37 protein-coding genes are annotated in these 48,907 nt (G+C 70.5%); 17 read left to right on the forward strand and 20 right to left on the reverse strand.

All coding sequences use genetic code 11. The features are described from left to right. Together OOT46_RS27210 and OOT46_RS27215 are read right to left on the reverse strand one after the other, a co-directional pair. The coding region (locus OOT46_RS27210) for a glycine-rich domain-containing protein (protein WP_265406769.1) at window positions 1-715 on the reverse strand (715 nt) is incomplete at its 3' end. 89 nt (window positions 716-804) lie between these two features. Beyond that, complete coding sequence (locus tag OOT46_RS27215; RefSeq protein WP_265406770.1) at window positions 805-4,215, reverse strand: EAL domain-containing protein; 3,411 nt, start codon at window positions 4,213-4,215, stop codon at window positions 805-807. A gap of 352 nt (window positions 4,216-4,567) precedes the next feature. Here OOT46_RS27215 and OOT46_RS30825 point away from each other — a divergent pair, with 352 nt between their 5' ends. The 3 genes from OOT46_RS30825 to OOT46_RS27240 all read left to right on the forward strand — a co-directional run bounded on the left by OOT46_RS30825 (window position 4,568) and on the right by OOT46_RS27240 (window position 8,433). Beyond that, window positions 4,568-7,153: a PAS domain S-box protein gene (locus OOT46_RS30825; protein ID WP_322114301.1), complete on the forward strand. Its 2,586-nt coding sequence runs from the start codon at window positions 4,568-4,570 to the stop codon at window positions 7,151-7,153. 55 nt (window positions 7,154-7,208) lie between these two features. Further along, window positions 7,209-7,847, forward strand: a complete 639-nt coding sequence (locus OOT46_RS27235) for a response regulator transcription factor (RefSeq protein WP_265406771.1) — start codon at window positions 7,209-7,211, stop codon at window positions 7,845-7,847. Window positions 7,848-7,938: 91 nt separating this feature from the next. Then, window positions 7,939-8,433, forward strand: a complete 495-nt coding sequence (locus tag OOT46_RS27240) for a hypothetical protein (RefSeq protein ID WP_265406772.1) — start codon at window positions 7,939-7,941, stop codon at window positions 8,431-8,433. A gap of 19 nt (window positions 8,434-8,452) precedes the next feature. Here OOT46_RS27240 and OOT46_RS27245 read toward each other — a convergent pair whose 3' ends face one another. From OOT46_RS27245 to OOT46_RS27255, 3 genes are all read right to left on the reverse strand, one after another. Beyond that, window positions 8,453-11,659: an EAL domain-containing protein gene (locus tag OOT46_RS27245; protein WP_265406773.1), complete on the reverse strand. Its 3,207-nt coding sequence runs from the start codon at window positions 11,657-11,659 to the stop codon at window positions 8,453-8,455. Between the two features lie 63 nt (window positions 11,660-11,722). Further along, window positions 11,723-14,437, reverse strand: coding sequence for an EAL domain-containing protein (locus tag OOT46_RS27250; protein WP_265406774.1), 2,715 nt, complete (start codon window positions 14,435-14,437; stop codon window positions 11,723-11,725). A 142-nt stretch (window positions 14,438-14,579) separates the two neighbouring features. Next, a complete protein-coding gene (locus OOT46_RS27255; RefSeq protein WP_265406775.1) occupies window positions 14,580-16,181 on the reverse strand; it encodes an ABC transporter permease in 1,602 nt (533 codons plus the stop codon). Window positions 16,182-16,450: 269 nt separating this feature from the next. On the opposite strand from OOT46_RS27255, the gene OOT46_RS27260 reads away from it, so the two are divergent. From OOT46_RS27260 to rocF, 5 genes are all read left to right on the forward strand, one after another. Beyond that, window positions 16,451-17,545 (forward strand): ABC transporter ATP-binding protein, encoded by a 1,095-nt coding sequence (locus tag OOT46_RS27260; RefSeq protein WP_265406776.1) that lies wholly within the window; start codon window positions 16,451-16,453, stop codon window positions 17,543-17,545. A 140-nt stretch (window positions 17,546-17,685) separates the two neighbouring features. Then, window positions 17,686-19,137, forward strand: a complete 1,452-nt coding sequence (locus tag OOT46_RS27265) for a S41 family peptidase (RefSeq protein WP_265406777.1) — start codon at window positions 17,686-17,688, stop codon at window positions 19,135-19,137. Window positions 19,138-19,259: 122 nt separating this feature from the next. Beyond that, window positions 19,260-20,015 (forward strand): HesA/MoeB/ThiF family protein, encoded by a 756-nt coding sequence (locus OOT46_RS27270; protein ID WP_265406778.1) that lies wholly within the window; start codon window positions 19,260-19,262, stop codon window positions 20,013-20,015. Between the two features lie 165 nt (window positions 20,016-20,180). Then, window positions 20,181-21,086: a TIGR00730 family Rossman fold protein gene (locus OOT46_RS27275; RefSeq protein ID WP_265406779.1), complete on the forward strand. Its 906-nt coding sequence runs from the start codon at window positions 20,181-20,183 to the stop codon at window positions 21,084-21,086. A 30-nt stretch (window positions 21,087-21,116) separates the two neighbouring features. Then, the gene (rocF, locus tag OOT46_RS27280; RefSeq protein WP_265406780.1) at window positions 21,117-22,031 is read left to right on the forward strand and encodes an arginase; all 915 of its coding nucleotides are present in this window, start codon (window positions 21,117-21,119) and stop codon (window positions 22,029-22,031) included. 51 nt (window positions 22,032-22,082) lie between these two features. Here rocF and OOT46_RS27285 read toward each other — a convergent pair whose 3' ends face one another. From OOT46_RS27285 to OOT46_RS27295, 3 genes are read right to left on the reverse strand one after another with little or no spacing between them, the layout of a single operon-like run. Next, window positions 22,083-22,625 carry a thermonuclease family protein gene (locus OOT46_RS27285; RefSeq protein WP_265406781.1) on the reverse strand — a complete coding sequence of 181 codons (543 nt, stop codon included), beginning with the start codon at window positions 22,623-22,625 and terminating at the stop codon, window positions 22,083-22,085. Beyond that, window positions 22,622-23,017 carry a YkvA family protein gene (locus OOT46_RS27290; RefSeq protein ID WP_265406782.1) on the reverse strand — a complete coding sequence of 132 codons (396 nt, stop codon included), beginning with the start codon at window positions 23,015-23,017 and terminating at the stop codon, window positions 22,622-22,624. Before OOT46_RS27290 ends, OOT46_RS27285 begins: the two co-directional genes overlap by 4 nt. Continuing rightward, window positions 23,014-25,500 carry a ligase-associated DNA damage response DEXH box helicase gene (locus OOT46_RS27295; RefSeq protein ID WP_265406783.1) on the reverse strand — a complete coding sequence of 829 codons (2,487 nt, stop codon included), beginning with the start codon at window positions 25,498-25,500 and terminating at the stop codon, window positions 23,014-23,016. Before OOT46_RS27295 ends, OOT46_RS27290 begins: the two co-directional genes overlap by 4 nt. Window positions 25,501-25,628: 128 nt before the next feature. On the opposite strand from OOT46_RS27295, the gene OOT46_RS27300 reads away from it, so the two are divergent. From OOT46_RS27300 to OOT46_RS27320, 5 genes are all read left to right on the forward strand, one after another. Then, the gene (locus OOT46_RS27300) at window positions 25,629-27,440 is read left to right on the forward strand and encodes a DUF885 domain-containing protein (protein WP_265406784.1); all 1,812 of its coding nucleotides are present in this window, start codon (window positions 25,629-25,631) and stop codon (window positions 27,438-27,440) included. A gap of 384 nt (window positions 27,441-27,824) precedes the next feature. Next, complete coding sequence (locus OOT46_RS27305) at window positions 27,825-30,608, forward strand: TonB-dependent receptor plug domain-containing protein (RefSeq protein WP_265406785.1); 2,784 nt, start codon at window positions 27,825-27,827, stop codon at window positions 30,606-30,608. A 150-nt stretch (window positions 30,609-30,758) separates the two neighbouring features. After that, entirely contained in the window at window positions 30,759-31,379 is a 621-nt protein-coding gene (locus tag OOT46_RS27310; protein ID WP_265406786.1) for a MotA/TolQ/ExbB proton channel family protein, read from the forward strand. Between the two features lie 12 nt (window positions 31,380-31,391). Next, window positions 31,392-31,805 carry an ExbD/TolR family protein gene (locus OOT46_RS27315; protein WP_265406787.1) on the forward strand — a complete coding sequence of 138 codons (414 nt, stop codon included), beginning with the start codon at window positions 31,392-31,394 and terminating at the stop codon, window positions 31,803-31,805. 5 nt (window positions 31,806-31,810) lie between these two features. After that, on the forward strand, window positions 31,811-32,509 hold the full coding sequence (locus OOT46_RS27320) for an energy transducer TonB (RefSeq protein WP_265406788.1): 699 nt from the start codon (window positions 31,811-31,813) through the stop codon (window positions 32,507-32,509). A gap of 47 nt (window positions 32,510-32,556) precedes the next feature. Here OOT46_RS27320 and OOT46_RS27325 read toward each other — a convergent pair whose 3' ends face one another. Next, entirely contained in the window at window positions 32,557-34,515 is a 1,959-nt protein-coding gene (locus OOT46_RS27325) for a diguanylate cyclase domain-containing protein (RefSeq protein ID WP_265406789.1), read from the reverse strand. Window positions 34,516-34,644: 129 nt separating this feature from the next. Continuing rightward, window positions 34,645-35,490 carry a DUF429 domain-containing protein gene (locus tag OOT46_RS27330; protein WP_265406790.1) on the reverse strand — a complete coding sequence of 282 codons (846 nt, stop codon included), beginning with the start codon at window positions 35,488-35,490 and terminating at the stop codon, window positions 34,645-34,647. Between the two features lie 118 nt (window positions 35,491-35,608). On the opposite strand from OOT46_RS27330, the gene OOT46_RS27335 reads away from it, so the two are divergent. Continuing rightward, window positions 35,609-36,796: a DUF748 domain-containing protein gene (locus OOT46_RS27335; RefSeq protein ID WP_265406791.1), complete on the forward strand. Its 1,188-nt coding sequence runs from the start codon at window positions 35,609-35,611 to the stop codon at window positions 36,794-36,796. A gap of 24 nt (window positions 36,797-36,820) precedes the next feature. Here OOT46_RS27335 and OOT46_RS27340 read toward each other — a convergent pair whose 3' ends face one another. The 3 genes from OOT46_RS27340 to folE form a co-directional block, all read right to left on the reverse strand. Then, complete coding sequence (locus OOT46_RS27340; protein ID WP_265406792.1) at window positions 36,821-37,723, reverse strand: EamA family transporter; 903 nt, start codon at window positions 37,721-37,723, stop codon at window positions 36,821-36,823. Window positions 37,724-37,942: 219 nt separating this feature from the next. Continuing rightward, window positions 37,943-38,368, reverse strand: coding sequence for a BLUF domain-containing protein (locus OOT46_RS27345; protein WP_265406793.1), 426 nt, complete (start codon window positions 38,366-38,368; stop codon window positions 37,943-37,945). 19 nt (window positions 38,369-38,387) lie between these two features. Beyond that, window positions 38,388-39,125, reverse strand: coding sequence for a GTP cyclohydrolase I (folE, locus tag OOT46_RS27350; RefSeq protein ID WP_265406794.1), 738 nt, complete (start codon window positions 39,123-39,125; stop codon window positions 38,388-38,390). A 183-nt stretch (window positions 39,126-39,308) separates the two neighbouring features. Here folE and OOT46_RS27355 point away from each other — a divergent pair, with 183 nt between their 5' ends. The 3 genes from OOT46_RS27355 to OOT46_RS27365 all read left to right on the forward strand — a co-directional run bounded on the left by OOT46_RS27355 (window position 39,309) and on the right by OOT46_RS27365 (window position 41,875). Beyond that, window positions 39,309-41,159, forward strand: a complete 1,851-nt coding sequence (locus OOT46_RS27355; protein WP_265406795.1) for a diguanylate cyclase — start codon at window positions 39,309-39,311, stop codon at window positions 41,157-41,159. A gap of 135 nt (window positions 41,160-41,294) precedes the next feature. Continuing rightward, entirely contained in the window at window positions 41,295-41,498 is a 204-nt protein-coding gene (locus tag OOT46_RS27360) for a type II toxin-antitoxin system VapB family antitoxin (RefSeq protein WP_265406805.1), read from the forward strand. Then, on the forward strand, window positions 41,495-41,875 hold the full coding sequence (locus OOT46_RS27365; RefSeq protein ID WP_265406796.1) for a type II toxin-antitoxin system VapC family toxin: 381 nt from the start codon (window positions 41,495-41,497) through the stop codon (window positions 41,873-41,875). The genes OOT46_RS27360 and OOT46_RS27365 overlap by 4 nt, the downstream gene beginning before the upstream one ends. Before the next feature lie 6 nt (window positions 41,876-41,881). Here OOT46_RS27365 and OOT46_RS27370 read toward each other — a convergent pair whose 3' ends face one another. Genes OOT46_RS27370 through nudB form a run of 7 tightly spaced genes read right to left on the reverse strand, consistent with a single transcriptional unit; the run spans window position 41,882 to window position 48,730 of the window. After that, window positions 41,882-43,570 carry an ATP-dependent DNA ligase gene (locus OOT46_RS27370; protein WP_265406797.1) on the reverse strand — a complete coding sequence of 563 codons (1,689 nt, stop codon included), beginning with the start codon at window positions 43,568-43,570 and terminating at the stop codon, window positions 41,882-41,884. A gap of 7 nt (window positions 43,571-43,577) precedes the next feature. After that, window positions 43,578-44,474: a metallophosphoesterase gene (locus OOT46_RS27375; protein ID WP_265406798.1), complete on the reverse strand. Its 897-nt coding sequence runs from the start codon at window positions 44,472-44,474 to the stop codon at window positions 43,578-43,580. 47 nt (window positions 44,475-44,521) lie between these two features. After that, window positions 44,522-45,022, reverse strand: coding sequence for a hypothetical protein (locus OOT46_RS27380; protein WP_265406799.1), 501 nt, complete (start codon window positions 45,020-45,022; stop codon window positions 44,522-44,524). Next, on the reverse strand, window positions 45,019-46,086 hold the full coding sequence (locus OOT46_RS27385; protein WP_265406800.1) for a ligase-associated DNA damage response exonuclease: 1,068 nt from the start codon (window positions 46,084-46,086) through the stop codon (window positions 45,019-45,021). The genes OOT46_RS27380 and OOT46_RS27385 overlap by 4 nt, the downstream gene beginning before the upstream one ends. 10 nt (window positions 46,087-46,096) lie before the next feature. After that, window positions 46,097-47,407: a cardiolipin synthase ClsB gene (clsB, locus tag OOT46_RS27390; RefSeq protein WP_265406801.1), complete on the reverse strand. Its 1,311-nt coding sequence runs from the start codon at window positions 47,405-47,407 to the stop codon at window positions 46,097-46,099. 3 nt (window positions 47,408-47,410) lie between these two features. After that, on the reverse strand, window positions 47,411-48,232 hold the full coding sequence (locus tag OOT46_RS27395; RefSeq protein WP_265406802.1) for an endonuclease/exonuclease/phosphatase family protein: 822 nt from the start codon (window positions 48,230-48,232) through the stop codon (window positions 47,411-47,413). A 3-nt stretch (window positions 48,233-48,235) separates the two neighbouring features. Continuing rightward, the gene (gene nudB / locus OOT46_RS27400) at window positions 48,236-48,730 is read right to left on the reverse strand and encodes a dihydroneopterin triphosphate diphosphatase (protein ID WP_265406803.1); all 495 of its coding nucleotides are present in this window, start codon (window positions 48,728-48,730) and stop codon (window positions 48,236-48,238) included. Between the last annotated feature and the right edge of the window lie 177 nt (window positions 48,731-48,907).

Raw genomic sequence — 48,907 nt, forward strand, 5'->3', positions numbered from 1 at the left:
GAGCGACAGCGGCAGCCACATCGGCCTTCTTCGGCTCACGGAAGCAATAGGCAGCGTCGGCCTTCTTCGGCTCACGGAAGCAATAGGCAGCGTCGGCCTTCTTCGGCTCGCGGAAGCAATAGGCAGCATCGGCCTTCTTCGGCTCACGGAAGCAATAGGCAGCGTCGGCCTTCTTCGGCTCACGGAAGCAATAGGCAGCGTCGGCCTTCTTCGGCTCGCGGAAGCAATAGGCAGCGTCGGCCTTCTTGGGCTCACGGAAGCAGTAGGCGGCATCGGCCTTCTTGGGCTCACGGAAGCAGTAGGCCGAAGCGTCCATCGGCAGCTCTTCGCCGAACTCGCTGGCATACAGCTCGTTCATCGCGTCGAAGGCCTCGACATGGGCGTCCTGCTCGTTCTCGCCGAGACCGAGGTAGGGATAGTGGTGCACGAACTCGCCGAAAACGCGCATGCAGTCGTCGGCGTACTTGCGCGTGTCGAGGATGTGGGCGTGCCAGAAGTCGTCGATATCGCGGGTCGGCGCGATGGCGCGCTCGGGGTACTTCGCCAGCAGCTTCAGAAAACGCTTGTAGCCGACTTCGATGCGGTCGGCGTGTTCGCGGCTCCAGCCGTAGCCGTCTTCCTTGCAGGTGACCTTGAACTTGATCATCTCCAGGTCCAGTGCGTCGATGCCCGCCAGGACATGCTCGAGCGGGAAACCGGCGTTTTGAACTTCCATGTGTACTCCAGATACAGCTTGAGGGAAAACAGGGGCCCCCTCGGACCCCGGGGAAAAATGAAGGCGGCCTGGTCGGGCCCGGACGGCTCTCAGGCCGCCACCGTCGGTCCCACCAGGTTGCGCAGGTCGCGCGCCAGGAATCGGCCCATCTCCTCGGCGGAAATCGGCTTGCTGATGTAGTAGCCCTGGATCTGGTCGCAGCCCTGGGCGCGCAGGAAGCCGAGCTGCTCGACCGTTTCCACGCCCTCGGCCACGACCTTCATGCGCAGGCGCTGCGCCAGGCCGACGATGCCGGCAGTCAGCGAGGCAGCGTCGAGGTCGTGCGGCAGGTCCTTGATGAAGGAGCGGTCGATCTTCAAGGTGCTCAGCGGGAAGCGCTGGAGGTAGGACAGCGAGGAGTACCCGGTACCGAAGTCGTCGATTGCCAGCGACACGCCCAGCGCCCGCACCTCCTGCAGCAAGGCTGCTGCGCGGGCCGGGTTCTGCATCACACCGCTCTCGGTGATCTCCAGCTCGAGCAGGCTGGCCTCCAGGCCGGTGTCGGCGAGGGTCTGGGCCACCTCCGTCGCCAGGTGCGGCAGGTTGAGCTGGCGCGGCGACAGGTTCACGCTGACCTGCACCGGGAAGCCGGCGTCGCGCCAGGTGCAGGCGTCGTGGCAGGCGGTCTGCAGGGCCCAGCGGCCGAAGCTCTCGATCAGGCCGGTCTCCTCGGCCAGCGGGATGAACTGGGCCGGCGAGATGAAACCCATGGTCGGGTGCTTCCAACGCATCAGGGCTTCCACCCCGGTGATGCAGCGGCGCCGCAGGTCGAGCTTGGGCTGGTAGACCAGCGACAGCTCGCCGCGCTCCAGCGCGCGCCGCAGCCCGCTCTGCAGCTCCAGCTGGGCCTGCCCGTGCGCGTTCATCTGCGCCGAGTAGAAGTGGTAGGTGCTGCGGCCCTTGTCCTTGGCACGGTACATGGCCGTGTCAGCATTCATCAGCAGCGTCTCGACGTCCGCGCCGTCCTCGGGATAGACGCTGATGCCGATGCTCGCGGTGGCCGGCAGCTCGCGCCCGTCAACGACGAAGGGCTCCATGCAGCGGCTCAGCAGCTTGGTGACCGGCGCCACCGCGTCCCCGGCCTGGTTCAGATCCTCCAGCACGATGACGAATTCGTCGCCGCCGAAGCGCGCCACGGTGTCGGTCTCGCGCACGGTCTCGGCCAGGCGCCGCGAGCAGGCGCGCAGCAGCTCGTCGCCGGCAGTGTGGCCGAGGCTGTCGTTGATGTACTTGAAGCGGTCGACGTCGAGGAACAGCACCGCCAGGCGCTTATTGTGGCGCGCCGCGCGCTTGATGGCCTGCGACAGGCGCTCGTGCAGCAGCGGACGGTTCGCCAGCCCGGTGAGCGGGTCGTGGGCGGCCAGGTGGCGCAGCGCCTGCTCGGCCTCCTTGCGCTGCAGGTACTGCCCCAGCTGGGTCGCCACGGACTCGACGAAGGCGAGCATCTCGCGGTCCAGGGGCACCGCGGCACGGCTGAAGAACTCGATCGCGGCAATGGTCTGGCGCGCGATCACCGGCACGACCAGCGCGGTGCGCATGCCGGCGTCGCGGGCGATGCGCTCGCGCTCGTGCCCGGTCCACGCCGGCATGGTGCGCCACGAGGACTCTCCGGAGGCCCAGGCCGTGGCCAGGCCAGTGCCGGTGGGCACGCCGCTCCAGCCGCTCAGCTGGCGCGCGAACTCGACCAGCGCGCTGTCGTCACCGTCGGTCCAGGCCTGCAGGGCCCGCAGCTGGCCGTCATTGGACAAGGTCCAGCAGACCGCGGCGTCCCAGCCCAGCAGCGAGCCGGTGCCGGACAGCAAGTGGTTCACGGCCGACTCGATCTCGCCGTCGGCGGCGAGCTCGCGCGCGATGTCGTGCGCGAGCTGCAGGCGCAGCGCGGCCTTCTTGCGTGAGGTTTCGTCGCGCACCGTGCCGCGCAGGGTCAGCCGGCCGTTCTCCTGCGACTGCTCGAAGTTCGCGTGCACCCAGCGGCGTGTGCCGTCGGCCAGCACCAGCCGGTGCTCGACCTCGGTGGTCGCCGCGTACTCGGCGGCGCGGTCGATCGCGTTGCGGACGCCGTCGCGTTCGTCGGCAGGCACCAGGGCGAGCAGCTGCCCCAACTCGGGTGCCGCAGTGCCTGCGGTGAAGCCGTAGATGCGCCGCGCCTCGCGCGAGCATTCGATGCGGCCGGTCGCGTAGTCCAGCACCCAGCTGCCCACCTTGGCGAGGCCCTGGGCTTCGGCCAGACGACGCTCGCTGGTGCGCAGGCTCTGCGTCATCTGGCGGGCCAGTCCGACGGCGCGGCGCTGCGAACCCATCAGGGACACCAGCACACCGGCAAGCAGCGCGCTGATGGTGATGCCGGTGGCCAGGATGATCCAGGGCAGCGAGCGTTGCAGCGGATCGGCGACATAGCTGCGCGGGGCAGAGACCTCAACCGCCCAGAGGCGCCCACCGAGCGCGAAAACTTCCATCCGGCGCAGCAGCTGCGTATCGCCGGCGTCGGCCGCGGGGGGGGCCGACGCGGCCGCCGGGGCGATGGCGTGAGGATGCTCGGTGTCGAACAGCAGCTTGTCATCGGCGAGCGGCTGCACTGCCCCGCCGGGCACCTCCGGACCGCCGTCGTAGAGGCGCAGGCGCAGGTCGCGGTCCTCCAGGTCCAGCCCCGCGAGCATGGACGCCACGCGCACACCGGCACCCACCGTGCCGAGGAAGGCGGCGCGCCGTTGCTCGACGGTGTCGATCGGCATGCCGGGGCGGTAGACCGGCAGGCGCAGCGCCAGGCCGATGTGGGCGTCCGGGCCGCGGTTCTGGATGGTGCGGCCCGAGGAGCCGAGCTTGCCGCTGTCACGCAAGCGCTCCAGCCCGGCCAGGTGACCCGACACCGCCGCCATGTCCTTGCCCAGCACCTTCTCGTTGCCCTGGAGCGGCTCGACGAAGTGCAGCGGGTGGTAGCCCGAGACGCGCTCGCCGGGCGGGCTGATCTGGAAGCCGGAGCGCAGCGCGGGGTCCAGCAGCGGGTCCTGCCGCACCGCGCTCTCGAAGGCCTGCTTGTCCTCCGGGCGCACGTAGGGCGCGTAGTTGAGCACCTGGAAGCCGGGAAAGTTGTGCTTCAGGTCGAGCGCCTGTGCATAACGGCGGAAGCCGTCGCGTTGCACCTCGCCGGTGTGGAACAGCGCCCGCAGGCCGTGCAGCACCTCGACATAGGCGCCGAAACGCTTCTCCAGTCGCACGGTGGCATCGCTCGCCTCGCTGTCGAAGCGCAGCTGGGCGCTCGCCTCGTTCTCGTTGGCCGCCCAGCGGCTCGCGCCGGCCGACAAGGCGACACCGACGGCGAACACCAGCGCCGGGATCCACCAGGAGCGCAGCGGCACCAGCGCACGCGACGAGGAACGCCGGCCGGCGTGCGCCGACGGGTCTGCCGCCAGCGGCCTGCTGCGCTGCGGCTCGTTCTCGATGTCTAGCTCTGGGATGTTCACTGGCGACTACCTCAAGGACCCGCGGGCTGCAGGGCACTGGAGAAGACCTGCGTCTTCCGTCCGGGCTGCCGGACCGTGCCTGGGGGATGACCCCAGCTCTGGGATGGGAGCGACTGTAAAAATCGCGGCAGGACGGGTCTGTAGGGATTTCTCCAACGCTCTTGTGAGGCAGACGCGGTCCCCGCGGTAGGGGGAAAATGCCAAGGCCGAAGAGGTGTCGATTTCCGGTACTAGTTCGCGCCCGCCCCGCCCGGCGCCGACCCGCGGCTGTCAAGTGCGGGTCGCCTGCGCCGTTTCCCTCGCTGCTCGCCGCCTGCCACGCCGGTTCACCGGCCCCGCCCTCCGCGCCCCGATGAACGACCGCCTGCCTCTCCACTGGAAACTCGCCCTGGTGCCCGTCGCGCTGGCCGCCGTGCTGGTCGCCAGCATGCTCGGCCTGAGTGAGTGGTTGCTGGCGCGGCACTTCGAATCCAGCGCTGGGGCGACGGCCGCACAGAGCGCCCAGGCGCTGTCCGGCCGCCTGGCACGCTCGCTCGACCGCCGGGTCGCCGAGATGCAGCTGCTGGCACGCATTGCCGAAGTCACCGGGAGCGCTGACCTGGGCGTGGAGCTGCGGCGGCTGCACGTCGATGCGCCGGCCTACCTGAGCCTCGCCGTGCTGGACGCATCCGGACGGCTTCGGGCGGGCAGCGGCCGCGGCAGCGACACCCTCTCGCTGGCCCAGGGACCGGTGTTCCGGCAGGCGCAGCGGGACCTGTGGATCGGTCCGCTGACCGGCGCCCCCGGGGACCCGGCCAAGTCGGCGCCCGGCCGCCGCTGGATGGATCTCGGCCTGCCTCTGCACGATGCCCGCGGCGGTTTTGCGGGCGTGCTCGCAGCCCGGCTGGACTGGCACGCCTTCGCCCTGCTGCGCGAGGAATTGCGCGACGCGGCCCTCGGTTCGGCCGGGTTGTCCCTGCTGGTCGGGGACGGGCGCTCGGTGCTGCTGGCGGACCACTACGCGCGCATCGAGCCCGCCTGGCTGCGCGCCACCGGAGCGGCCAGGCCGCAACAGCGCGGCGAACGCGCGTGGCGACGCCTGCGCGACGCCAACGGGCGGCGGCTGATCGTCGCCGCGTCCGCGGTGCCGCCGCGGAGCCAGGCGGGCGTGCTCGGCTGGCAGGTGGTGGCGGTGCAGGACTACGGCTCGGTGATGCAGCCGCTCAAGGACCTGTCGAGCACCGTGCTGTGGGGCGGCGCGCTGGCGGCTGCCGTGTTCGGCGGGCTGGGCTGGTGGCTCTCGCGTCGCATGGCGCGACCCTATGCAGGGCTGCTGGAAGCCGTGGTCGAGCGCTTCCAGCAGGGCGCGCCGCACCGCCAGGCGGGCCTGGCCCACTACCTCGATGCGCTGGCCGAGCAGGTCAAGCTCCTGCCGCTGGCGCCACCGGCGCGCCACAAGAGCGTCGCCGGCGCCACGCCGCAGGACAGCCGCGCGCTGCTGCAGCAGGCCCTCGCGCTGCTCGCGGAGGACGCCTCGCGACTCGAGCTGGTGCTGGACAAGTTGCCGGTCGGTGTGATGCTGGCCGACGCGCAGTTCCATCTGATGTACTGGAACCGCTGCTGCGAAACCACCTTCGCGCTGCCCCCCGAGCAGGCCCTGGGCGGCCCGCTGGTCGGGCTGTTCGGCGATGCCACGGCACGCGCCTTCATCGAGGGGCTGCAGCGCGACCTGCTGCGCGACGGCGAGGCGCTGTCGGCCAGCATGTCCTTCGAGCGGGCCGACCGCCGACAGCTCTGGTGCGACTGGCGGGTCGCACCGCTGCACGATGGCCGGGGCCGCTTCGTCGGCTACCTCGCGGTGGTGCAGGACGTCAGCCCGCGGCGCGAGGCGGAGCTGCGCGGGAGCGAGAGCGAGGCACGCCTGGCCGCGGTCATCGACTCCGCCAGCGACGCCATCGTGAGCGTGGACCTGGACGGCCGCATCGTGCTCTACAACCCCGCGGCGGAACGCATCTTCGGCTATCCCGCCGAGCAGGTGCTGAACCAGCCGCTGGCCCTGCTGCTGCCCCAGCAGCACCGCGACCGCCACCCGGACTACCTGCGCGCCTTCGCCGCCGAAGGCGTCTCGCAGCGCGCGCTCAAGGGGCCCGGCCACATCAGCGGGGTGCGCCGCGACGGGCAACGCCTGGACCTGGAGGCGTCGATCTCGCAGGTGTCGGTGGGCGGCCAGAAGGTGCTGACCGCCATCCTGCGCGATGTGACCGAGCGGCGGCGCGCCGACCGTGCGCTGCTCGACTCGCGTGCCGAGCTGACCGCGTTGACGCAGCGGCTGATGGAGCAGGAGAAAACCACCACCCGCCACCTCGCGCAGGTGCTGCACGACCAGTTGGGCCAGACCCTGACCGCGATCCGCCTGGGTTTCGACACGCTGCCCGCCGCCGAGCCCGCCAGCCCGGCAGCCGCGCGGCAGCAGCGCCTGCACACGCTCATCGACGACGCCATCCACCAGGTACGCCAGGTGCTGACCGAGTTGCGTCCGCCGCTGCTGGAGGAGCAGGGCCTGGCGGCGGCGCTGGACAACGAGATCCGCAGCCGCGAAACGGCGCGGCCGGAGGAACTGGAGATCCTGCTGAGCCTCGACGAGCTGCCGGAGGGACAGCGCTGGCCGGCCGAGGTCGAGTACGCGGTCTTCATGGTCGCCCGCGAGGCGATCGCCAACGCCATCCGCCATGCCGGCGCCTCGGTGCTGCGGGTGGCCCTCGGCGGCGCGCCGGGGCAGCTGCGCCTGGACGTCGAGGACAACGGCTGCGGCCTGCCGGAGCGCTGGAAGACGGGCCGCCCGGGCCACCTCGGCGTGGTCGGCATGCGCGAGCGGGCCGAGGCCATCGGGGCACAGTTCGGCATGGAGACGGTCAACGGCGAGGGCACGACGGTGTGGCTGAGCTGGGCTGCGCGGTGAGCTCGCCGCCCGGCAGCGGCCAGCCGGCAGCCACTGGGCAAGGAGGAAGGATGCGATGAGCGGTCTCTATCTGGTGGACGATCACGCGCTGGTGCGCGAAGGCCTGCGCGCGCTGCTGGAGGCGGCCGGCCACGAGGTGCTCGGCGAGACCGCGGACCCGACCACCGCGGTGGCCGACATTGCGCGGCTGGCGCCCGACGTCGTGCTGCTGGATCTGTCGCTCGGCGAACGCTCCGGCTTCGAGGTGCTGGAGCAGGTGCGCCGGCGTGATCCCTCGGCTCGCCTGCTGGTCCTGACGATGTCGGCCCAGCCCCGCCATGTCGGCGAGGCGATGCGCCTGGGCGCGGCCGGCTATGTGCTCAAGGGCTCGCCGGGTCGCGAGCTGCTGCGCGCCATCGAGCAGGTGGTGCAGGGCCGGCGCCACATCGGGGCGGAGGTCGCGGACCTGGCCGTGCAGGCGCTCACCGGCGGCGCACCCGACCGGCTCGCGAGCCTGTCGCCGCGCGAGCGCCAGATCCTGGTGATGGTGGTCAAGGGCCAGTCCAGCGCCGCCATCGGCACCCGGCTGCACCTCTCGCCCAAAACCGTGGACACCTACCGCAGCCGCCTGATGCAGAAGCTGGGCATCGCCGACGTGCCCGCGCTGGTGCGGCTCGCCATCCGCGAAGGACTGATAGATGCGCATGACGCGTAAAGCGTCACAGGTGTCGAGCTTGCCCGACAGACAGGCGCCCAAGGCCGGCGTAGAGTGCGAGGCATCGATTCCCGGACCAGGTATTTTTCTCGTGCAGCGTTTGCGCCGGCTTCTTCCCTCCTACTCGGTGCGCTCGGCCAGCCGTGGCTGGGTGCCGGTGGTGCTCGCGCTCATGCAGCACCGCGCCGCGCACGTCTTCCTCGAGCGCGGCTGCCGGCGCTTCGAACCGCAGGCCACCGTGATGGCCTGCGACAGCCCCGGTGACCTGCTGCTCAAGAGCAGTGTCTGGGACCCCGACCTGCTGGTGGTCGACCCGCTGGCCTGCGAGGGCGACCTCGCCTCGCTGGTACGGCAGCTGCGCCAGGCGCGCCCGGCCAGCTGCATCGTCGCGCTGGTCGCCGGAGCCGACATCGCGGGGCTGCCGGGCTGCGAGGTGCCGGGACTGGACGCGGCGCTCGCGCCGGCCGAACTCGACGACTGGCTGGCCGAGGGGCTGGCGCGCATGCGCTGCCGCTCGCAGCTCGCCGCCCTCACGCTCGGTCCCTTCTACGACACCACGCGGCCCGCCACGCTGATGCCGGCCTGAGTCCGCCGCGCCGCGGCCCTCAGGCGACGCCCGATCCTCCCGACTGCTGGCGGATCAAGGCCTCGAACTGCGCGGCGCTCATCGGGCGGCCCAGCAGATAGCCCTGCGCTTCGTCGCAGCCGTGCGCACGCAGGAACTCGAGCTGCTCGCGCGTCTCCACGCCCTCGGCCACCAGACCCACCTGGAGGGTGTGCGCCATCGCGATCAGTGCCGCCGCCAGCCGGCTGTCACTGGCCGAAGCCGGTACCGCGTCGAGGAAGGAGCGGTCGATCTTGAACTTGTCGACCGGCAGCTGGCGCAGGTAGGACATGCTGGAATAGCCGACCCCGAAATCGTCGATCGCGATCGCGATGCCGAGCGCGCGCAGCCGCTCCAGCACGGCGGCCGTGGCCAGCGGGTCGCGCACGATGGCGCTTTCGGTGATCTCCAGCTCCAGGCGCTGTGGCGCCAGGCCGCTCGCCTGCAGCGCGCGGTTGACGTCTTCGGCCAGCTGGTCGGTCTGCAGCTGGCGCGGCGACAGGTTGACGGCCACCCGCATCGTGGCGCCGGTCAGGTCCTCCCAGCGGCGCGTCTGGATGCAGGCCTGCTCCAGCACCCAGGTGCCGAGCGGCACGATCAGCCCGGTGTCCTCGGCCAGCGGGATGAAAGCGCCGGGCGGCACCAGGGACCGGTCGTCCCCATGGCGGCGCCAGCGCAGCAGGGCCTCGGCGCCGACCAGCCGGCCGCTGGCGCATTCGTACTGCGGCTGGTAGTAAACACACATCTCGCCGCGCGCCAGCGCCTCGTGCAGGTCGTTTTCCATGCGCAAGCGGTCGGCCGAATCGCGTGTCATGCTCTCGTCGAACAGGCGCAGCGTGTTGCGGCCCGCGGCCTTGGCGTGGTACATCGCGGCGTCGGCCGCGCGCATCAGCCCCACCGCGTCGTCACCCGCTTCGGGATAGGCAGCGATGCCGATGCTGGGTGTCACGCGCAGCTCATAGGGGCCGACCTGCATGGGCTCGCCCAGGGTCGCGATGATCTTGCGCGCCACCAGCTCGCTGTCGGCCTGCTGCGCCACCTTCGGGCACAGCACCACGAACTCGTCGCCGCCCATGCGCGCCACCGTGTCCGAGGCACGCACGGCCGCCCGCAGGCGTTCGGCCACCACCTTCAGGATGGCGTCGCCGACATGGTGGCCGAGCGAATCGTTGATGTTCTTGAAGCGGTCCAGGTCGATGAACATCAGGGCCATCGGGTCGCTCTCGCGCCGCGCCCGCACCAGCGCGGCGCCCAGGCGTTCCTGCAGCAGCGCGCGGTTGGGCAGGCCGGTCAGCGCGTCGTGATGGGCCATGTGGTGGATGTGCTCCTCGGCCCGCTTGCGCTCGGTGATGTCGTAGGCGATGCTCAGGTAGCCCACCGCCTCGCCGCTGTCGTTGACCATGGTGCTCATCACCATCACCACCGGCACCTGCCGCCCGTCCTTGCGCACGCAGGTCCACTCACGCTCGTCGGGGCGGCCGCGCCGCGCACGCGCCACCAGGGCCTCGAAGCCGGGCTCGACCCGCTCGCCCAGCTCGGCACTGAGCTGGGTGGCACGCTGGGCCAGCTCCTGGCGGTCGTGGATCAGCTCGGGCGTGGCGCGCCCCACCAGTTCGTCGGCGCTGTAGCCGAGCAGGGCCTCGGCCGCCGGGTTGATCGCCTGGATGACGCCGCGCAGGTCGGTCGCGACGATGGCGAAGGGCGCGCTGTCGTAGATGCTGCGGCGCAAGGCGTCGAGGCGGCGCCACTGGCGCTGGCTCTCCTCGTAGGCCAGCTCGGAAGCGCGGCGGCCGCTGACGTCCCGCAACATCGCGACAAGCTGACGCTGGCCGTCGAGCTGCACCTCGCTGAGGCCGAGCTCGAGCGGGAACAGGCTGCCGTCGCGGCGCAGCCCAGTCGCCTCCAGCCCGCCCCCGGCGGGCAGCGGCTCGGCGCCGCTGAGCCAGTGGCCCAGGCGCTCGCGCTGCTGGCGGGCGTCGGGCAGGGGCATCAGCATCGTCACGTCCTGGTTCAGCAGCTGGGCCTCGGTGTATCCGAACATGCGCAGCGCGGCCGCGTTCGCACCGGTGAGGCGGCCGCCGGCATCGATCGTCAGGATGCCGTCCACGGTGCTGTCGATCACGGTGCGCAGGCGGGCTTCGCTGTCACGCGCCTGGCCGGTGAGCCGCCCGGCCAGCTCCGCGGCCCGGGTGTAGTGCCCCGAGAAGGTCTGCAGCGCCGCCCACAGCACCAGCGTCGCGACCAGCCCACCCAGCAGCACCGCCGCCGGCAGCGGCTGGCGCAGTGCGTCGACCGGCCGGCGCGTCACCGTCACCTGCCAGATCCGTCCGCCCACGCTGGCCAGGCGCACCCGCTGGTCCCCGGGATGCACCTCGGGCGGCGGCGCCATGCCGCCGGGCCAGGCCTCTGCGGTGTCGAACACCAGCGGCTCGCCGCGGCGCCGCGATGCGGGAGTGCCGTCGCCCAGGTCCACCACACGGACGTGGTGACGCGCCGCGGCGTGGTCGTGCAGGGCATCGTCAAACACCGACCGGCTGCGTACGAGCACCCCCACCTGCCCGGCCAGCGCGGCACGCCGCCCGAGCACGCCGGCAGCGGCCGGCCCCGGCCGGTACACCGGTGCCCACACCGCCAGCAAGGGCCCGGAAGCCCCCGCCGTCGCGAGCGGCTCGGCGACGGCCGGCAGGCCGGTGTCGCGGGCGCGCTCGATGGCGGCCCGCAGCCGGGGCTGTAGCGCCAGGTCGCCGCCGAGGGTGGCCGCGCTGCCAGCGGCCGGCTCGTGGAACAGCACCGGCATCGAGTAGTCGCCGCGCGGCGGCATCAGGTAGGACGCGTACAGCAGCGCCTGCCCCCCCTGATAGCGATCACGCACCCGCAGCGCGCGGACCTGCCCGCTGAACTCGGCAGCGCTGACCGTGCCGCGGGACTGCAACAGCGCCGCGACGCTGGCGGCGAGGTCCACGGGGCGGTCGAGCGCCTGCTGGATCTGGTGCACCCGGCTGCTCACGAGGGCTTCGAAGGCCCGGTCCTCGCGTTCCAGCAGCACCCACGCGGCGTAGTACCAACCGAGCAGGCTCGCGACCAGGCCGACCCCGAGGGCCACATGGGCCAAGCGACGGTAGCGCCGCGGCCAGGCCGCGGCGGGCTGCGCGGGCACCGGCCCGAGGGCTTCGCTCACGCCCGGGTGCTGCTGCGGGACTTCAGCCACAGGACGGTAGATTCGGCGCCGTTCATGGGCCCATGCTACCGGGCGGCGCGCCGTCTTGCTGCTTCAGCCCGCGAGGGGACTCTGCCAGGCGGCCATCGTGGCCTCGAAACGGTCCGCCGGCATGGGCCTGCCGAGCAGGTAGCCCTGCACTTCGTTGCAGCCCTGAGCCTTCAGGAAGGCCAGCTGGTACTCGGTCTCGACCCCCTCGGCGAGGATGCCGACACCCAAACTGCGGGCCATCGCGATGAGGGCGCGCACCAGGCGGCCGTCGCTGTCCTCGTTCTGCAGGCGCGCGATGAAGGAGCGGTCGATCTTGAACTTGTCCACCGGCAGCTCCTGAAGGTAGGCGAGGCTCGAGTAGCCCACCCCGAAGTCGTCGATCGCCACCCCGACGCCCAGCGCCCGCAGGCGCTGCAGCTTGAAGGAGGCCTGCTGGGTGTCGCGCACCACCGCGCTTTCGGTGATCTCCAGTTCCAGCAGCTGCGGCGGCAGCCGGGTGGCCTGCAGGACCGCATCGACCTGCTGCACCAGGTCCGGCACGTCGAGCTGGCGGGGCGACAGGTTGACCGCGACCTTCACCGCGACGCCGGTGCGCTCGCGCCAGCCCAGCGCGGTGCGGCAGGCCTCGTGCAGGGCCCAGTTCCCGATCGGCACGATCAGGCCGGTTTCCTCGGCGAGCGGGATGAAGTCGGCCGGGGACACCAGCTGTCCGCCGCGCTGCCAGCGCACCAGGGCCTCGGCGCCGGCCAGCCGGCCGCCGCCGCACTCGAACTGCGGCTGGTAGTGCAGCACCAGCTCCTCGCGCTCCAGCGCGCGGTGCAGGTCGGCTTCCAGCCGCAGCTGCTCCGCCGAGCTGCCGCGCCGGCCGGGCTGGTAGAGCCGGAAGGTGTTGCGGCCCGAGGCCTTGGCGTCGTACATCGCCGTGTCGGCGTGCCGCATCAGGCTGGCGAGGTCGCTGCCGCCGTCGGGATAGGTCACCCCGCCGATGCTGGGGGTGACACGCAGCTCCTGGTTGCCCGCCGTCAGCGGCGGCTCCAGCGCCTGGAGGATCTTGGTGGCCACGCGCTGGCACTCGGCCTCGCCGGCCGGGTGCGGCAGCAGCACGACAAATTCGTCGCCGCCCATGCGGGCCACGCTGTCGGTGGCCCGCACCGCGGCGAGCAGGCGCTGGGCCACTTCACACAGCACGCGGTCGCCGACATGGTGGCCGAGCGAGTCGTTGATGTTCTTGAAGCGATCCAGATCGATGAAAAGCAACGCCAGGCGCTCCTGCTCACGCCGGGCCCGCACGATCGCCGCACCGAGACGCGCTTCCAGCAGGGCCCGGTTGGGCAGCCCGGTCAGGGTGTCGTGATGCGCCATGTGGCGCATGCGCTCCTCGATGCGGCGCCGCTCCGAGACGTCGCGCAGGATACCGACCCAGCGGTCCTCGCCGCCGGGCGGCAGTTCGTTCAAGGCGATGTCGAGCGGGAAGGACGAGCCGTCGCTGCGCCGGCCGGTCACCTCGCGCACACCGGCACCGGCGGCCAGGACAAAAGCGCCCTCGATGCAATCGGACATGGGGCAGCCCAGCAGGTGCTCCTCCTCGACGCGGAACATGCGCTGCGCGGCATGGTTGGCGCTGCGCACCCGACCCTGGGCGTCCAGCGTCACGATGCCGTCGGCGGTGCTGTCGAACACCGTCTCGAGCCGGGCGGCGCTCTCACGAGCCTCGCGGGCGAGGCGACGCGCCATGTGAGTGGCCCGTTCGTAGCGCAGGCCGAAGCTCATCAGCACGCCGAAGCTCGCCAGCGTGGCGAGCAGCCCGCCGATCAGCAAGGCCAGCGGCGACCCGGCGCGCCAGAACTCGGCCGGTGCGCGCGCGACACTCACCCGCCACAGCCGGCCCGCCACCGGCAGCACCGCCTCCCGCAGGTCGGCGGCCGCGGGCGCGAAGCTGCCCCGGCCGGCCTGGCTGTCGTAAAGCAGCTGCCCCGGGCCGCGCGGGGCGCCCTCGTCGGCGCCGACGTCCTCGACACGGATGCGGTGCGCACCGCCGGGCAAGGCCTCGCGCAGGATGTCTTCGGCCCGGAACACGCCGCTCACCTGCCCCGACCACGCGAGGCGGCGGCTCGCCACGTCGACCAGCGGCAGGCCGCGCCGGTAGACCGGCAGCCGCAGCACGAAACCCATCGCGCCCTGCAGCAGGGGCACCGGCGCGGTGGCCTGCGGTGCGTTGCGGTCGCGCGCGCGCTCGACCACTGGCCGGTGCAGCTCGGCGCCCAGGCTGTCGAAGCCCATCGCCACCTCGTTGCCGGCATAGGGTTCGCAATAGGCCACGCTGAGGTAGCGGGGCCGGCGCCCGGGCGGGTGGATGCGGAAGTCCGGGTAGCCCTGAGGGTGCAGGCTGCGGTCCTGCCGCATGCGCTGCTCGAAACTGGCGCGGTCGGCATCGTCGACCAGCACCGAGTACTGCACCGCCAACACGCCGGGATGGCGCGTGCGCACGCCCATGGCCTCGGCGTGCTGATGGAAGTCCACCCGGGTGGTGCCGGGGTGGGCCTGCACCAGGCTGCGGAAGCTGCTCAACAGCTCGGTGTACTGCGCCACCTGCGAGCCGAGCCGCGCCACCGCCAGCCGGCCCTCGCGCTGCAGCACCGCATCCGACTCGGCCTGCAGCCCGCGCACCGCGTCCAGCCAGGTCCAGACGCTCAGCGCCGCCCCGAGGCACAACACCAGCCAGGCCGAAACCTGGTAGGCATTGCCCCGCTTGGGCAGCGACTGCAGCAACGCCTCCATCCTTGTCCTTTCTGGGCCACGACGGCGACAGCCGGAGGGAAGATTCCCGGCTGTCGTCTGCCCGGTATCGGAGCCCTCCCGGCGAAGTTGAGCCGCCCGAGGGTTTGCCCGCTCTATGTTGCCAGCGCCCGCGCGCTCGTGTTCAACGCTCGCGCATCGCGCGCGACAGCAGCAGCACCGGCAGCAGCCCCACCAGCACGATGGCGAGCGAGGGCAGCGCCGCTTCGCCCAGGCGCTCGTCCTTGGCGAGCTGGTAGGCCACCACCGCCAGCGTGTCGCTGTTGAAGGGCCGCAGCACATAGGTTGCCGGCAGCTCCTTCATCACATCGACAAACACCAGCAAGCCGGCCGCCAGGGCGGAGCGGCGCAGCAGCGGCAGGTGCACGCCGAGCAACAGCCGCCAGCGCGAGCTGCCCAGCATGCGGGCCGACTCGTCCAGGCTGGGCGGAATGCGTGCATAACCGGCCTCGACCGACTGCAGCGCCACCGCCGAGAAACGCACCAGGTAGGCATACATGAGGCCGAACACGGTGCCGGTGACCAGCGCCGCCGCGCCGCTTTGCGGCCACAGCGCCTGCAGCCAGCCGGCCGGCAGCAGGATGCCGACCGAAATCACCGCTCCGGGCACCGCATAACCCAGTGAAGCGACCCGCGCGGCCAGTCGCAGCCCGGGGCGCGGCCGCACCCGCAACGCGAAGGCCAGCGCCAGGGCCAGCGCAGCCGCCAGCAGCGCCGCCAGGCCGGCCAGCTTGAAGCTGCTCCAGGCCCACACGACAAAACGCGCCCACGGCAGCCCGAACTCGCCGTGCCGCGCCTCGCCCCACATGAGCCCGAGCAGCACCAGCACCGGCACCACGAAACCCAGCAACACCGGCAGCCCGCAGACCCCCCACGCCAGCACGGCCTGGCGCCCGCTCAGCCGGACCGGCCGCGCTTCCTGGCTCGAGGTCGAGCCGGTGCGCGCGCTCGCGAAGCGCAGCCGCCGCTGGGCGCGGTGCTCGAACCACAGCAGCACGGCCACCAGCACGAGCAGCACGGTGGCGAGCTGGGCCGCCGCGATCCGGTCGTCCATCGAGAGCCAGGCCTTGTAGATGCCGGTGGTGAAGGTGGTCAGCCCGAAGTAGGAACCGACGCCGTAGTCGGCCAGCGTTTCCATCAGCGCCAGGGCCACACCGGCGGCCAGCGCCGGACGCGCCAGCGGCAGCGCCACCCGGCGCACCCGGCGCGCGGTGCCCGCCCCGAGCAGGCGGGCCGCCTCCATCAGGTGCACCCCGCGTTCGCTGAGGGCGGCGCGGGTCAGCAGGTAGGCATAGGGATAGAGGCAGAAGATGAACATCGGCACCGCGCCGCCGAGGCTGCGCACGTCGGGCAGCAGCGCGCCTTCGGCGCCGGTGAGCGCGCGCAGCGCGGTCTGCAGCGGGCCGCTGAACTGCAGGAAATCGGTGTAGGCATAGGCCATCACGTAGGCCGGCATGGCGAGCGGCAGCAGCAGCGCCCAGCTGAAAAAGCGCCGGCCGGGGAAGTCGAACAGGCTCACCGCTGCCGCCGTCGCGCCGCCCACCAGCGCGACCCCCAGCGCCACCCAGCCGCTCAGCAGCAGCGAGGTCCAGGCATAACCGGGCAGCACGGTGACGAACTGCTGCCACAGGATGTCCCGGCTGCCGGCGCCGGCAAGCCCCCAGGAACCCAGCACGCCGAGCACCGGCAGGGCGAGCAGCAAAGTCAGAACGGTGATCAGGCGCATGCAGCAAGACAGAACAACGGGGCCCGGCCCCGGGGCGGGGCCGGACGCGTACTGTAAATGAGAACTGTAATCATTTGTCGCGCTGCCCGCAGCGCGGGGAGATCAGCCTGCAGTTCTGGCGCAACTTGTCGAGGCTTGCGGTTTCCGGCGGCAGGTACCGGGCCGCTAGAATACAAAACGTAAATGCGATTCATTCTCGTCACCGGGCCTTGCCCTGCGATCCGGTGACCCGGCCCCGAGCCGCCGCCACGACATTGCTGCCCTGCCCCATGTTTCTCGACATCGAACACGTCGTCATCCGCTACCCCGGCAGCCAGGCCGCCCACCCCGCCGTCGACCAGGTGTCGCTGACCTTGCAGGCCGGCGAGATCGGCGTGCTGATCGGCCCCTCCGGTTGCGGCAAGACCTCGCTGCTGCGCGCCATCGCCGGGCTGGAGCGCATCGCCGGCGGCCACGTCGCCATCGCGGGCGAGATGCTCAGCCGGGCCGGCGGCTCGGACAGACCCCTGCACCTGCCGCCCGAGCGGCGCCAGATCGGCATGGTGTTCCAGGACTACGCGCTGTTCCCGCACCTCAGCGTGGCGGACAACATCGCCTTCGGCATTCCGCAACTGGGCCGCAGCGAACGCGCCCGGCGCGTCGGGGAGATGCTGGAGCTGGTCGGCCTGGGCCAGGTCGCCGCCCGCTACCCGCACCAGCTCTCGGGCGGCCAGCAGCAGCGCATCGCGCTGGCCCGGGCGCTGGCGCCGCAGCCGCGCCTGCTGCTGCTGGACGAACCCTTTTCCAACCTGGATGTGGACCTGCGCGAGCGGCTCGCCCAGGAGGTGCGCGCGATCCTGAAGCAGGCGTCCACCACCGCGCTGCTGGTCACGCACGACCAGCTGGAGGCCTTCGCGGTCGGCGACCTCATCGGCGTGATGCAGCAGGGGCGCCTGCAGCAGTGGGACGACGCCTACCAGCTCTACCACCGCCCCGCGACCCGCTTCGTGGCCGACTTCATCGGCCACGGCGTGTTCACGCCGGCACGCATCGTCGACAGCAACCGGGGCCCGGTGGTGCGCACCCCGCTGGGCGACCTGCTCGACGTGCTGGAATGCCCGCTGCCCAGCGCCTACCCGGGCGGCGAGTGCGAGGTGCTGCTGCGCGCCGATGACATCGTCCACGACGACGCCAGCCCGGTCAAAGCAAAAATCGAGCGCAAGGCCTTTCGAGGCTCGGAATTCCTCTACACCCTGCGGCTGGCCAGTGGCGAGCAGGTGCTGGCGCACGTGCCGTCCCACCACGACCACTCGGTCGGGGAGTGGATCGGCATCCGGCCGGAGGTCGATCACGTCGTGACATTTCCCCGCAATGCACCCGCCTGAGGCAGGACCTTCGCGTAACCGAGGGGTTTTGACTGCAACTTTCCCGCCAATTCACCGATCTGAGGAGGCGGGCACGGTCCTATACTGAAGCCCACCTGAGACCTCTCCTGACGAAACCATTTCCTGAGGACTGCGCGCACATGAGTGCCAAACTGAAGATTGCTGGCTGGATCTCGCTCGGGGCGGTCGCCGGCGCCCTCGCCACGATGCAATTGCAGGCCACGGCGCGCAACACGTCGCTGGCGCCGCTGCCGCTCGAAGAGCTGCAGCAGCTCGCCGCCGTGTTCGGCATGGTGAAATCCGACTACGTCGAGCCGGTCGACGAAAAGAAGCTGATCACGGATGCGATCGGCGGCATGGTGGCGGGCCTGGACCCCCATTCCCAGTATTTCGACAAGAAGACCTTCAAGGAATTCCGCGAAGGCACGACCGGCCGTTTCGTCGGCGTCGGCATCGAGATCGGCATGGAAGACGGCCTGGTCAAGGTCGTCACGCCGATCGAAGGCTCGCCGGCCTTCCGCGCCGGCCTGAAGAGCGGCGACCTGATCACCAAGATCGACGACACGGCCGTGAAGGGCCTGTCGATCGACCAGGCGGTCAAGCGCATGCGCGGCGAGCCCAACACCAAGGTGCTGCTGACCATCTTCCGCAAGGCCGAGAGCCGCACGTTCCCGGTCACCATCACCCGCGAGGAAATCCGGGTCCAGAGCGTGCGCGCCAAGGTGATCGAGCCGGGTTATGCCTGGCTGCGCGTGAGCCAGTTCCAGGACCGCACGGTCGACGACTTCGTGCGCAAGCTCGAAGAGCTCTACAAGCAGGACCCGGGCCTCAAGGGCATCGTGCTGGACCTGCGCAACGACCCGGGCGGCCTGCTCGAAGGCGCCGTGGCAATCGCTGCCGCCTTCCTGCCCAAGGACGTGCCGGTGGTCTCGACCAACGGCCAGATCGCCGAGTCCAAGCAGATCTTCAAGGCCTCACCGAACGACTACGTGCGCCGCGGCGGCGGTGACCCGCTGAAGCGGCTGCCCGAGGCGGTCAAGTCGGTGCCGCTGGTGGTGCTGGTCAACGAAGGCTCGGCCTCGGCCAGCGAAATCGTCGCCGGCGCGCTGCAGGACCACAAGCGTGCCGTCGTGATGGGTTCGCAGACGTTCGGCAAGGGCTCGGTGCAGACGGTGCGCCAGCTGACCGCCGACACGGCGCTGAAGCTGACCACGGCCCGCTACTACACCCCGAGCGGCCGGTCCATCCAGGCCAAGGGCATCGTGCCCGACGTGATGCTGGATGAAACCGCCGAGGGCAACCTCTACTCGGCCCTGCGCATGCGCGAAGCCGACCTGCAGAAGCACCTGGTCAGCGGCGGCGAGAAGGACGAGAAGGACCCGGCGCGCGAAAAGGCTCGCGAGGAGGCGATGAAGCGCCTCGAGGAGGAAGCCGCCAAGCAGGCCAGCAAGCCGCCGGCCAAGCCGCTGCCCGAGTTCGGCAGCGAAGAGGACTTCCAGTTGCAGCAGGCCATGAACCGCCTGAAGGGCAAGACGGTGCTGGTGTCCAAGACCCAGACCGAGCGCAAGCCTGAAGAGTCGAAGAGCAACTGACCGGGCCGTCGGCCCGTCTCGGGCCCACCCGACCACAGGAAGCCCGCCACCGCGCGGGCTTTTTTTTGGCCGACCGGCCGTCCGCCTCGCTCCGCCGCCCGGCTCTTGGGTATGCTCGCGCGATGAACGACGATCAGCTTTTGCGCTACAGCCGTCACCTGCTGCTCAACGAACTCGGCGTGGAGGGACAGGATCGCATCCTGGCCGGCCATGCGCTGATCATCGGCGCCGGCGGGCTGGGATCGCCGGCCGCCCTCTACCTGGGCACGGCCGGCCTCGGCACCCTGACCGTGATCGACGACGACACGGTGGACCTCACCAACCTGCAGCGCCAGATCATCCACGACATGGCGCGCATCGGCGCGTCCAAGGCGGAATCGGCGGCGCTCAGCATCGCCGCCATCAACCCCGACGTGCGGGTGCGCCCGGTGCCGCGCCATGCCGACCCGGCGCTGCTGGACGAGCTGGTGCGCGAGGCCGACGTCGTGCTCGACTGCAGCGACACCTTCGCCACCCGCCACGCCGTCAACTTCGCCTGTGTGCAGCGGCGCAAGCCGCTGGTCACCGGGGCGGCGATCCGCTTCGACGGCCAGGTGACCGTCTGCGATCTGCGCCAGGCCGCCTCGCCCTGCTACGCCTGCCTGTTTCCGCCCGACCAGGAGCTCGACGAAGTACGCTGCGCCACCATGGGGGTGTTCGCGCCGCTGGTCGGCATCGTCGGCGCGGTGCAGGCAGCCGAGGCGCTCAAGCTGCTGGCCGGCATCGGCACCTCGCTGGCCGGGCGCCTGCAGATGCTCGACGCCCTCTCGATGCAGTGGAGCGAGATCCGCGTGCCGCGCAACCCCGCCTGCCCGGTCTGCGGTCGCCGCGACAGATGAAGGACCGGCCCCGCCCCGTCGGCAAGACGGGACCCGGCCCCGCGGTGGCATGCCCCTTGCCCCGTTTCCTTGCGGTAACGAATTGCTGCCGCAGGCGGCGCCCGCCTCGCCACCCCCCGGGGCTCGGCTAAGCTGGTGCACCGTGAACCCCACCTGGTGTCTTGCATGGAACAGAAGCGTCAAACACTGACCGCCCGCAATTTCCCCTCGGCGCAGGAAGATGCCGCCGCCGCGACCGAGCTGCCCCGCTACGGCGGCCCCAACAGCGCCTACCGCCTCGCCTTCACCGATGCCGATTTCCTGCTGCGCGAGGAACTGCGCCCGGTGCGCATGCAGCTGGAGCTGCTCAAGCCCGAGCTGGTGCAGCGTGAACATGGCGTCGAATCGACCATCGTGATCTTCGGCAGCGCCCGCATCCCGCCGCGTGACGTGGCGCAGCTGCTGCTGGACGAGGCCCGCCAGGGCGGCGACCCGGTGCTCATCCGGCACGCCGAGGCGCGCCTGGGCATGTCGCACTACTACGAAGAAGCGCGCCGCTTCGCGGCCCTCGTGACCGAGGCCTCGCGCCAGCTCGACCCGCCGATCTACGTCGTCACCGGCGGCGGCCCCGGCGTGATGGAGGCCGGCAACCGCGGCGCCTTCGAAGTGGGCGGCAAGAGCATCGGCCTGAACATCGTGCTGCCGCACGAGCAGGAGCCCAATCCCTACGTGACGCCGGAGCTGTGTTTCCTGTTCCACTACTTCGGCCTGCGCAAGATGCACTTCCTGATGCGCTCGATCGCCCTGGTGTGTTTCCCGGGCGGCTTCGGCACGATGGACGAGCTGTTCGAGGTGCTGACCCTGATGCAGACCGGCAAGTGCCGCAAGCGCCCGGTGCTGCTGTTCGGCCGCGAATTCTGGTCGCGCCTGCTGAACTTCGAGGTGCTGGTCGACACCGGGATGATCTCGCCCGAGGACGTCAACCTGTTCCAGTACGTCGAAAGCGCCGAGGAGGCCTGGGCCATCGTCCGCTCCGCCTACGCGCTCGACCAGCCGGCGCCGGAACACGGCGTCCACGCCGACGACATCTGAGCGCCCACCCGCGCCACGGAGGACCGCAGCATGACCATCCCCGTCAGTCTCATCGGCGCGCCGACCGACGTCGGCGCGGGCGCCCGCGGCGTATCGATGGGCCCCGAGGCCCTGCGCGTCGCCAACCTGCAGCCGGTGCTGGAATCCACCGGCTGCGAGGTGCTGGACCGCGGCAACCTCAACGGCCCGCCCAACCCCTGGCTGCCCGCCACCGACGGCTACCGCCACCTCGGCGAGGTGGTGGCCTGGAACACCGCGGTGCACGAAGCGGTGCATGCCGAGCTCAAGAACGGGCGGCTGCCCATCCTGCTGGGCGGCGACCACTGCCTGGGCATCGGCTCGATCAGCGCCGTCGCGCGCCACTGCCGCGAGCAGGGCAAGAAGCTGCGCGTGCTGTGGCTGGATGCCCACGCCGACTTCAACACCAGCCTGATCACGCCCAGCGGCAACATCCACGGCATGCCGGTGGCCTGCCTGTGCGGCCATGGCCCGGAGCCGCTGGTGAAGATCGGCGGCCACGTGCCGGCGATCACGCCCCACATGGTCAAGCAGATCGGCATCCGCAGCGTGGACGAAGGCGAGAAGCGGTTTGTCCACGAGATGGGGCTGGAAGTGTTCGACATGCGCTACATCGACGAGATGGGCATGCGCCACACGATGGAGCTGGCGCTGGCGATGCTGGACAGCAACACCCATCTGCATGTCAGCTTCGATGTCGACTTCCTCGATCCCGACTTCGCGCCCGGCGTGGGCACCACCGTGCGTGGCGGCCCGACCTACCGCGAGGCGCAGCTGTGCATGGAGATGATCGCCGACACCGGCCGCATGGCCTCGCTGGACGTGATGGAGCTCAACCCGGCGCTGGACGTGCGCAACCTGACCGCCGAGATCGCCGTGGAGATGATCGCCAGCCTGTTCGGCAAGTCCACGCTGATGCGGCGCTGAACGCGCAGGCCGCGCCGACACCTGCGGCGCGATCGCGGCGTTGAGCCAGTCCTATGCAGGCCGGCGCCGCGGCGCCGGACAGGCCCCGTGCCACTGCCGGAACACCCGTGGCGGCATGGGATCGATTGCGCCGAAGAGACCGCGGCGGCGCGCCCGGGCCTCGGCTTCCTGGCGCGCATAGGGGCCACCGCCGCGCCCGGAGCGGTAGCTCCAGGCATGGCCTTCGCGCACCATCCAGGCCGACACGTCCTCGCCCTGCAGGCTGACGTTGCCGAGCCAGCGCCGGTAGCGGTCGCGGCCGCGCAAGCTCAGCCGCACCTGCCGCCCGAGCAGCCGCCCGCTCAAGGCCTGTCTGGCCTGCGCGCCCCAGGGCTGGCAGCTCTCCGGCGCGTCGATGCCCTCCAGCCTGAGCTTGATCGGCCGTTTGCGGCCTGCGCCGTCGAGCTGCAGCCACAAGGTGTCGCCGTCGCTCACGCGCGTGACCTTGCCCGTGGCCGACACCGGCTCACGCCGCGCCGCCGCCTCGTCCTGGCCCAGCAGCAGGCCCAGCACCACGATCAGCGACGCTGCCAGCCGCCCCGCCGCCCGCCTCACGAGACCAGGGCCGAGGCGGCCCACCAGACGAACAGGCCGAACAGCACCAGCCACAGCACCACGATGACGCCGGCGCCCCAGAGGATGCGCGGCAGCTTGTCACGCGAGGCTTCGGCCTCGCGCAGCCGGGCCTCCCACAAGGGCCGCGGCGTCAGCCGCACCGCCAGGGCCACGCCCAGAGGCACCAGCACCAGGTCGTCGAGCTGGCCCAGCACCGGGATGAAGTCGGGAATCAGGTCGATCGGGCTGACCGCATAGGCCAGCACGGCGATCGCCACCAGCTTGGCGGACCTGGGGGTCTGCGGATGCTTGAACAGCTTCCACAGCGCGATCAGATAGGTGGCGAGCCGCGCACGGTCGGCAGCCCGCACCAGCTTGACAAGTTTGCTCATACTTCAGTGGACACAGGTAAATCGACATCATCGGCCGCACGCTGCGCGTCTCTCACGAGGCGCTCCAGCCGGTCGGCCAGTTTCTCGGTCGTCAGCTGCTCGCGGAAGCGCTCCACCATCAGCGGCAGCGAAAACGGGCTCGGGTGCTGCAGCACGACGTGGTCGACCGGCTTCGCGGCCATCGCGGACAAGGTGGCGCTCAGGCGCCGGATGTCCAGCTCCTGGCTCAGCACCTCCTTCTCCGCCTGGCTCAGCAACAGGTTGCCCGCATCGTACTTGCGGAACACCTCGAAGAACAACGAACTGGAAGCCTGCAGTTGTTTCATGCTTTTCGGCGCGCCGGGATAGCCGGTGAAGATCAGGCCCGCGACCCGGGCGATCTCGCGGAAGCGGCGCTGCGCCAGCTCGGAGGAATTGAGGCTCGCGAGCACGTCCTCCAGCAGGCGCTCGGTCGAGAACACGCGGCCGTCCAGCACCGCTTCGATGTCGACGGGCAGCGCGCTCAGCAGCTCCAGCCCGTAGTCGTTGACCGAGAGGCTGAAGGTGTTGGGTCTGTCCTTGGCAAGCCGCCAGGCCAGCAGGCTGGCCAGGCCCAGGTGCACGTGGCGCCCGGCGAAGGGATAGAGGTAGAGGTGCTGGCCTTCGCGCGAGCTGTAGCGCTCCACCAGCAGGGTCGCGGGCGTCGGCAGGCGGGACAGGCGGCGCTGCGTCTCCAGCATGGGCCGCGCCGCCTGCATCTCGGGCTCGCGGTACTCACCGCGCGCGGCGCCGCCCAGCAGCTCCATCACCATGTCGCCCATCTCCGTCGACAAGGGCATCTTGCTGCCGTTCCAGCGCGGCACCGCGCCGCTCTTGCGCTCGGCCCGCCTCACGTAGGCCACCAGGTCCTGCACCCGCACGAACTCCAGCAGCCGGCCGCCGAACAGAAAGCAGTCGCCCTTCTTGAGTCGCGCGATGAAACTCTCCTCGATGGTGCCGATGCGCCCGCCGCTGAGGTACTTCACCTGCATCGTCGCGTCGGCCACGATGGTGCCGATCTGCAGCTTGTGGCGCCGCGCGATGCCGCGGTCGGTGACGCGGTAGATCCCGTCCACCTGCGTCACGCGGTGGTACTCGGGATAGGCGTGCAGGCTCGCGCCGCCCTGCTCGACGAAGTCCAGCGCCCACTGCCACTCCTCGGCGCTGAGGCCGGCATAGGCCCAGGCGCTGCGCACCTCCTCGTACAGCTCGGCGGCACGGAAGCCGCCGCCCAGTGCCACCGTGACCAGGTGTTGCACCAGCACGTCCAGCGGCTTGTCGGGCGACTCGCGCCGCTCGATGCGGCCGGCCTGCGCCGCGCGCCGCGCCGCGGCCGCCTCCACCAGCTCCAGCGTGTGGGTGGGCACCAGGGTCACGCGGCTGGGCCGGCCCGGCGAGTGGCCGCTGCGGCCGGCACGCTGCAGCAGGCGCGCCACCCCCTTGGGCGAGCCGATCTGCAGCACCCGCTCGACCGGGGCGAAGTCCACCCCCAGGTCCAGCGAGGAGGTCGCCACCACGGCCTTGAGCCGGCCCTCCTTGAGCCCCAGCTCGACCCACTCGCGCACCTCCTTGTCGAGCGAACCGTGGTGCAGCGCGACCAGCCCGGCCCAGTCGGGACGCGCCTCCAGCAGAAGCTGGTACCAGACCTCGGCCTGCGAGCGCACGTTCGTGAAGACCAGGGTGGTGCTGGAGCGCTCGATCTCGCCGATCACCGGCTGCTGCATCTGCGCCCCCAGGTGACCGGCCCACGAAAAGCGCCCCGGGTCGTCCGGGATCAGGGTGTCGATGACCAGCGACTTGTCGATGCGGCCCTGGACCAGCACGCCCCCGCTGTCGGCCTCGCCCTGTTTCGAACCGTGCAGCACCTGCATGGCGTTCGACAGGTTGCCGAGGGTTGCAGTGAGCCCCCACGTGGACAGGCCCGGGTTCCAGCGCCGCAGCCTCGCCAACGCCAGCTGCACCTGCACCCCACGCTTGTTGCCGATCAGCTCATGCCACTCGTCGACGATGACGCTGTGCACGCCGGCCAGCTCCTCGCGCGCGTGCTCGCGCGTCAACATCAGCGACAAGGACTCCGGTGTCGTCACCAGCGCCATCGGCCAGCGTCGCTCCTGGCGGGCCCGCTCGGCGCTCTGCGTGTCACCGGTGCGCAGGCCCACGCTCCAGGCTGGAGCAAGGTCGGCCAGGGGCCGCTGCAGCGCGCGCACGGTGTCAGCCGCCAGCGCCCGCATCGGCGTGATCCATAGCACCTGCAGCGGCACGGCAGCACGCGCCGGCGCCGTGCCGGCGAGCGAGCGCATCAGCGCCCCCATCCAGACTGCATAGGTCTTGCCGGCGCCGGTGGTCGCATGCAGCAGGCCGCTGCGGCCGTCCCGCATCGCCGCCCAGACCTCGCGCTGGAAGTCGAAGGCTTGCCACCCCTGGTTTTGGAACCATTGCGCGGCGGGCTCGTCATCTGGGCTCATCGCGCCACCTTAACAAAACCGCGCAGAAGGCGTCGAACGGCGGCACGGATCTTGATTGCGCCGCCCCCTTTCAGACCTTCAGATTCACCCGCTCTGCCCGCCGGAGCCCTTTGACCCAGGAGATGAAGATGATCCAACTCGCGCGCCGCCAGTGCCTCGCACTGTGCGCCGCCCTGCTCACGGCGGCTGCAGCCCCCGTGACCCAGGCCCGTGCTGCCGCACCGGCGGCTGCCTTGCAGCAGCTGATGCAGGAGCATTGGGAATGGCACATGCGCACGCTGCCCGAGCTGGCCACCAGCGTCGGCGACCATCGCTACGACGACCGGCTGAGCGACCGGTCCCCCGCGGCGCGCCGGGAGCAGCTGGCCCGCACGCGCGATTTCCTGGCCCGCCTGCGGCACAGCGTCAAGCGCGAAGGCCTGGACGAAGACGACCGTGTCAGCTACGACGTGTTCCGCCACCACCTGGAAGACCAGGCCGAGGAACTGGCCTTCCCCGCCACCGCCACGATGGTGCTGAACAACAAGGCCGGCCTGCACCTGGACTTTCCGCAACTGGTGCTGGACATGCCCTTCCGGACCCCGCGCGACTACCGCAACTACCTGGGACGGCTGCGCGCCCTGCCGGGGGCCATCGACCGCGACATCGAGGCCATGCGCGAGGGCATGAAAACCGGCTGGGTCACCTTCCGGTCCTCGCTCGAGAAGGTGCCGGCCCAGCTCGACGTGCTGCTGGCCGGCCAGCCGGAAGACAGCCCGCTCTACCAGCCGCTGCGCGAACTGCCCGCCGAGTGGCCGAAGGAGGAGCGCGAGACGCTCGCGCGCGAAACCCGCGAAACGATCGCCGGGCAGGTGCTGCCGGCCTATGCCCGGCTGAAGGCTTTCGTCGAGACCGAGTACCTGCCGCGCAGCCCGGTCGAGGGCGGCATGCAGCACTATCCCGGCGGCCCCGACTACTACCGCTTCCTGGTGCGCTCGAAGACCACCACCGGGATGACACCCGAGCAGATCCACCAGCTGGGACTGCAGGAGGTGGAACGCCTGCGCGACGAGATGGAGCGCTTGATGCATTCCACCGGCCACCCGGGCTCTTTCGCGTCCTTTGTCGACTGGCTCAACAGCGACCCGCGTTTCCTGCTGCCCTCGCGCGACGCGCTGCTGTCCCGCTATCGAGACATCGCCAAGCGGGTCGATCCCGAGCTGCCCCGGCTGTTCGCCCAGCTGCCGCGCCTGCCCTACGGCATCCGCGCGATGCCGGAACACCAGGGCGAAGGTGCTCCGGAGAACTACTCATCGGGTGCGGCCGACGGCTCGCGCGCGGGCTGGTTCAATGCCAACGTGCTCGCCCTCGACCGCCGCCCGACCTGGGAGATGCCGGCGCTTTTCCTGCATGAGGCGGTCCCCGGCCACCATCTGCAGACGGCCCGTGCGCTGGAGCTCGACCAGCTGCCGATGCTGCGCCGCGCGTCGTGGTACGTGGCTTACGGCGAGGGCTGGGCCTTGTATGCCGAGACCCTGGGCGACGCGCTGAAGGCCTACGGCGATCCGTATGAGAAGTTCGGGCAGCTGCGCATGGAGATCTACCGCGCCGCACGCCTGGCGGTCGACACCGGCATCCACTCGGCGGGCTGGTCGCACCAGCGCGCGGTCGACTGGATGACCGAGCGCACCGGCATGCGCCGCGAAGAAGTGGCGGCCGAGGTGGACCGCTACTTCGTCTGGCCCGGGCAGGCGCTGGGCTACAAGATCGGCCAGCTGCATTTCAAGCAGCTGCGCGAGCGCATGAGCGCCGAGCTGGGCGAGTGTTTCGACATCCGGCGTTTCCACAACGCGCTGCTGGACCAGGGCGCCCTGCCGTTGACGGTGCTGGACCGGTGGATGCAGCGCTGGCTCGCGGCCGAAAAAAAACGCAGAGCCTGTCGCGGCGCGGCCGCGTCCTGAGGTCGATACGACCGGCTCTCACGCTGGGCAAGCAGACGCAGGCGGGCCATCGCCCAGGTGTGCCGTCCTGGAGCGGTGCGCCTGTGCAAACCGTCAGTTGCGCCCACTTACCAGCAGCACCACCTCAAGCCGCCGATGCTGCCTGACGCACTCACTGTGCGCCAGCTTGCAGCAGCCGCTGCCCAGCGTGGCACATCGCGCAGCGTTCGAGTCGGCGCGTGTCGAGCAGCATGCGCCGCAAAGCCAGCATGCAAGCCCTTTCGTCTCGACTGGCACAGGCCTTGCCTTGCGCCACCCTGTGCCCTGTCGGGCATTCCGGCCAGCGACAAAAAAACGTACCGGACCACAACCGCCGGGCCACCAGCCCGTGTATCAGGAGAGCTCATGTTCAAGCTTACTCAGCTCGGCTCCGCCCTATGCGGCGCCATCGCGATGGGCGCCTTCGGCCTGGTGCCCCTGGGCATCGCGCAGGCTCAACAAACTCCCGAGACGCCCCCGACCCAACCGGCGCAGCCCACGGCACAGCCGGTCCAGGCGACCCCGCCGGCCGCATCGACCCAGCAACTCGAACGGGTCGAGATCACCGGCTCCGCGGTGCGACGCATCCAGGGGGAAACAGCCCTGCCGGTGCAGATCATCAAGCGGGAAGACATCGAGAAGACCGGTGCGACCTCGGTCACCGAACTGATCCAGGCCCTGCCGTCGATGCAGGGCTTCACCAATGACGGCGCCTCGGTCGGCGGCACCGGTGCCGGTTTCAGCGGTGCCTCCATCCATGGCCTCGGCGAAGACAAGACGCTGGTCCTGCTCAACGGCCGGCGTCTCGCCAGCTACGCCGGCCAGAACCTCAACGGCGACAACGCCGGCGTCGACCTCAACGTCATCCCGCTGGCAGCCATCGAACGTGTCGAGGTGCTGACCGACGGTGCCTCCGCACTGTACGGCGCCGACGCCGTGGCCGGCGTGGTGAACTTCATCACCAAGAAGGAGAGCACCGAGGGTGTCGTGGCGCTGGGCGGCAGCTTTCCGAAGGACGGCGGCCGGGAGCGCCGCGTCAGCCTCTCCAAGGGCTTCGGCAACTACGACGAGGACGGCTGGAACGTGCTGTTCGCGGGCAGCTACGAGAAGCGCACCGCGCTGCGCTCGGTGGACCGCGACTTCGCCGACAGCAGCATGATCAATTTCAGCGAGAACGGCCGGCGCTATCGCCTGTTCAACGGATCGCCGCGCAGCATCCCCGGCAACCTGAAGGACGCCACCGGCACCTACAACCCCTACCTGCGGCGCACCGGCGCCTGTGGCAAGCAGTCGTTCAACATCGACGGCATCTGCTACTACGACTACATCCCGGACATCGAGATCATTCCGGAGCGGGAGCGCAGTGCCTTTTTCGTGTCGGCCTCGAAGGCCCTCGACGAACAGAAGCGCCTGTATGCCGAGGCCTTGCTGGCCAACACCCTCACCAACACGGCGATCGCACCGCCGCCCGGCGAGATCCTGATCCCCGCCGGCCTCTATCCGGAAGAAGCACCGCTCGGCGGCGAAGCGAAGTACCGCATCACGGCCGTTGGCCCGCGCAAGGAGGAGCAAGTCAGCAAGGCCAGGCACTTCGTGATCGGCTCGGACGGCAGGCTGGACCGCTTCGACTACGACATCTCCTATACCCACTCGGTCAATACCTACAAGGACTCGCTGAAGAGCGGCTGGATGTCGCAGAACTCGGCGAACGCAGCGCTGCGCACGGTCAACCCCTTCGTGCCGCTGGAGGAAGCTTCGCCCGCGGGCGTGCAGGCGCTGCTCGACGCACAGGTGCGTGGATTCTTCCTGGGCGGCGAAAGCACGCTGGACTACCTGCAGATGCGGGCCTCCACCGAGGTCGCCGAGTTGCCTGGCGGCGCGCTCTCGGTGGCCGCGGGTGTCAACTACCTGCGTGATCAGATCGAGAGCACGCCCAGTGAACTCGCGGCCGGCGCCAACGGCGACACCCGTTTCGGCGACTCCTCGGCACTGGTCGCCTACAAGGCCAAGCGCACCGGCTGGGGGGCCTTCGCCGAAATCCTGGCGCCTGTGCACAAGCAGGTGGAACTGGGCGGCTCCCTGCGGCACGACCGCTACTCCGACATGGGCGGCGCGACGACGGCCAAGGGCACGGTGCGCTGGCAGCCGACGACCGGCGTGCTGCTGCGCGGCTCGCTCGGCAGCGGCTTCAAGGCCCCGACGGTGGCCCAGATCAATGCCACCCAGCAGCTCTTCGGCGTGACGAGCGGAGCTTACCGCTGCGACCCCGGCTCGGGGCTGCAGCAGGTCGCCGCCTCGCTCGGCGCCCAGTGCCATGCGGGCATCGCCCAGCAGTACGACGTGGTGGCCGCCGGCACCAAGGACCTGGAACCGGAGAAATCGACCCAGTGGACGCTGGGCGTGCGCCTGGAGCCCTCGGCCTCCTTCAGCTTCGGCGCCGACCTCTGGAACGCCAAGGTCAGGAACCTGATCTCCTACATCGACGAGGCGGTGGTGTTCGACGATCCGGTGGCCTGGCGCGATCGCTTCACCTCCGTCGTCGACCCGGCGACCGGCAACACCAACCTCGCCATGCGCAGGGACAACGCCAACCTGGGCACGCGCGAGAACCGCGGTATCGACCTGGATGTGCTGGCCAGCACCGGCAGCCCGGTCGGTCGCATCACCTCGCGGTTCATCGCCACCTACATGCTGAAGGACAGCTACCAGCTGATCAAGAACGGCCCACGCTACAGCAGTCTGGGCCGCTACGGCGAGGACGGCGACGTCAAGAGCCGCTGGCTGGGCCGCTGGATCAACACGCTGCAGTCCGGCAACTTCGCGCACACCCTGACACTGGCGTTTCGCTCGGGCTACAAGGACCAGCCCTACACCGACGATGGCACCGTCGAGGAGATCGGTCCCGACGGCCAATCGCTCGGTGCGGTCGCGATGGAACGCAAGGTGAAGAACTACGTCACCTTCGACTGGCAGACCGCCTGGTCCATCAACAAGCAGTGGCGCCTGGTGGGCGGCATCCTGAACCTCACCGACCGGGATCCGCCGATGTCGCTCAAGACCTCCGGCGGCGGCCACATGATCGGCTACGACGACCGCTATTACGACGCACGCGGGCGGACCTTCTACCTCAACGGGTCCTACACGTTCTGAAGCCCCTCACGCCGGTGCACGCCGTGCCCGCGTCGGGCACGGCATTCGCATCGGTGTATCTGCAGTCTTGAAACCCGCGGGGCAGTGACCCTGTCAATTCCGTCGTCCGGGGCCGCCACGAGCCGCCCCCTTTCCTGAAGGAGCATGACCATGATCGACAACATCATTCAGTATTCGCGCGACTCCTGGGGCCTGGTGCCGCTGCTGGTCGTCATCTTCGTGATCGGCCTGAGCGTCATCATCGAGCGCTATTTTTTCTTCGCCCGCAGCATCCGCTCCGGCCTGAGCCTGGAATACGACCTGCGCCAGGTCGCCAAGGGCAATGTCGAGGACGCCAACAAGGTCGCCACGCACTACGACGCCACCGTGCAAGGCGAGCTGGTGAAATCGGCCCTCAGGCACAAAGGTGAACCCGAAGCCCTGTTCGAGCGCGACGTCGAGGAAACCATCATGTTCCAGCTGCCCAAGCTGGACCGCAATCTCTGGCTGCTCGACACCTGCGTGACGCTCGGCCCGCTGCTCGGCCTGCTGGGCACCATCGTCCACCTGGTGGAGGCCTTCGCGGTGCTGTCGCAGAACAACGGCCAGAACGTGTCCTCGGTGACCGGCCCGATCGCGCATGCGCTGGTCGCCACCGCGATCGGCCTGGTGGTCGCGATCGTCTGCGTGGTGTTCCTCAACTACTTCAACAAGCGCATCCGGCTGCTGATCAACCAGATGGATCTGATCAAGTCGATGCTGGTGACGCGCTTTGCCGTCATCGCTGCCTGAGCGGAGGCCGACATGGCACGCAACCACCGATCCCACTACTTCGGCGGCGACGAGAAGGCACGCATCGAGATCATTCCGATGATCGACGTGATGATGTTCCTGCTGGTGTTTTTCGTCCTCATCATGACTGAAATGATCCAGGGCGCCGGCATCAAGCTCGATCTGCCCCAGTCCTCCACGGCCCAGAACATGGAGACCGTGAAGATCACCGTCGGCGTCACCCAGGACGGCAAGCTGCTGCTGGAAGGCAAGGCCATCGAGGAGCCTCTGCTGACGGCCAAGCTGCGCGAGCTGCTGCAGACCAAGAAGGTCGATGTCGTCATCGCCGGCGAAAAGGCCACCCGCTACCAGGACATCGTCAAGGTGATGGACCTGTGCCGCGCGACCGGCATCGTCGCGATCGGGCTGGCGACGCAGACGGGATGAGCGCCATGGCCAGCACCCACAAGATCCACGGCGCGCTCTGGGCCACCGAGGAGGAAGACGACACCCGCCGGCTGCCACTGCCGGTGGCCGTCGGCACCGCCGTGGTGGCCACCGTGGCGCTGGGCGTCGCGCTCAGCATGGTGGACATGGACAAGGTGGTCGCCGAGGCCCAGCGCATCACCCGCGCGACCATCGTGCCCGAAGCGCCGCCGCCTCCGCCGCCCCCTCCCCCCCCGCCCGAGCCGCCGCCCCCGCCCAAGCGCATCGTCAAGGCGGTGCCGAGCCCCGCGCCGCCCGCCCCGCCGGCCCCGGCGCCGCCGCCCGCCATCGCGGCAGTCGAGAACGCCGCGCCAGAGGCACCGGCCATCGGCACGCTGGGCCACGAGGGCCCGGCCACCGCGCCGGTGATCAGCGAGCCGCCGGCCCCGCCTGCGCCGCCGGCCCCTCCGGCTGGCCCGCAAGACATGGCCCTCGCCTGCCCGAAGCAGGTGCGGCCCGACATGCCCCGCCAGGCGGTGCGTGACGGCGTCAGCGGGGTCGTGAAGGCCCAGGTGCGCATCGAGCACGGCAAGGTCGTCGACGTGACCATCCTGTCGGCCACACCACCGCGCGTCTTCAATGCCGCGGTGATCAGCGCGCTCAAGCAGTACGAGTGCGTCAGCGACGGCATGGCGGTGCAGGAGTTCGCCTTCAAGCTCGAGTAGCGCAGGCCCGCGCCGGCCGCGAGGGCGCAGGCCCTCGGGGCCGGCGTTCAGACGCCGTCGTAGAGCCGGAAGCCGTTGCGGCCCTGCAGCTTGGCTTCGTACATCGCGGCGTCGGCGTTGCGCATCAGCGCGGCGACGCTGTCGGCACCGCCCGGATAGACCGCCCCGCCGATGCTGGGCGTGATGCTCAGGCGGTGCCCGTTCGCATCGACCGGGGTGGACAGCGCCCCCAGCATCTTGGCCGCCACCGCCGCGCAGTCTGCCGCCGAGGCCAGGCTGGGCAGCAGCACGACGAACTCGTCGCCCCCCATGCGGGCCACGGTGTCGGAGGCCCGCACCGAGTCGCGCAGCCGCCCGGCCACCGCACACAGCAGCGCATCGCCGACATCGTGACCCAGGCTGTCGTTGATGGCCTTGAAATGGTCGAGGTCGACGAACAGCACGCCCATCACGCGGCCCTCGCGCCGCGCCAGCTCGAAGGCGTGCTGCAGTCGGTCCTGCAGCAAGGTGCGGTTGGGCAGCCGGGTCAGCGCGTCGTGGTGGGCCAGAAAGCGGATCTGCTCCTCCACCCGGCGGCGCTGCGAGGCGTCGCGCAGGATCGCGACCCACTGCCGCTCGCCTTCCAGGCTCATTTCGCTGAAGCTCGCGTCCACCACGGTGCTGCGCCCGCCGTGGCCGCGGAGCAGGGTCTCCTGCACCCCACCGGCCGCGTTGGGCAGGTGCTTGAGCAGCCGCCCCGCCTCCTCCACAAAATCGCCCAAGGGGCGCCCCAGCACCTCGTCCTTGCGGCTGCCCAGCATGCGCAGGAAGGCCGGGTTCACGCTGGTCACGGTGTGCTGCGCGTCGATCGTGACGATGCCGTCGGCGGTGCTGTCGATCACGGTCTTGAGCCTGAGCGCGGTGCGGCGCACCTCACGTCCGAGATCGAGCGCCAGCCGGGCCGCGCGCTCGTAGCCGGTGGCGACGCCGAACAGCACCGCAAAGGCCGCCATGCTGGCGACCAGCCCGCCCCCCAGGAGGGCCAGCGGCAGGGGCAGCCAGCGAGCGTCCAGCGGCTGGCGCGCCACCTGCACCGACCACAGGCGGCCGTTGAGCGGCAGCACATGCTCGCGCACATCGGCCTCGGCGGGCTGGAAAGGCGCCGACATCGAGGCGCTGTCGAACAGCAGCGCCGGCCCGCCCCCGACGTCCAGGCCGGTCTCGATCGAGCCGATGTCGGCGATGCGCATGCGATAGCCCTCGCGCGAGACCGGCAGGACCTCGCGCATCAGGTTGAGCGCCCGGAACACCCCGGTCACCTGGCCGACGTAGGCCGCCCGGCGCTGTGTTTCGTCGCGCGGCCACATGCCGCCACGGTACACCGGGACTCTCAGCGTGACCCCCAGCTCGCCCTGCAGCAGGGTCGCCGGCGCCGAAAGCACGGGTTCGCCCTTGTCGCGGGCACGCTCGCTGGCCAGCCGCGCGCCGTCGCCGACCAGCAGGTCGGCCCCGAAAGCCGCCTCGTTGCCGGCCATCGGTTCATTGAAGGTGACGGGCAAGTAGTTGTCCCGATCGCCGCGCGGGAAGGTATGGAAGCGGGGGTAGCCGCCGGAACGCAAGCTGCTGTCCCCGCGCACGTCGGCCTCGAAGGCCAGCAGCTCGGGTGCCTCGATCAGCGGCGAATACTGCACCGCGAGCACGCCGGGATAACGCGAGTGCACGTTCATCGAGAAGAAGTGCTCGCTGAAGGCGCGCCGGCTGACGTGGCCGCCGCCGTGGAACAGGCTCTGGAAGCCGGTCAGGAGGTCGACGTAGCGCCCGAAACGCTCGTCGATGGCGCCTACGGTATGGGCCGCCACTTCGTCCAACGCCGCGTCCGATTCATGCTGCAGACGCTCGACGGCGCGCCACCAGCCGAGTCCGCTGAACAGCACGCCGAGCACCAGCACGGCCCAGGCCACACGCCGATAGCCGCGCGGATGCCGGGGCAGCCGCGCCCGTAGCTCCTCGATCCCAGCCTGATCCATCGCACCCCTCGACCTCTACCGGTCCTGAGATCGGCAGCCCGGTCCCGGGCTTGAGGCGCGTCAAGACCCGCCGGCACGCGGGCCGGCAATATCACACGAAGCGCGCGCCCTTGCGGGTCGCCACGGGGATCAGCGCCGCTCGGCGGTGAGGATCCATCCCTCCAGCGGATCCGCGTCCAGCGGCTTGCCCCAATTGGGGCGGCTGGCGCCCCAGGCAGCCTGCACCATGCAGAGCACCGCGTCGAGCTGGTCGGCCATCGGGTCGGCGACCAGGGCGTCGCGTTGGGCATGGCTCAGGCGCAGGCGCAGGCCCAGTCGGGTGCGCCCCTGTTCCAGCGCCTCGATCAGGTCCTTGCGGGCGATCAGGCGTTCGGCGGTCTGCTTGGCGCGCTCGTCGCTCTTGTAGCTGCGTGCACCGATCAGCTCGCGCGCCAGCAGGCCCGGGTAGCCCTCGAGCGCGACGCGCGAGCGGTCGCCGTCCATCAGGCCCGGCAGGTGCACGCCGGCCGCGATCAACTGCGGCACGCCGGCGTGCAGCATGAAGGCCACCGGCGGGTTGACCCACTTCATCGACGGCGAGGAGCCGGCCGGCGCATCGCAGGCGCGGTGGGCAAACTTGGCGCCCGCCGGCCGGGCGTCGCAGAAGGCGGCGAAGGTGGCGCGGATGGCCTCGCGCGAGAGCCCGGCGTAATGGCGGATCAGAGCCGGCCACTCGGTCGGCCAGCCGAGCTGCTCGACCAGCTCGCGCGGCAGCCCGAAGGGAAAGTCGAAGGCACCGACCCAGGGGCCCGGCGCCGCCAGCCAGGCCGCGAACTCCGCATCGCTGGCGTAGTGCCTGAGCTCGCGCAAGCGCACCGCCGCGCCCTGGCATTCGCCGAGCGCCAAGGTGATGGGCTTGGCCCGGGTGGGGCGGCTGGTGAAATCGACGCCGGCCACCAGCACGGCGGTGGCGGGATCGGAAGAGACGGTGGACATCGGACAGCAGAAAGAAGGCGGGCGCCTGCTGCAGATTGTGTGATGAAACGCAAACCCGCTGCCCCCGCCGGCGCCGCTCTTGCAAAATCCGGGGCTACTGCCGTACGCCACGCCCGCTTTGAACACCGCTGCCGACCTGCCTCCCGCTTCCACACCGCCGCGCCGCCGCCTGCTGCGAACCGCGGCGATCGCCCTGCTGATCCTGGCGGTGCTCGCCGGCATCGGGTTTTATGTCGCTGCCCGGCAGCTGAAGGACCAGGTCCAGGCGGCGCTGGGCCCGCGCAGCGAGGTCGACGAGGTCAGGCTGGGCTGGTCGGGCGTGGAGCTGCTCGACCTGCGGGTGCGCGGCGAAAGCCGCGGGCCGCGGCGCTGGCCGGCCGAGGACGAGCTGCGCGCCCGCCGGGTGCGGGTGGTGCCCGAGCTGCTGAGCCTGCTGCGCGCCGAGGTGCGCATCCGCCGCATCACCGTCGAGGGCGGCTATGTCTCGATGCTGCGCAGCGCCGACGGCCGTCTGCGGGTCTTGCCGGCGCTCACCGCCGCAACGCCGCGCGGCGGCCCGGCACCGAAACGCGGCGGCGCCGTGCGCAAGGTGTCGCTGCCCGCGTCGGCGGCGCAGGATGCGCCCGCACCGGCCGAGGCGGACCGGCCCCTGCCGGTGCACATCGGCGAGGTGGTGCTGGACGATGCGGTGCTGGAGCTGTTCGACGCCTCGGTGCGCCGGCCGCCGCTCAAGCTCAGGCTGGAGCAGCTCGATGCCCAGGTCGGCCCACTGGACCTGCCGGCCCTGGACACACCCACCCAGGTGGACCTGCAAGGCCTGCTCAAGGGTCGGCAACGTGACGGCAGCATCAAGCTGGTCGGCGAGCTGACCCTCGCGACGCGCGACGCCCGGCTGCACGCCGACTTCAAGGGCGTCGATCTGGTCGCGCTGCAGCCCTACCTGATCCGGGTCGCCGACGCCGGCGTGCAGCGCGGCACGCTGGACCTGCGGCTGGACGCCACGGTGCGCCGGCAGCAGCTGCGTGCCCCCGGGCACCTGACGCTGACCGGCCTGGAGCTGAGCAGCAGCGGTCTGCTCGGCAGCCTGGCGGCGGTCCCGCGCGAGGCGGTGCTGGCGGCCTTGCGCAAGAACGAGCGCATCGAGCTCGACTTCACGCTCGCCGGCCGGCTCGACGACCCTGACTTCTCCTTGAACGAAGACCTCGCGACCCAGGTGGCCTCGGGCCTGGCCGAGGCGCTGGGCGTGAGTCTGGGCGGCATGGTGGAGGGCATGGGCGACATGCTCAAGGGTCTCATGGGGCAGTGAGCCCGGCCTGCGCGGGGCCTCCGTTCAGCCCAGCGCCAGCGCCGCGACGCCGAGCCCGATGCAGGCGGCACCGGCCAACCGCAGCAGCCGGTCGCCCTCGCCGAGCAGGCGTCCGCCGAGCAGCGCGGCGAACAGCATGGACACCTCGCGCGCCGGCGCCACATGGCTCAGCGGCGCCATGCGCGCGGCATACAACACCAGCACATAGGCCAGCGGGCTGATGACGGCCACCAGCAAGGCGTGGCGCCACTGCCGCCGCCAGGCCTCCCACGTGTGGGCGCGGTTGCGCAGCGCCGAGGGCAGCAGGAAGCCGATGCGCAGCAGGTTGCCGATGTAGTCGACCAGGATGGGCGAGATGAGCAGCACCTTGACCAGATAGCCGTCGATCACGGTGTAGCCGCCGATCAGCCCGCCGGTGACGAGGCCGTACAGCAGCCCCGCGCGCACCCGGGCCCGCTGCGCCGCGTCCCCTGCATGCCCCAGCAGCGACTTCACCAGCCCCGGTCCGCCCGCGATCAGGAACACGCCAGCCCCCAGCACACCCAGCGCTCCCAGGCTGGAGAGCGTCTCGCCCAGCACCAGCACCGCGAACACGGACGTCAGCAACGGCCCGGTACCGCGCGCGACCGGGTAGACCACGGTGAGATCCGAGGCCCGGTAGCCGCGCAGCAGCGTCGTGAAATAGACCAGATGCGTGACCCCGCTGGCCAGCACCAGCCCCCATTCGAGCGGCCCCCACGCCGCGATGCCCTGCCCGGCCTCCCCCGGCATCGCCGCCCAGACGCCCACCGGCAGCCAGACGACCACGATCATCACGGCGGTCAGCAGCACGAAGCGGTTGTCCCCACCCGCGTGCTTGGCCACCAGGTTCCAGACCGCATGCAGCAAGGCCGCCACGATCACCAGGGCAAAGGCAAAAGCAGACATGCAACCCCAGTTAAAACATCACCCAAGCCCCAACCCGAAGCCGAAGGCGAGCGGTCCCCAGGCAAAGCCGAAGGCGAGCCGATTCACCGAGGCGTAGCGAGAGCGGGGAGCGGCGTAGCGAGCAGGGCGAGGTGCGTCCCGAGAAGCGCAGCCGTACTCCCTGTACGGCGAGCATCGCAGGGATGCAGATCGCCCTGCGCAGTAGCCGAGCCCCGCTCTCTACGTACGGCAGAGGATGGAGGCGGTGGCGATCAACTCATCCAACAACGCCATCGACGCCCTCCCCGACACGGCATACGGATCGAGCACCGGCCGCTCCGAGTACTTGAGCAGCATCGATGGATTGATCTTCGCGAGGTTCACCTGCCCCATGGTCCAGCCGGCGAAACGCCTCTCGGCGATCTCCTCGTAGTGCAGCAGCGTCACCTCCCGGTGGCGCTCGTCGCAGACGATCTCCTTGTAGAGCGCATTCACGGCCTCGCGGCTGCCCTCCAGCACCTGCAGGAAGACCTCGCCGCCATAACAGAGGATGCCCGTGATGCCCAGGCCCGGGTTGCGGTGGCGCGAGCGGCTCAGGATGGCTTCGATGCTCTCGTGGCTCAGGGCTTCGGCGGCACGGCTGCAGTACAGCAAGCGGATCAGCATGGCGTCGGCTCCTCGGCGTTCATGACTTCTTGTTGTTGAGCAGGGACAAGAACTCGCGGCGCAGGCTCGGGTCCTTGAGGAAGGAGCCGCGCATCACGCTGTTGATCATCTTCGAGTCCATGTCCTTCACGCCGCGCCACTGCATGCAGAAGTGGTCGGCCTCCATCACGATGGCGAGGCCGTCCGGCTGCATCTTGTCCTGCAGCAGGTCGGCCACCTGGGTCACGGCTTCCTCCTGGATCTGCGGGCGGCTCATGATCCACTCGGCCAGCCGCGCATATTTGGACAAGCCGATCAGGTTGGAGTGCTCGTTGGGCATCACGCCGATCCACAGCTTGCCGAGGATGGGGCAGAAGTGGTGCGAGCAGGCGCTGCGCACGGTGACCGGGCCGACGATCATCAGCTCGCTCAGGCGCTCGACGTTGGGGAACTCGGTCACCGGCGGAATCGCCACATAACGTCCCTTGAAGACCTCCTGCAGGTACATCTTGGCGACGCGCCGCGCGGTGTCCTGGGTGTTGTGGTCGCTCTCGGTGTCGATCACCAGGCTTTCCAGCACGCCGTTCATCTTCTGCTGCACCTCGTCCAGCAGGGCTTCCAGCTCGCCCGGCTCGATGAACTCGGCGATGTTGTCATTGGCGTGGAAACGCTGCTGCGCCGCCTTGATGCGCTCGCGGATGCGCACCGACACGGGCACGCCTTGGTCGTTGTCGCCGGCGGCCGGCAGGGGGGTGGAGACCGGGGAGAGGGCACTCATGGTGGGAAGCAGCAAGCTCGGAACGTGGCTGAAACCGTCCGATGCTAGCAGGCGCGGCCGAGGCCTGGCCGCCGCTCTCCGATTCACCCCCCGCCTTCCCAGCGTGAGATCCGCACTTGCCGCCTGCTTGCCCGGGCGCCATCATGGAGCCCTTTCAAGTCCGGCGCCTCGTCAGGCGACCCCATGTTGTTGTACCTGCTTCGCTGGGTGGCGTGCGCCCTGGCCCTGGCCGCGGCGGCCCCGGCCCTCGCGCTGTCTGCGGGCGCCTCCCCCGGCGTGCTGCCGGTCTCGGTGGCCGGCACGTCGTGGCCGCGCGTCCTGTCGGCCGACATGGAGGTGCTGGAGGACCGCGAGGGCCGGCTCGAGCTGTCACAGGTGCGTGCCCTGCCGGGCGAACGCTGGAGCAGCACCGGCGGCCACGCGCTGAACCCCGGATTCTCCAGCTCGGTCTGGTGGATCCGGCTGCGGCTGTACAACCCTCAAGACCTGCCGGCGCAGCGCCTGCTGGAGCTGGCCCACCCGCTGCACGACGATGTGCAGGCCTGGCTGGTGCGGCCGGATGTCGCGCACCCCCAGCAGCACTGGCACACCGGGGACCGCCACCCCTTCGCGACGCGGCCGCTGGACTACCGCACCTTCCTGTTCCCCATGACCCTGGAAGGCGGCGGCTACCTCGAGGTCTACCTGCGCATCGCCACCCACGACGGCCTGCACGAAGCCGCCGAACTGCAGCTCTGGGACCATCGCAACCTGATCCGCGACGCGGAGCGCCTGCGCTTCGCCTTCGGGCTGTACTACGGCGCCCTGCTTGCGCTGCTGCTCTACAACCTGTTCCTGTACGCGTCCACCCACATCACGCTGTACGCCCACTACGTGGTCTACCTCGGCGCGTTTTTCGTGTGGAATTTCTCGTTCCGCGGCTTTGCCTTCCAGCACTGGTGGCCGGCGCATCCCTGGTGGGCGAACCAGGCGCTGCCCGTCATGGCGGCCTGCGCCTTTGTGACCCACGGCTTTTTCGCCATGCGCTACCTGCAGACGCGCACGTGCACGCCGCGGCTGCACCGCGGGCTGCGCGCCATGCAGGCCATCAACATCCTCTGCCTGCTGCCGGGGCTGGCTGGCTGGTACGGCGCCACCCTGGCGGTCCAGGCCGTGGTCGGCTGCCTCGGGCTGCTCCTGCACATCTTCACTGGCGCCGTGCTGCTCTTCCGCGGTTCGCGTCCGGCGCGCTACTACCTCCTGGCGTGGACGGTGCTGGCGGTCGGCATCATCCTCTACCTGCTGCGCATGGCCGCGCTGCTGCCAGCCACGCCGGTGACCGAGCATGTGCTGCAGGTCGGATCGGTGCTGGAATTCCTGCTGCTGGCCTTTGGCCTGGCGGACCGCATGAAACAGCTCGAAGACGAGAAGGTCCAGGCCGAGCGTGCCGCACTGGAAGCCAGGGCGGCATTGACCGAACAGCTCGAATCCCAGGTGCAGGAGCGCACCCGGGCGCTCGAAGCGGCCAACCGCCTGCTGGCCGAGATGGCCATCACCGACGAGCTGACCGGTGCCTACAACCGGCGCCATTTCAACGAGGTCTACGCGCCCGAGTTGCGCCGCCAGGCACGCAGCTGCGAAGGCTTCGCGCTGGCCCTGCTCGACCTCGACCACTTCAAGGCCTACAACGACCGCTACGGGCACCAGCAGGGCGATCGCGCGCTGCAGGCGGTGAGCAGCGCCGTGCGCACGCTGCTCAAGCGCTCGGGCGATGCCTTCTTCCGGCTGGGCGGCGAGGAGTTCGCGGTGATGATGCAGGCCCGGCAGCCGGACGCGGCGCAGCGCTTCCTGGAAAGCGTGTGCGAGTGCGTCGCCGAGCTCGAGCTGCCTCACGAGGGCTCGCCGCACGGCCGCGTCACGATCAGCGCGGGGCTGGTGTTCCTGTCGCCGCACGGCGGTCCGCACGATCCGCAGACCGTGTTCGCCCGGGCCGACGCCCTGCTCTACCAGGCCAAGGCGGCAGGGCGCAACACGGTCGCGAGCGCGGTGCTCTAGGTGCGCCCACGTGGCACGGGGTCCATGGCGCGCACGCGGCGAGGGGGTCCAGTTTTGATGCGCGGTGTGGAGAGGGCACGCAAATGCACCAGTTCTGATGCAGAATGCCACCATATTTGATGCAATGGAGCCGCCCTGCGAACGACCGTCACCATTGACGATGCCCTTTACAAGGAAGCGCTTGAGGTCGCGGACCCGAGCATGGACAAAGGTGACCTGTTTCGCGAGGCGATCAAGACCTTCGTGAGGGTGCAGGCCGCCAAGCGTCTCTCTGCGCTCGGAGCGACCCTGCCTGAGATGCTCGACGTTCCACGGCGCCGCGAGGACGCGCAGACGTGAAGCGCGTATTGGTGGATACCTCCGTCTGGGTCGATCACTTCCGGCACCACAACGCAGCCTTGGCGGACCTCCTGGAGCTGGATCTGGTGATGATTCACCCGATGGTGCTTGGGGAACTCGCCTGCGGTACTCCGCCATCGCGCGCACAGACGCTGCGCGACCTGGACCGCCTACAACAGACACAGCAGGCCAGCGTGCGAGAAGTGCTTGCCTTCATCGAGCGAGAGCAGCTTTACGGGTTGGGTTGCGGCCCGGTCGACCTTACCCTGTTGGCATCCACGCTGATCACGCCTGGCGTCGAACTGTGGACGTCGGACAAGCGCCTGGGAGGGCTGGCGGAGCGATTTGGCGTGATGCACCGGCCCGCGTTGCACTGACGGCTGTCACACGCCGAGCAGCGCTTCCAGGCTCTGCAGCGTGTCGGCCTCGTGCAGGGGCTTGTCGTCGCGGATGCGCAGCATGCGCGGGAAACGCACGGCGATGCCGCTCTTGTGGCGGCTGCTGCGGTTGATGCCCTCGAAGCCGAGTTCGAACACCAGCGTGGGCTTGAGGCTGCGCACCGGGCCGAACTTCTCCAGCGTGGTGCGCCGGATCACCGCGTCGATGCGGCGGAACTCCTCGTCGGTGAGCCCCGAGTAGGCTTTGGCGAAAGGCACCAGTTGCAAGCGGCCGGCCTCGGGCGGCTCACGCCGCCCGATCGCCTCGACCACCTGCCGGGCCTCGGCCGCATCGGCCGGCGCCCGGTTCCACACCGCGAAGGTGTAGTCGGTGTAGAGGCTGGCGCGGCGGCCGTGGCCGCGCTGGGCGTAGATCAGCACCGCGTCCACGCTCATCGGATCGATCTTCCACTTCCACCAGGTGCCCTCGGCCTTGGTGCGTCCCACGCCGTAGCCGGCCTCGCGGTGCTTGAGCATGAACCCTTCGACGCCGCGCGCTCGCGACTGCTCGCGCAGCGCCGCCAGCTCGGGCCAGTCGCTCGCCTGCACGACGGGCGACAAGGGCATCCGCAGGCTTTCGAGCAGGCGGCGCCGCTGCCACTGCGGCAGGCCGCGCTGGTCCTGGCCCTGCCACTCCAGGACGTCGTAGGCGATGAAACTCACCGGCGCCTCGGCCAGCACCTTTTTGGTCAGCGTCTTGCGGCCGATACGCTGCTGCAGCAGCGCGAACGGCGCCGGCCGGTCGTCCTTCCAGACCAGGATCTCTCCGTCCAGTACGGTGCCATCGGGCAACGCCTCGGCCAAGGCCACCACCTCGGGAAAGCGGTCGGTCACCAGCTCCTCGCCGCGCGACCACAGCCACACCTGGCCGGCGCGCTTGACGAGCTGGCCGCGGATGCCGTCGTACTTCCATTCGACCAGCCAGTCGGTGGCCGGGCCCAGCCGAGCCGGGAACTGCTCCAGCGCCAGGTCGACCTGGTGGGCCAGGAAAAACGGGTAAGGCTGGCCGGCATCGGCCTCGCCGACGCCGTCCTCGTGCGACAGCAGCGCCAGGTAGCGCTCGGCATCGGGCCGCGCACTGCCCTCGGCCACCATGCTCGTGAAGCCCATCATGCGCTGCGCCACCCGCTTCGGGTCCAGCCCTGCAAACTCGGCCAGCGCGCGCGTCACCAGGAGGCGCGAGACGCCGACCCGAAAGCCGCCGCCGATCAGCTTGGCCAACAGAAAGCGGCCGGCCCAGTCCAGCTCGTCCCAGTAGCTGCGAATGCGCAGGGTCTGCTCGGCCGGCTCCATGCCGCGCAGCGGCAGCAGGCGCTGCTCGACCCACTCGGCCAGGCCCACCCGGGTCTCGGCGCGCGGCGGCGGCAGCACATGGGCGATGGTCTCGGCCAGGTCGCCGACCGCCTGGTAGCTCTCCTCGAACAGCCAGTCCTCGATGCCGGCGGCCTCGCAGGCCAGTGCACGCAGCTGGCGGGTGGCGATGACCTGGCGCGGCCGTCCGCCGGCCAGGAAGTAGACGCCCCAGGCGGCGTCGGCCGGCGCCGCCTGCTCGAAGTAGCGCTTCAGCGCCGCGACCTTCTCCAGCGTCCCGGTGGTGGCGTCCAGTTCGGTGTAGAGGCGGGCGAAGGCTTCCATGACAGGCTCAGCGCAGGTCGAGCACGTCGATGACCGGGGGGTTGAGGAAACGCAGCGGCAGCTTCACCTCGCCCAGCCCGCAGGTCACGAAGGTGGGCACCGGCGGGAAACGGTAGAGGCCGCCGTCGAAGGGCTCCAGGGTGGAAATCATGTGCTGGTAGAGCCCCGGGATGCGCACCTGCCCGCAGTGCGTGTGGCCAGCCAGCGCCAGCGTCGCCGAGCCCGGCGGCAGCTCCATCGCCGCATCGGGGTTGTGCAGCAGCGCCAGGCGCGGCTTGTCGGGCGGCAGCTGCGGCAGGAGGCGTTTGCTGTCGTGGGTGGCGGACCAGTCGCGCAGGCCGAACACCACGAACTTGCCGGCGTCGGCCCAGCTGCGCTGGACCGGCCGCACGCCGTGCTTGCGCAGTGCGGCGTCCAGCTGCCGGTACAGCGGCGGGCCGGGCATGCCCTCGTCGTGGTTGCCGGGCACCGAGTAGACCGGGTGTTTCAGCCGCGCCAGCGGCGCCAGCAGTTCCTCGACCGGCCGGTCGGGCTCGTAGGTGTGGTCGCCGGCGATCAGCACGGCGTCCACGTCCAGCTCATTGAGGCGGTCCACGACGCGCTCCAGGAAGGCCGAGCTCTTGAAGACACCGACGTGGTAGTCGGCAATCAGCGCGACCCGCACCGGCACGCCCAGGCCAAGCCGGGTCTCCTTCACCGTCAGCAGCTGCGGCTCGATGAAACGCGCCTCGACGAACAGCAGCGCGAGCACGCCTGCCACCAGCGCGCGCCAGCGCCGCTGGGGCCGGCGGCGCCAGTGGCGCCAGGCCAGCCAGCACAGCGCGAGGGCGAAGGGCGCGCTGCCCCAGTAGAGCACCAGCGCGAGGAACCAGGCCGGCGAGGCCGGCCCGTAGATCGGAAACATGAAAACACCTCTCCATGGGATATCCGGCCGTCATAGCGCGGCCGTGATCAGGCATCCGGGCGCCCCGGCGTCAGCAGGCGCGACTTGAGCGCCTCGAAGCCGGGGTCCTCGTCGCTGTAGGTCTGGCGTATGGTCTCGGCGTCGCGCGCGCGGCAGCGGCCGATGAAAGCCTGCAGCTCCTGGTGGTGGTAGGGCTGCAGGTTGCGGTCGCTCAGGCGCACGATGTCCGCGATCAAGGCCCAGTCCACGCCTTCCGACGCCAGCCAGGCGCGCGCGCCAGCCGGCAGGTGCGAGACCAGCTCGATGAGTGCGGCCGGCGCGTCGGGCGAGGCGATGGCCGCCACCGAGGGCCAGCGCGACAGCATCGGCACGCCGGCAGCCGGCGGCTCCCACAGGGCGACCAGGAAGTGCGCCGGGTAGACGTCGATGTGCTGCTCGAAGACCACCTGCCCGGCGTCGAAGGCCGGCCGGATCGCGCCGACCCACAGGCCGGGTGCATAGTGGGTGGCCAGGCGGCGCGAAGCCTGGACAAGGGCCGGTCCACTCATGTTGCGTCTCCTCTGATGTCAGCTTGTTCTTCTGTGGTTTCGGCCGGCGCCCCGGACGCCTCCTCCAGCACCTCGTCACCATACTCGGTGTGGAAGGAGCCGGCCTCCAGCCCCTGGTCCTGCAGCCAGCGCACCATCACCGCCTCGTAGCCATGCGTGACGATAACGCGCGCGGCACCGGTGGCCGCGATGGCCGACATCAGGCCGGGCCAGTCGGCATGGTCGGAGAGCACGAAACCGCGGTCCACGCCGCGCCGCCGGCGCGCCCCGCGCAGCCGCATCCAGCCGCTTGCAAAGGCGTCGCTCGCGCCGGCGAAGCGACGTGCCCACACGCTGCCCTGCACGCTCGGCGGCGCCAGCGCCAGGGCCTGGCGAAACAGTGCCTTGTCGCTCACTTCGCTGACCCGCTGCGTCGGCGGCAGTGCCACGCCGGCCTCCCGGTAGGCCTGGTTGAGCGGCTCCACCGCGCCGTGCACGACGATGGGGCCGATCGAGGCCTCCACCCCCGACAGGATGCGCTGCGCCTTGCCGAAGCTGTAGCCCATCAGCAGACTGGGCCGCCCGGCCGCGGCATTGGCGCGCCACCAGTCGTTGATCTGGTCGAAGACGCTCTGCTGCGGCTCCCAGCGGTAGATTGGCAGCGCGAAGGTCGACTCGGTGATGAAGCAGTCGCACCGCACCGGCTCGAAGGGCTCGCAGGTCGCGTCGGCCTCGACCTTGTAGTCGCCCGAGACCACCCAGACCTGCCCGCCGTGCTCGACCCGCACCTGGGCCGACCCCAGCACATGCCCGGCCGGGTGCAGCGAGAGCCGCACGCCACGGTGCTCCACCACCTCGCCGTAGGCCAGCGTCTGCAGGTCGATCTCGCCCAGGCGCGCCCGCAGCACGCCCTCGGCGCGTGAGGCTGCAAGGTAGTGGCCGTGACCGACACGCGCGTGGTCGGCGTGGGCGTGGGTGATGACGGCGCGCGGCACCGGTCGCCAGGGGTCGATGTAGAAGTCGCCCGGCGGGCAGTAGAGGCCCTCCGGGCGCTCGACGATGAGGTCCTGGGCGGCAGCGGCCATGACCCCGCCCTCAGTAGCGCCCGGTGGCGCCCGCCACCCGCAGGTAGATGTGCGCGGCCCAGGCGACAAAGGCGCGCCGCACCCGGCTCCACCAGTTGGGCACGCCCAGCTCGGGCCGGGTGACCTCGTGCGAGACCGCGAAGGCGCTGTCGAGCTCGCTCGCGAGCTCGGCGACGAACCCGGGATCGCGCACGATCACGTTGGCTTCCAGGTTGAGCAGCAGCGACAGGGGGTCGATGTTGGAGCTGCCGACCGTGGCCCAGCTGTCGTCGACCACCGCCACCTTGGCGTGCAGGAAGGCCGGCATGTACTCGTAGACCCGCACGCCGTGGGCCAGCAGCTCGTCGTAGAGCACCCGCGCCGCCAGCCCGGCGATGCGGTAGTCGAGCTTGCCCTGCAGCAGCAGGCGCACGCGCACGCCGCGCTGGGCCGCCAGGCGCAGCGCGCGGCGGAAGGCCCGGCCCGGGTAGAAATACGGCGAGACCAGGTCGACCCGCTCGCGGGCCCGGCGGATCGCCTCGATGTAGGCCCGCTCGATGGTGCGGCGCTGGCGCAGGTTGTCGCGCACGACGAAGGCCGCTCGCATTGGCCGGGTGTCGGCCACGGCCTCGGTGTGGCGGGCCCAGCGGGTCGCCTGCAGGCGCCGCATCAGGCGCCGGGCGCGGGCCACCCGGTGGGGGCTGCGTGCCAGCCCGGCGAGTTCCTCGCGCCAGTCGCGCCCCAGCGTGGCGCGGGTCCACATCGCGCGGGCGGTCTGCTCGATCGGCACCACGGTCGGGCCCTTGACCTCGACCGCGTAGTCCAGCCGCGGCGCCTCACCCCAGCCGTGTCGCAGGTCCAGCAGGTCGTCGATCACGTTGATGCCGCCGACGAAACCGATGGCGCCATCGACCACACACAGCTTCTGGTGCAGCCGGCGCAGCTGGCCGGGCCGCAGCCAGCTCCACCAGCCTTTGATGGGCCGGAACACGACCACCCGCACGCCCGCCTCACGCAGCTGCGGCAGCAGCCGGGGCAGCGTGGCGAGCGAGCCGAAGCCGTCGAGGATCACCCTCACCCGCACGCCGCGCCGGGCCGCCGCGCCGAGCGAGGCCGCCACGCAGTTGGCGGCCTCGTCGTCATGGAAGATGTAGGTCGCGAACCAGACCTCGTGGCGGGCCGCCTCGATGGCCTGGCACATCGCGGGGAACAGCTCCTTGCCGCCGCGCAGCAGGCGCACCTGGTTGCCGCCGAGGAATTGCGCCCGGGTGTGGCCGTACCAAGCCAGCGGCCCGGCGGGCAGCAGGCCCTGGGGGTCGGTGCGCAGGGGCCGGGCCGTCATCGCTCAGCCTGCCAGCTCCAGTTCGGCCACCAGGGGCAGGTGGTCCGACATGCGGGCCCAGCTGGTGCCGCGCGGCACGAAGGTCGAGACGCACCGCATGCCGCGCAGGTAGAAGCGGTCGAGCGAAAACACCGGCACCCTGGACGGGAAGGTGAGTGCCCGCTTTCCATTGGGCGCCAGACCGCGCGAGAGCCCGCAGGCAGCCATGAGTCCGTCGAGCTTCTCGCCCCAGTCGTTGAAGTCGCCCGCCACCACCAGCGGCGCGTGCTCCGGCACGTGGACCTTGATGAAGGCGGCCAGCTTCTCGACCTGGCGCACGCGGCTGGAGTGGATCAGTCCGAAGTGCGCGACGATGGCGTGCAGCTCGGTGTCCTGCCAGCGCACCGGCACGTGCAGCAGCCCGCGCTGCTCGAAGCGGTGGTCGGAGACGTCGTGGTGGCCGATGTCGCCGATGGGCCAGCGCGACAGCAGCGCGTTGCCGTGCTCGCCGCCGCGCGTGAAGGCGTTGGTGCGGTAGGCGACCTCATAACCTTCGGGCGCCAGGAAGTCGGCCTGCGGCTGCGTCGGCCAGCCGAAGGAGCTGCGCTGGAAGCGCCGCGCCTCCAGGTCGTGGTAGCTGCGCACCTCCTGCAGGAACACCAGGTCGGCGTCCAGCGCCTCCACCCCCAGGCCCAGGTTGTGGATCTCCAGGCGCCGCCCCGGCCCGATGCCGCGCACGCCCTTGTGGATGTTGTAGGTCGCGACCCGCAGCAGGCGGTCGTCGGCGGCGGCGCCGGTGGTGCTGCCCGAGGGCAGCAGGGTCGAGTTGAGCGGATTGGTGCCCATGCCTCACTCCCCGAGAAATCGCGGCAGCTGCAGCACCGCCTCGGCGTTCGAAGGCGAAAAGCAGCGGTCGGCCGCCTCGCGCCAGGGCAGCCACTCGTAGCGCAGGTGCTCGCGGGGCGCGAGCCTCACCGGCACCTCGCGCGGTACGCGCAGGCCGAACACGTTCTCGGTGTTGTGGGTGATGCCGGGGCCGTAGCGGTGGCGCCAGACGGGGTAGATCTCGTAGACGTTCTGCAGGCCCCAGTCCTGCAGACAGGCCAGCGGCACCTCGGCGCTGCCGGGCCGCGGCGGGGTCTCGACGACGTGGATGCCAGTTTCCTCGGCGACCTCGCGGCGGGCGGTCAGCGCGAGCGGTTCGTCGGGACGGTCCTTGGAACCGGTGACGCTCTGCCAGAAGCCGGGTTGGTCGGCACGCTCGAGCAGCAGCACCTGGCGGTCGGCGGTGTGGATCACCACCAGCACGGATTCGGGGATCTTGAAGGGTCGCTGACTCACCATGAACGTCCAGGATGCCGGGGCGGCACGGCCGATTGTGGCTTAGATGCAGAGGGTCTGCCGTCAGTGCAAGTCCGACGCGCGGGGTGGGGGAAGGTGTGTTCGCGCGTGGGGTTGTGGTTGTGGTTGTGGTGTTGTTGGTGTTCGTTGCGTGGAAGCCTGCTGGCGCAGGCGCGCCCC

The sequence above is a fragment of the Aquabacterium sp. A7-Y genome, from assembly GCF_026153205.1.
Lineage (GTDB): Bacteria > Pseudomonadota > Gammaproteobacteria > Burkholderiales > Burkholderiaceae_C > Caldimonas.

Bases quoted from the DNA above. Each gene is read 5' to 3' on its own strand.
- OOT46_RS30825 (WP_322114301.1), top strand. From the start codon at position 4,568: ATGAACGACCGCCTGCCTCTCCACTGGAAACTCGCCCTGGTGCCCGTC.
- OOT46_RS27235 (WP_265406771.1), top strand. From the start codon at position 7,209: ATGAGCGGTCTCTATCTGGTGGACGATCACGCGCTGGTGCGCGAAGGC.
- OOT46_RS27250 (WP_265406774.1), bottom strand. From the start codon at position 14,437: ATGGAGGCGTTGCTGCAGTCGCTGCCCAAGCGGGGCAATGCCTACCAG.
- OOT46_RS27255 (WP_265406775.1), bottom strand. From the start codon at position 16,181: ATGCGCCTGATCACCGTTCTGACTTTGCTGCTCGCCCTGCCGGTGCTC.
- OOT46_RS27260 (WP_265406776.1), top strand. From the start codon at position 16,451: ATGTTTCTCGACATCGAACACGTCGTCATCCGCTACCCCGGCAGCCAG.
- OOT46_RS27265 (WP_265406777.1), top strand. From the start codon at position 17,686: ATGAGTGCCAAACTGAAGATTGCTGGCTGGATCTCGCTCGGGGCGGTC.
- OOT46_RS27270 (WP_265406778.1), top strand. From the start codon at position 19,260: ATGAACGACGATCAGCTTTTGCGCTACAGCCGTCACCTGCTGCTCAAC.
- OOT46_RS27275 (WP_265406779.1), top strand. From the start codon at position 20,181: ATGGAACAGAAGCGTCAAACACTGACCGCCCGCAATTTCCCCTCGGCG.
- rocF (WP_265406780.1), top strand. From the start codon at position 21,117: ATGACCATCCCCGTCAGTCTCATCGGCGCGCCGACCGACGTCGGCGCG.
- OOT46_RS27290 (WP_265406782.1), bottom strand. From the start codon at position 23,017: ATGAGCAAACTTGTCAAGCTGGTGCGGGCTGCCGACCGTGCGCGGCTC.
- OOT46_RS27295 (WP_265406783.1), bottom strand. From the start codon at position 25,500: ATGAGCCCAGATGACGAGCCCGCCGCGCAATGGTTCCAAAACCAGGGG.
- OOT46_RS27300 (WP_265406784.1), top strand. From the start codon at position 25,629: ATGATCCAACTCGCGCGCCGCCAGTGCCTCGCACTGTGCGCCGCCCTG.
- OOT46_RS27305 (WP_265406785.1), top strand. From the start codon at position 27,825: ATGTTCAAGCTTACTCAGCTCGGCTCCGCCCTATGCGGCGCCATCGCG.
- OOT46_RS27310 (WP_265406786.1), top strand. From the start codon at position 30,759: ATGATCGACAACATCATTCAGTATTCGCGCGACTCCTGGGGCCTGGTG.
- OOT46_RS27315 (WP_265406787.1), top strand. From the start codon at position 31,392: ATGGCACGCAACCACCGATCCCACTACTTCGGCGGCGACGAGAAGGCA.
- OOT46_RS27320 (WP_265406788.1), top strand. From the start codon at position 31,811: ATGGCCAGCACCCACAAGATCCACGGCGCGCTCTGGGCCACCGAGGAG.
- OOT46_RS27325 (WP_265406789.1), bottom strand. From the start codon at position 34,515: ATGGATCAGGCTGGGATCGAGGAGCTACGGGCGCGGCTGCCCCGGCAT.
- OOT46_RS27330 (WP_265406790.1), bottom strand. From the start codon at position 35,490: ATGTCCACCGTCTCTTCCGATCCCGCCACCGCCGTGCTGGTGGCCGGC.
- OOT46_RS27340 (WP_265406792.1), bottom strand. From the start codon at position 37,723: ATGTCTGCTTTTGCCTTTGCCCTGGTGATCGTGGCGGCCTTGCTGCAT.
- OOT46_RS27345 (WP_265406793.1), bottom strand. From the start codon at position 38,368: ATGCTGATCCGCTTGCTGTACTGCAGCCGTGCCGCCGAAGCCCTGAGC.
- folE (WP_265406794.1), bottom strand. From the start codon at position 39,125: ATGAGTGCCCTCTCCCCGGTCTCCACCCCCCTGCCGGCCGCCGGCGAC.
- OOT46_RS27355 (WP_265406795.1), top strand. From the start codon at position 39,309: ATGTTGTTGTACCTGCTTCGCTGGGTGGCGTGCGCCCTGGCCCTGGCC.
- OOT46_RS27370 (WP_265406797.1), bottom strand. From the start codon at position 43,570: ATGGAAGCCTTCGCCCGCCTCTACACCGAACTGGACGCCACCACCGGG.
- OOT46_RS27375 (WP_265406798.1), bottom strand. From the start codon at position 44,474: ATGTTTCCGATCTACGGGCCGGCCTCGCCGGCCTGGTTCCTCGCGCTG.
- OOT46_RS27380 (WP_265406799.1), bottom strand. From the start codon at position 45,022: ATGAGTGGACCGGCCCTTGTCCAGGCTTCGCGCCGCCTGGCCACCCAC.
- OOT46_RS27385 (WP_265406800.1), bottom strand. From the start codon at position 46,086: ATGGCCGCTGCCGCCCAGGACCTCATCGTCGAGCGCCCGGAGGGCCTC.
- clsB (WP_265406801.1), bottom strand. From the start codon at position 47,407: ATGACGGCCCGGCCCCTGCGCACCGACCCCCAGGGCCTGCTGCCCGCC.
- OOT46_RS27395 (WP_265406802.1), bottom strand. From the start codon at position 48,232: ATGGGCACCAATCCGCTCAACTCGACCCTGCTGCCCTCGGGCAGCACC.
- nudB (WP_265406803.1), bottom strand. From the start codon at position 48,730: ATGGTGAGTCAGCGACCCTTCAAGATCCCCGAATCCGTGCTGGTGGTG.